Origin of the sequence: Psychrobacter sp. JB193 (assembly GCF_002285555.1) — a bacterium.
Taxonomy (GTDB): Bacteria; Pseudomonadota; Gammaproteobacteria; order Pseudomonadales; family Moraxellaceae; genus Psychrobacter; species Psychrobacter alimentarius.
This window is the reverse complement of sequence record NZ_NRGY01000003.1, coordinates 230687-288357: the sequence shown is the minus strand read 5'-3', so window position 1 is coordinate 288357 and position 57671 is coordinate 230687. Positions and strand designations below refer to the sequence as shown.

At 41.7% G+C, this 57671-nt stretch carries 50 protein-coding genes and 1 other RNA gene (2 of these 51 running past the window's edge); 21 read left to right on the top strand and 30 right to left on the bottom strand.

From position 1 onward, the window contains the following. The 3 genes from CIK80_RS14440 to CIK80_RS14430 all read left to right on the top strand — a co-directional run. A protein-coding gene (locus tag CIK80_RS14440; protein ID WP_062844625.1) for an aspartate aminotransferase family protein crosses the window boundary here: on the top strand, positions 1-470 show its final stretch. Its footprint begins 712 nt before the window's first position; only the last 470 of its 1182 coding nucleotides appear in the window; the start codon falls outside the window, past its left edge; the stop codon is at positions 468-470. 79 nt (positions 471-549) lie between these two features. After that, the gene (locus tag CIK80_RS14435; RefSeq protein WP_095569412.1) at positions 550-1068 is read left to right on the top strand and encodes a helix-turn-helix domain-containing protein; all 519 of its coding nucleotides are present in this window, start codon (positions 550-552) and stop codon (positions 1066-1068) included. Continuing rightward, positions 972-1895 (top strand): IS3 family transposase, encoded by a 924-nt coding sequence (locus tag CIK80_RS14430; RefSeq protein WP_143516787.1) that lies wholly within the window; start codon positions 972-974, stop codon positions 1893-1895. Before CIK80_RS14435 ends, CIK80_RS14430 begins: the two co-directional genes overlap by 97 nt. Positions 1896-1994: 99 nt before the next feature. Here CIK80_RS14430 and CIK80_RS14425 read toward each other — a convergent pair whose 3' ends face one another. The 6 genes from CIK80_RS14425 to CIK80_RS14400 form a co-directional block, all read right to left on the bottom strand. After that, complete coding sequence (locus CIK80_RS14425; protein ID WP_062844626.1) at positions 1995-2894, bottom strand: LysR family transcriptional regulator; 900 nt, start codon at positions 2892-2894, stop codon at positions 1995-1997. Positions 2895-3128: 234 nt separating this feature from the next. Further along, a complete protein-coding gene (gene dnaX / locus CIK80_RS14420; protein WP_095570591.1) occupies positions 3129-5180 on the bottom strand; it encodes a DNA polymerase III subunit gamma/tau in 2052 nt (683 codons plus the stop codon). A gap of 162 nt (positions 5181-5342) precedes the next feature. After that, complete coding sequence (lysS, locus tag CIK80_RS14415; RefSeq protein ID WP_095570590.1) at positions 5343-6875, bottom strand: lysine--tRNA ligase; 1533 nt, start codon at positions 6873-6875, stop codon at positions 5343-5345. Positions 6876-6926: 51 nt separating this feature from the next. Further along, the gene (locus CIK80_RS14410) at positions 6927-7316 is read right to left on the bottom strand and encodes a hypothetical protein (RefSeq protein WP_095570589.1); all 390 of its coding nucleotides are present in this window, start codon (positions 7314-7316) and stop codon (positions 6927-6929) included. A gap of 118 nt (positions 7317-7434) precedes the next feature. Further along, a complete protein-coding gene (prfA, locus tag CIK80_RS14405) occupies positions 7435-8526 on the bottom strand; it encodes a peptide chain release factor 1 (RefSeq protein WP_095570588.1) in 1092 nt (363 codons plus the stop codon). A gap of 263 nt (positions 8527-8789) precedes the next feature. After that, positions 8790-9935 (bottom strand): beta-ketoacyl-ACP synthase III, encoded by a 1146-nt coding sequence (locus tag CIK80_RS14400; RefSeq protein WP_062844631.1) that lies wholly within the window; start codon positions 9933-9935, stop codon positions 8790-8792. A 300-nt stretch (positions 9936-10235) separates the two neighbouring features. Between CIK80_RS14400 and pnuC the strand changes: the two genes are divergently transcribed. The 4 genes from pnuC to creD all read left to right on the top strand — a co-directional run bounded on the left by pnuC (position 10236) and on the right by creD (position 13815). Continuing rightward, a complete protein-coding gene (pnuC, locus tag CIK80_RS14395) occupies positions 10236-10979 on the top strand; it encodes a nicotinamide riboside transporter PnuC (protein WP_095570587.1) in 744 nt (247 codons plus the stop codon). Continuing rightward, a complete protein-coding gene (locus tag CIK80_RS14390) occupies positions 10930-11526 on the top strand; it encodes an ATP-binding protein (RefSeq protein ID WP_095570586.1) in 597 nt (198 codons plus the stop codon). Before pnuC ends, CIK80_RS14390 begins: the two co-directional genes overlap by 50 nt. Positions 11527-11586: 60 nt before the next feature. After that, entirely contained in the window at positions 11587-12111 is a 525-nt protein-coding gene (locus CIK80_RS14385) for a TIGR00645 family protein (protein WP_062844634.1), read from the top strand. Between the two features lie 138 nt (positions 12112-12249). Further along, the gene (gene creD / locus CIK80_RS14380; RefSeq protein ID WP_095570585.1) at positions 12250-13815 is read left to right on the top strand and encodes a cell envelope integrity protein CreD; all 1566 of its coding nucleotides are present in this window, start codon (positions 12250-12252) and stop codon (positions 13813-13815) included. Between the two features lie 91 nt (positions 13816-13906). On the opposite strand, the gene CIK80_RS14375 is transcribed toward creD, so the two are convergent. Continuing rightward, entirely contained in the window at positions 13907-14590 is a 684-nt protein-coding gene (locus tag CIK80_RS14375; RefSeq protein ID WP_095570584.1) for a YetF domain-containing protein, read from the bottom strand. A gap of 252 nt (positions 14591-14842) precedes the next feature. Between CIK80_RS14375 and CIK80_RS14370 the strand changes: the two genes are divergently transcribed. Beyond that, positions 14843-15775, top strand: coding sequence for a DMT family transporter (locus CIK80_RS14370; protein WP_095570583.1), 933 nt, complete (start codon positions 14843-14845; stop codon positions 15773-15775). 56 nt (positions 15776-15831) lie between these two features. Here the strand turns inward: CIK80_RS14370 and CIK80_RS14365 are convergent, their stop codons facing one another. Continuing rightward, the gene (locus CIK80_RS14365; protein WP_095570582.1) at positions 15832-16767 is read right to left on the bottom strand and encodes a LysR family transcriptional regulator; all 936 of its coding nucleotides are present in this window, start codon (positions 16765-16767) and stop codon (positions 15832-15834) included. A 97-nt stretch (positions 16768-16864) separates the two neighbouring features. Here CIK80_RS14365 and CIK80_RS14360 point away from each other — a divergent pair, with 97 nt between their 5' ends. Further along, positions 16865-17299, top strand: a complete 435-nt coding sequence (locus CIK80_RS14360; RefSeq protein ID WP_062844639.1) for a DMT family transporter — start codon at positions 16865-16867, stop codon at positions 17297-17299. An 8-nt stretch (positions 17300-17307) separates the two neighbouring features. Then, positions 17308-17766, top strand: coding sequence for a DMT family transporter (locus CIK80_RS14355; protein ID WP_062845914.1), 459 nt, complete (start codon positions 17308-17310; stop codon positions 17764-17766). A gap of 191 nt (positions 17767-17957) precedes the next feature. On the opposite strand, the gene CIK80_RS14350 is transcribed toward CIK80_RS14355, so the two are convergent. Then, on the bottom strand, positions 17958-18359 hold the full coding sequence (locus CIK80_RS14350) for a lysozyme inhibitor LprI family protein (protein WP_179288406.1): 402 nt from the start codon (positions 18357-18359) through the stop codon (positions 17958-17960). A 367-nt stretch (positions 18360-18726) separates the two neighbouring features. Here CIK80_RS14350 and CIK80_RS14345 point away from each other — a divergent pair, with 367 nt between their 5' ends. Together CIK80_RS14345 and CIK80_RS14340 are read left to right on the top strand one after the other, a co-directional pair. After that, positions 18727-19680 carry a hypothetical protein gene (locus CIK80_RS14345; protein ID WP_095570580.1) on the top strand — a complete coding sequence of 318 codons (954 nt, stop codon included), beginning with the start codon at positions 18727-18729 and terminating at the stop codon, positions 19678-19680. A gap of 364 nt (positions 19681-20044) precedes the next feature. After that, a complete protein-coding gene (locus CIK80_RS14340) occupies positions 20045-20374 on the top strand; it encodes a hypothetical protein (protein ID WP_131539980.1) in 330 nt (109 codons plus the stop codon). Positions 20375-20443: 69 nt separating this feature from the next. Here the strand turns inward: CIK80_RS14340 and hrpA are convergent, their stop codons facing one another. The 5 genes from hrpA to CIK80_RS14315 form a co-directional block, all read right to left on the bottom strand. After that, positions 20444-24673, bottom strand: coding sequence for an ATP-dependent RNA helicase HrpA (gene hrpA, locus CIK80_RS14335; RefSeq protein ID WP_095570651.1), 4230 nt, complete (start codon positions 24671-24673; stop codon positions 20444-20446). A gap of 366 nt (positions 24674-25039) precedes the next feature. Continuing rightward, positions 25040-25357 carry a hypothetical protein gene (locus tag CIK80_RS14330; RefSeq protein ID WP_095570578.1) on the bottom strand — a complete coding sequence of 106 codons (318 nt, stop codon included), beginning with the start codon at positions 25355-25357 and terminating at the stop codon, positions 25040-25042. 1 nt (position 25358) lies between these two features. Beyond that, entirely contained in the window at positions 25359-25952 is a 594-nt protein-coding gene (locus CIK80_RS14325) for a DUF1543 domain-containing protein (protein WP_095570577.1), read from the bottom strand. 87 nt (positions 25953-26039) lie between these two features. Next, complete coding sequence (locus CIK80_RS14320; RefSeq protein ID WP_218830342.1) at positions 26040-26831, bottom strand: metallophosphoesterase family protein; 792 nt, start codon at positions 26829-26831, stop codon at positions 26040-26042. 134 nt (positions 26832-26965) lie between these two features. Then, on the bottom strand, positions 26966-28387 hold the full coding sequence (locus tag CIK80_RS14315; protein ID WP_095570576.1) for a DASS family sodium-coupled anion symporter: 1422 nt from the start codon (positions 28385-28387) through the stop codon (positions 26966-26968). 384 nt (positions 28388-28771) lie between these two features. Here CIK80_RS14315 and CIK80_RS15380 point away from each other — a divergent pair, with 384 nt between their 5' ends. Next, on the top strand, positions 28772-28936 hold the full coding sequence (locus CIK80_RS15380) for a hypothetical protein (protein WP_179288405.1): 165 nt from the start codon (positions 28772-28774) through the stop codon (positions 28934-28936). 125 nt (positions 28937-29061) lie between these two features. Here the strand turns inward: CIK80_RS15380 and CIK80_RS14310 are convergent, their stop codons facing one another. Both CIK80_RS14310 and CIK80_RS14305 read right to left on the bottom strand, forming a co-directional pair. After that, positions 29062-29745 (bottom strand): YoaK family protein, encoded by a 684-nt coding sequence (locus tag CIK80_RS14310; protein WP_095570649.1) that lies wholly within the window; start codon positions 29743-29745, stop codon positions 29062-29064. Positions 29746-29862: 117 nt separating this feature from the next. Then, on the bottom strand, positions 29863-30672 hold the full coding sequence (locus CIK80_RS14305; RefSeq protein WP_062844645.1) for an enoyl-ACP reductase: 810 nt from the start codon (positions 30670-30672) through the stop codon (positions 29863-29865). Positions 30673-30986: 314 nt separating this feature from the next. Here CIK80_RS14305 and folE point away from each other — a divergent pair, with 314 nt between their 5' ends. Continuing rightward, positions 30987-31583 carry a GTP cyclohydrolase I FolE gene (folE, locus tag CIK80_RS14300; RefSeq protein WP_179288404.1) on the top strand — a complete coding sequence of 199 codons (597 nt, stop codon included), beginning with the start codon at positions 30987-30989 and terminating at the stop codon, positions 31581-31583. Positions 31584-31691: 108 nt separating this feature from the next. Here folE and CIK80_RS14295 read toward each other — a convergent pair whose 3' ends face one another. The 11 genes from CIK80_RS14295 to ffs all read right to left on the bottom strand — a co-directional run bounded on the left by CIK80_RS14295 (position 31692) and on the right by ffs (position 46322). Continuing rightward, entirely contained in the window at positions 31692-32996 is a 1305-nt protein-coding gene (locus CIK80_RS14295) for an iron-containing alcohol dehydrogenase (RefSeq protein WP_095570574.1), read from the bottom strand. A gap of 331 nt (positions 32997-33327) precedes the next feature. After that, a complete protein-coding gene (locus CIK80_RS14290; RefSeq protein ID WP_257011792.1) occupies positions 33328-34998 on the bottom strand; it encodes a dipeptide ABC transporter ATP-binding protein in 1671 nt (556 codons plus the stop codon). A 1-nt stretch (position 34999) separates the two neighbouring features. Further along, positions 35000-36073 carry an ABC transporter permease gene (locus CIK80_RS14285; RefSeq protein ID WP_095570572.1) on the bottom strand — a complete coding sequence of 358 codons (1074 nt, stop codon included), beginning with the start codon at positions 36071-36073 and terminating at the stop codon, positions 35000-35002. Continuing rightward, positions 36073-37140: a microcin C ABC transporter permease YejB gene (gene yejB / locus CIK80_RS14280; protein ID WP_062844650.1), complete on the bottom strand. Its 1068-nt coding sequence runs from the start codon at positions 37138-37140 to the stop codon at positions 36073-36075. Before yejB ends, CIK80_RS14285 begins: the two co-directional genes overlap by 1 nt. A 74-nt stretch (positions 37141-37214) precedes the next feature. Further along, a complete protein-coding gene (gloB, locus tag CIK80_RS14275; RefSeq protein WP_095570571.1) occupies positions 37215-37994 on the bottom strand; it encodes a hydroxyacylglutathione hydrolase in 780 nt (259 codons plus the stop codon). Positions 37995-38103: 109 nt separating this feature from the next. After that, positions 38104-39936 (bottom strand): extracellular solute-binding protein, encoded by a 1833-nt coding sequence (locus tag CIK80_RS14270; protein WP_095570648.1) that lies wholly within the window; start codon positions 39934-39936, stop codon positions 38104-38106. 252 nt (positions 39937-40188) lie between these two features. Further along, complete coding sequence (gene serC, locus CIK80_RS14265; RefSeq protein WP_095570647.1) at positions 40189-41322, bottom strand: 3-phosphoserine/phosphohydroxythreonine transaminase; 1134 nt, start codon at positions 41320-41322, stop codon at positions 40189-40191. A gap of 107 nt (positions 41323-41429) precedes the next feature. Beyond that, entirely contained in the window at positions 41430-42326 is an 897-nt protein-coding gene (locus CIK80_RS14260; RefSeq protein ID WP_095570570.1) for a hypothetical protein, read from the bottom strand. A 111-nt stretch (positions 42327-42437) separates the two neighbouring features. After that, positions 42438-45395, bottom strand: a complete 2958-nt coding sequence (locus CIK80_RS14255; protein WP_095570569.1) for a M48 family metalloprotease — start codon at positions 45393-45395, stop codon at positions 42438-42440. Between the two features lie 39 nt (positions 45396-45434). Next, a complete protein-coding gene (locus tag CIK80_RS14250; RefSeq protein WP_095570568.1) occupies positions 45435-46031 on the bottom strand; it encodes a LemA family protein in 597 nt (198 codons plus the stop codon). A 194-nt stretch (positions 46032-46225) separates the two neighbouring features. Further along, positions 46226-46322: signal recognition particle sRNA small type (gene ffs / locus CIK80_RS14245), an RNA gene on the bottom strand. A gap of 269 nt (positions 46323-46591) precedes the next feature. Between ffs and CIK80_RS14240 the strand changes: the two genes are divergently transcribed. Then, the gene (locus CIK80_RS14240) at positions 46592-47305 is read left to right on the top strand and encodes an SIMPL domain-containing protein (protein ID WP_095570567.1); all 714 of its coding nucleotides are present in this window, start codon (positions 46592-46594) and stop codon (positions 47303-47305) included. 156 nt (positions 47306-47461) lie between these two features. On the opposite strand, the gene CIK80_RS14235 is transcribed toward CIK80_RS14240, so the two are convergent. Further along, the gene (locus CIK80_RS14235) at positions 47462-48223 is read right to left on the bottom strand and encodes a DUF4124 domain-containing protein (RefSeq protein WP_095570566.1); all 762 of its coding nucleotides are present in this window, start codon (positions 48221-48223) and stop codon (positions 47462-47464) included. Between the two features lie 353 nt (positions 48224-48576). Then, on the bottom strand, positions 48577-49986 hold the full coding sequence (gene glnA / locus CIK80_RS14230; protein ID WP_062844656.1) for a type I glutamate--ammonia ligase: 1410 nt from the start codon (positions 49984-49986) through the stop codon (positions 48577-48579). 860 nt (positions 49987-50846) lie between these two features. Between glnA and CIK80_RS14225 the strand changes: the two genes are divergently transcribed. The 5 genes from CIK80_RS14225 (at position 50847) to CIK80_RS14205 (ending at position 55262) form a co-directional block, all read left to right on the top strand. Then, positions 50847-51470, top strand: coding sequence for an aminodeoxychorismate/anthranilate synthase component II (locus CIK80_RS14225; RefSeq protein WP_095570565.1), 624 nt, complete (start codon positions 50847-50849; stop codon positions 51468-51470). A 63-nt stretch (positions 51471-51533) separates the two neighbouring features. After that, entirely contained in the window at positions 51534-52655 is a 1122-nt protein-coding gene (gene trpD / locus CIK80_RS14220; protein WP_095570564.1) for an anthranilate phosphoribosyltransferase, read from the top strand. Between the two features lie 72 nt (positions 52656-52727). Continuing rightward, complete coding sequence (gene trpC / locus CIK80_RS14215; protein WP_095570563.1) at positions 52728-53588, top strand: indole-3-glycerol phosphate synthase TrpC; 861 nt, start codon at positions 52728-52730, stop codon at positions 53586-53588. Positions 53589-53750: 162 nt separating this feature from the next. Further along, positions 53751-54482 (top strand): Smr/MutS family protein, encoded by a 732-nt coding sequence (locus CIK80_RS14210; protein ID WP_095570562.1) that lies wholly within the window; start codon positions 53751-53753, stop codon positions 54480-54482. 147 nt (positions 54483-54629) lie between these two features. Continuing rightward, positions 54630-55262, top strand: a complete 633-nt coding sequence (locus CIK80_RS14205) for a DNA-3-methyladenine glycosylase (RefSeq protein WP_095570561.1) — start codon at positions 54630-54632, stop codon at positions 55260-55262. A gap of 51 nt (positions 55263-55313) precedes the next feature. Here the strand turns inward: CIK80_RS14205 and CIK80_RS14200 are convergent, their stop codons facing one another. Then, entirely contained in the window at positions 55314-57287 is a 1974-nt protein-coding gene (locus CIK80_RS14200; protein ID WP_257011791.1) for a mechanosensitive ion channel family protein, read from the bottom strand. 383 nt (positions 57288-57670) lie between these two features. Between CIK80_RS14200 and CIK80_RS14195 the strand changes: the two genes are divergently transcribed. Beyond that, position 57671, top strand: partial view of a TonB-dependent receptor gene (locus CIK80_RS14195; protein ID WP_095570560.1) — a 1-nt sliver only. It continues 1889 nt past the right edge of the window; a 1-nt sliver of its 1890-nt coding sequence is all that appears in the window; its start codon straddles the right edge of the window (only 1 of its three bases is visible, at position 57671); the stop codon falls past the right edge of the window.

The window sequence follows — 57671 nt, the reverse complement described above, 5'->3', positions numbered from 1 at the left end:
CGCGTCCCGATGTATTAACCACAGCTAAAGGCTTAGGTAATGGGTTCCCAGTTGGTGCCTGTATGGTACGTGGCCGTGCTAATGGGTTGTTTGGTGCTGGTAGTCATGGGTCTACTTATGGTGGTACGCCACTGGCAAGTCGCGTTGTACACAGCGTCTATGAAGTCTTAGCAAACAGTGACATTATGGAAAATGCTGTCAAAGAGGGGCTATTTATTCGAGAGACTGTAGTCGATGCATTAGGTCAACATGGCGTGAATAGTCGCGGTGCTGGTATGATGATTGGTATTTCGATGCCCGACAATATGGACTGTAGCCAACTAGTGGATCGTGCACGTGATGAGCAAAAAATGATTATTAACGTTACTGGTGGTCATGTTATACGTTTATTACCGCCGCTCAATATGAATCGTGACGAGAGCACACAGGTGGCTGAACGTTTGATTAAACTGCTAAAGCCAAGTTTTTAAAACTCATCAGTTTGTATTATAAAAAATCCTATAGATGAACCGACCCCCATAAGTTGGACACAACTTATGGGGTATTTTTATGCGTTACGATCTAGACTTTAAGATGCAAGTCATCGCATACTATCGGCAAGGACATACCGGACCTGCGACTGGTAAGGTGTTTGCCGTGAATGCAAAGTTTGTACATAAATGGGTTCAGCAATACCAAAGCGGTGGTATAGAAGCGATCAAGCCAAAGACAAGTAAGGCCAAATACAGCAGTGAGTTTAAACTTAAAGTACTCACAGTCATGTTAGAGCAAGGCTTAAGTCAATCTGGAGTTGCACTGACATTTAACATCAGCTCACCTGCGCTCATCAGTCACTGGCACAAAGCGTATCGTTTTCATGGTATATCTGGACTCATATCCAAACCTAAAGGTAGAGCCGCCATGAATAAACCCTTTATGACAGACAAACCTGATGATGAGAAAACCTTAGCAGAATTAAAGCGTGAGAATGAATACCTACGTGCGGAGGTTGCCTACCTAAAAAAGCTCGATGCCTTGCTCAAAGCAGAGGAACAAGCAGGCAAAAAGCAAGGCTCATTGAAGCATTGAGGCAAGAACACCCTTTATCTACTTTGCTAGACATTGCTAAGATGGCCAAGAGTGTCTTTTACTACCATAGGTGTCAGTTTGATGTTAAAGACAAATATGCAGACTTAAAACAGCGTATTACTGAGTTGTACCATCAGCATAAAGGTAGGTATGGCTATCGTAGAGTCACGGCCGCACTAAAGCAGTTAGATGGTCATCACAATCATAAACTCATTGCTAAGCTTATGCGTTGTTTAAACTTGAGTGCGCGAATTCGAAGACAAAGGTACCGCTCTTATAAGGGCATACAAGGTAAGATTGCGAAGAACTATTTAAAGCGCCAGTTTCATGCAGATAAACCAAATAAGCGCTGGCTCACCGACATTACTGAGTTTAAGGTGGGTGATGATAAGCTGTATCTATCACCCATACTTGATTGTTATAACAATGAGATTGTCAGTTATACAATCTCAAAGCGCCCGACTTATGACTTAGTAAGCAATATGCTAGGTCGTGCTTTAGCAAAGACGAAAGCGTGTCGGGATAAGACACTCATGCTACATTCTGATCAAGGTTGGCATTATCAAATGCAGCCGTTTGCACAGGTGCTAAAACAGCATGGTATCAAGCAAAGCATGAGCAGAAAAGGCAACTGCTTGGATAATGCGCTCATGGAGGGGTTCTTCGGTACATTAAAGTGTGAGACCATTTATATTGATAAGCCTCAATCCATCGAGCAGTTAGAACAACAGATTCATGAGTATATGCATTATTACAATAATGATCGTATTCAGCTGAAACTAAAAGGACTGAGTCCTGTGCAGTACAGAACTCAGTCCTTGATATAAACTAAACCGTCCAAGTTTCGGGGGTCAGTTCAAGATAGTTTATATCTATAGGATTTTTTATAACATTTATGAGTGGTTAATTCTTACTCTGATATCAATTTAATTTGCATGAAAATACTTTTTTAACACTTCTAAACAACGAGTGATTTTAGCAGGTTGCTGATCACGGTTTAAGGTAACCGCATAGAGTACAAAGCTTGGTAATTGATAACCAGTCAAAACTTCGACCAGCTCTCCACTTTCTAGCTCTTTCTTAATATCCATTTCCATCATTCTAACCAAGCCATGACCTTCCTTGGCCAATGTGGTTGCCATGAAAACATTATTGGTATAAATGCGTGAATTTAGTTTTGTACGGGTTTTTTTGCCAGTCTCTGTTTGAATCAGATCGATTTGATTGGCATCCTTCATGATTTCAATACAAATCAGCTGATGATCAGCTAAGTCTTTTGGGGTTTGCAGCTTAGTGTTTTGACGCAGATATTGTGGAGAGGCAACAAGCATTTGACGCACGTCAGTCAATGGATGACTACTCAATGTAGAATCATTGATTGTAGGACTCATGCGAATGGCAATATCAATGCGCTCATCAATCATATCGATGTAATGGTTATCCGCCAGATATGTGATGCTTAAATCATCATGTGCAGCCATCCACGTAGATAGAGCAGGCAAAATATGATTAACACCAAGTTCAGGCGTGGTTGCCACACGCAGACTACCCGCTAACTCATCACGCAACTGATTGACTTTAATTCTACCTTGTTCAGCCGCACTGACCACGTCTTTTGCCGCTTCATAAAAACTCTCACCCGCTTCTGTTAAACTCAGCTTACGAGTTGAGCGATGCAATAATATCACACCCAGCTCATTTTCTAATGAACGGATCTGTTGACTGACCGCACTTGTCGTAATACCAAGCTCACGAGCTGAGCCACTAAAAGAGCCATGTCCAACCACACTGGCGAACACAGCCATACCGCGTAAATTATCTAACATATTCTCACCTAAGCTGCATCTTAATTTTTAATATAACTTAACCATTATAACGAATTTTAATTTTTCTTACTGTTATAAAATACGCTATTTTTATTTAAACAGCTTTATTTACAGTCAATAAAAATAGAAATATCAAGGCGATAGAATAGCATCGCCTTGATATTTTATATAGTAATTGTTTCTAATAGCTTTACATACTTTTTAAATTTTTTTAATAGGACGTTTTAAGACTGTTTAATACAACTGAACTTTACCCATTTTTCCTTCACCACGCTCAGTTAAATACTTCATAACTGGCGTATTGAGCAGCTTTGATTCTGCCACTGTTTTGGCTTGCACCAAACGTTTTTGTTGGCGCCGTTCAGGCGTTTTGTCATCAGCCTGCATAATGGTGCCATCAATTTGTAAATCAATCTCTAATTGAGGGAATTGTTGTTGTAATTTTTGCGCTAACTGCTGGAAAGTCGCTTGTAAATGTCTACTATCAACACTCGTCAAAAAAGTTGCTTTACCATTACATAACCCTGTTACTACACCTTGACGAGCCAAAGCCAACTCATCCTGAGCTAGTACTTCAGTTTCACGAGCCGTTTGTAGCCAGTAATCCCATTTTTCGGGTGTCCACTCACCTATTAACTCTTGGGGTGGACAACGTAACAAAGTACGAGGATCATCAGGCTGCGTTGCTATTTGAGAATCAGCAATCGGTTCAGGTTCAGCAATTGGTTCAGGTTCAGCAATTGGTGCAAGCTCAGCAATTGGTGCAGGCTCAGCAATTGGTGCAGGCTCAGCAATTGGTGCAGGCTCAGCAATTGGTTCAGGTTCAGCAATTGGTTCAAGCTCAGCAATTGGTTCAGGCTCAGCAATTGGTTCAGATTCAACGATTGGTTCAGATTCAACGATTGGTTCAGGTTCAACGATTGGTTCAGGTTCAACGATTGGTTCAGGTTCAACGATTGGTTCAGGTTCAACGATTGGTTCAGGTTCAGCGCTATTGGCTAACCACTCGTTGTCATCATAAATAATATCTTGTACGGTATCGTTATCTTGCGCTTGATAATCAACATCATAAGGCTGTAAGGGTGGTACTGATGCCAACTGTGGAGGCTGCATAGATGTGCTATTTTCTATTGCAGATGTTTTTTGTGCAGCGTCATTATTGTCATAAGTATTTTTTAATACTTCATCTACTGGTAGCGGACGAAAAGCCAATAAACGTAAGATGCACATTTCAAGCGCCTGCATCGGTGTACTGGCAAGCTTGACACCTTCGCGAGCTTGTACGACGATCTCGTAATAAAGTTGCAACACATCTGGGCTGATATGTTGTGCAAGCGCAGTGATATCTTGTGCCTGCGCTTCGTTCACGTTTAGAGTAACTTCAGGCAATAACTGCGTCAATGCCAACTGATGGAGTAACTCTGCAAGTCCATCAAACATACTAGTAGCATCAACCATCTGTGCTCGCATCTGTTCAATATGCGCGGCGACAGCAGACTTATCATGATTATAGATATCCGTAATCAGACTGACCAAATCAGCGGCATCGATCAAACCAAGCATCGCATTGACAGTAGCATCATCCAGCGCACCTTGACCAAAAGCAATGGCTTGATCTGTCAATGATAAGGCATCACGTACCGACCCTTTCGCCGCACTCGCTAGCTGCCAGAGTGCTGGTTGAGTATAATTTACATGCTCTTGGGTAAGGATATTGGCCAGATGCTCGCTAAGTAGTGTTTGCGGCAATGGACGCAACACGAATTGCAAACAGCGCGAGATAATCGTAATTGGCAGTTTTTGTGGATCAGTGGTCGCGAGCAAAAATTTCACATGCTCTGGCGGCTCTTCTAATGTTTTCAGTAACGCATTAAAGCTATGCGTCGATAGCATATGCACTTCATCAATTAGATAAACTTTGTAACGCCCTTGGCTTGGCGCGTAAGGCACATTGTCTAATAGTTCGCGAGTGTCTTCGACTTTGGTACGGGAAGCAGCATCAATCTCAATAAGATCAATGAAACGACCTTGATCAATAGCCACGCAATTATCACACACACCGCAAGGTGTACTAGTGATACCAGTATCACAGTTCAAGCATTTAGACAAAATACGCGCAATCGTCGTCTTACCCACCCCACGTGTACCCGTGAATAAGTAGGCATGGTGCAGACGGTTATAATCAATTGCATTGATCAATGCTTGCGATACATGCGTTTGTCCAATCAACTCATGAAAGTTTTTGGGACGGTATTTGCGCGCTAAAACTTGATATTGCTGCGACATAGCGATCCATTGTGCCAAGTAGTGAATGTTCTTGTTTTAAATGTATTTTTGAATGCTCATTATAGCAAAAAGCCAGCGCATACGTCTGGCTTCTTACTGATTCAATAAAGGCTTATCAGATATTCAATAACCGATCTTGGTTACAAAGAAAGATATTTATTATTAATCAACTTTGCGGCGCATATGTGGGAATAAAATCACATCGCGAATACTGGCAGAATCTGTCAATAACATCACCAAGCGATCAATACCAATGCCTTCACCTGCTGTTGGTGGTAAACCATAAGACAAGGCTTCGATATACTCTTCATCAAAATGCATAGCTTCGTCATCACCCGCGTCTTTTTCAGCAACCTGACCGCGGAAACGCTCTGCCTGATCAGCTGGATCATTAAGCTCACTAAAGCCATTTGCCAATTCACGGCCACCGATAAACAACTCAAAACGATCTGTAATTTCAGGATTGTCATCATTACGGCGTGCCAATGGCGAGGTTTCTGCTGGGTACTGGGTGATAAAAGTCGGCTGACGCAATTGATGCTCAGCCGTTTCTTCAAAGATAATCGTTTGCAATTTGCCTACACCAAAACCTTCTTTTACTTGCTGCTTCAAAACCGTTGAGGTGTATTCAGCAAGATACTCACGATCACTCATGCGTGCTGTATCAAAATTTTCTGCGTATTTTGCAATGGCGTCTGGCATAGAAAGACGCGCAAAAGGTGCTTTTAGACTGATAGCTTCTTCTTGATATGTAATCTCAGTCGTACCTAAGATGTCTATTGCCAATTCATTAAATAAGCGTTCCGTCAAATCCATTAAGTCATGGTGGTCAGCATAAGCCTGATAAAACTCAATCATCGTAAATTCAGGATTGTGACGAGTAGATACACCCTCGTTACGGAAACTGCGATTGATCTCAAACACTCTCTCAAAACCACCAACAACCAAACGTTTTAAGTACAGCTCAGGAGCGATACGCAAGTAAAGTGGCATGTCTAAAGCATTATGATGCGTTACGAACGGACGCGCCACTGCACCGCCTGGAATAGGATGCATCATTGGCGTTTCTACTTCCATGAATCGCTCATTCAGCATGAACTTACGGATGCCACTGATGACTTGGCTGCGAATCATAAAAGTATCGCGAGTTGTCTCGTTGGTCATTAAATCAAGATGACGATTGCGATAACGGGCTTCTACGTCTGCTAAACCGTGAAATTTGTTTGGCATCGGGCGCAATGACTTAGTCAACAGCTCAAGCGTTTCAATATGCACATACAGGTCGCCTTTTCCTGAGCGGCCGATATAACCTGACACCCCAATGATATCGCCCAAATCTAGCGACTTGATACTCGCACGTGTTTCATCATCAAGCTCTTTACGTGCAACGTACAGCTGAATACGACTCGTCATGTCTTGGATCACAATAAACGATCCACGATTTAGCATGACGCGACCCGCTACGTTTACTTGTATTTTTTCGCCATTAGCAGCCTTTTCTTCGATTTCTTGTTTTGAGACACCATCAAAAGCCGTTTGTAAATCTTGTGCATAATCCGTGCGTTTAAATGTATTCGGATACGGCTGTTTACCTGACGCGCTGATATCGTCTAGCTTGGCTTGCAGCTGTGCAATCAGCTCATTGGTATCTTGTACTGGAGTTTGGTCTTGATTTTGATTATTGGCTTTTGACATAACACTCTCAAATTTTGATAAGTTAGTTTTTATATTTAAAAATTTATAAGATTAATCTACACACAAAAATCCTTTAGCAACGCCACCTTCAATGGTTTGACGGCAACCAAAAGGGGTATCATTGGCGGCACATGTTCCTTTTACGTTTGCCGTGCCAGCCTCAATAGCAGTATCCGAATTGGTACATTTGCCTTGACACTCAGAGCTGTCGCTACAAGATTTTCCTGCATCTGAAAACTGCTGTACACATCGATATGCTTGTAGGCGACCTTCTTTGGTGTATTCACCGCCTTTTGCAAGGCATTCTTTTGCCAGCATCTCTACGCTTTTGGATGCAGAATTGGCATTATTTTGTTCTTCTGTCATTGCTGGTGTCTGACAGGCAGATATAAACAATAAAGAAAACAAACCCATAAAAAATAAAGCTAAGCGATTATTCATAATTTTTCTCACATTTAAAATATGGATCTGTTTATAGGAAAATCAAGTTTGGCATAGTTGCTTACTATTATAGGCAATCTACTAAAAAATTTATGTAAAATAAACTGACTATAAAACGCTATTGCTCGCCACCAATACTGGCCATCAAGTCAGCTTGATGCTCACGTAACAGTGCATCAAGAATTTCATCTAAATCACCTTCCATAATCGAATCAAGCTTATACAAGGTCAAGTTGATACGATGATCCGTCATACGGCCTTGTGGAAAATTATAGGTACGGATACGCTCCGAGCGATCGCCACTACCGACCAAATCACGACGTATAGAATCCGCCACATCGACCTGCGCTTGTACTTTGGCTTGCTGGATTTTAGAGACCAGCATCTTCATCGCGTGTGCACGGTTTTTGTGCTGGCTACGCTCCTGTTGACACTCTACCACGGTACCGGTAGGAATATGCGTCAAACGTACAGCTGAGTCGGTGGTGTTAACGTGCTGACCACCCGCGCCACTTGAGCGAAAAGTATCCATTTTAATATCAGCAGGATTGATATCAACGGTATCATCAATTTCAACTTCTGGCATGACCGCAACGGTACAAGCTGACGTATGCACGCGGCCTTGGCTTTCGGTCTCTGGTACACGTTGTACACGGTGAGCGCCAGACTCAAACTTCAAACGACCATAAACGCTATTGCCAGATACACGAGTAATGATTTCTTTATAACCACCGTGTTCGCCTTCATTGGCTGACAATACTTCTACTGTCCAACCTTGCGTCTGTGCGTATTTTTGGTACATACGGAACAAATCACCAGAGAAAATAGCAGCTTCGTCACCACCTGTACCAGCACGAATCTCTAAGAACGCTGGCACTTTATCATTGGGATCTTTCGGCAGCATCATCAGATTGAGTGCTTCTTCCATTTCTATAATGGTTTCACGTGCAATATCAATCTCTTCTTGCATCATCTCTTTCATATCAGGATCTGAGGCTTCTTTTAGCATAGCCTCGGCGTCAGCCTGATCGGTTTCTGCACGCACATAGTTTTGCCATAAAGTAGTGATATCCATCAAGTCACTATGCTCAACAGATAGCTCACGAAACTTATTATTATCGCTGATGATGCTAGGATCTGATAATAAGGCGGTGACCTCTTCATAACGGTCTACCATCTGGTCTAAACGCAGGCGTAAGGATTCTTTCATAAAAGGACTTTTAGTTAGATGAGAGGAATAAGATCGTGATTATAGCAAATTTTTTGGGGTAAATTAAAACCTCTCAGAAATCTTGGCCTTATTCTAGACAATCTTGCCGTAACATTGACAATATGGCTTTATAAAAACTGGAATACTGACGCTATTTTTGATCTTGTAGTTTATAAAAATACCAAGCCAAAAACGTAGGCATAAAAAAATAGCTAAGAGCACTCTTAGCTATTTTTATCAAGAAAAACATTCAGAATGACAGATTAAACTTTACGAACCAATACCGAACCGATTGAATAACCTGCGCCAAATGAGCAAATAACACCCAAATCACCTGATGCCAATTCATCTTTATAGCGATGGAATACAACCATAGGACTGGCTGAGCTGGTGTTGGCGAATTCAGCAATGACGCTTGGCACGATAGATTTGTCTGCCTCTTTACCCATCACAGTTCTCAGGATAAGATCAAGCATATTGGCATTGGCTTGATGTAACCACATCATCTTAACATCAGACGTTGGCAAGTTGTTTTCTTTTAAATGCTCAGTAATAATCTCCGAAACCTTTGGACAGACTTCACGAAATACTTTGCGACCATTTTGCAAAAATAGCTTGGGCGTTACAGGATCTTTGATATCTGGATACATCTCTGTTTGCGCTGCCAAATACTCTGATCGATCCATAAAACCATATTCATTGGTAATATTGGTCGAGAATTCTGTAAACAGCTTGGCGTTAAGGATCTCATACCCTTTCGGTGTATCCAAATCTTCAACGATAGAAGCAGTGGCAACATCACCAAAGATAAAGTGGCTATCACGGTTACGCCAGTTCAAATGCGCTGAGGTAATCTCAACGTTGACCACAGCGACGCGTTTGGCAAGACCAGAGACAATAGAACCATGTGCTTGTGAGAGACCAAAAGTCGCAGCACTACAAGCCACATTCATATCATAAGCGAAACCGCCTACCATACCAATCTCATTTTGGATCTCGATGGCAACAGCAGGATAAGTGCGCTGAAAGCTCGAACAAGCAAGGATGATACCATCTAGGTCATTCGCTTCTAACCCAGCGTCAGCAAGCGCGTCTTTTAAGGCTGCCGCACCCATTTCTGCCATCACAGACAACTCTTCGCCTAAATTACGATAAGCGATCACTGGTGCCATGATTTCAGGGTTCAAAATACCCTCTTTTTCCATCACATAACGCGATTTGATACCAGATACTTTTTCGATAAACTCAGCTGAAGAATGCTGAAGTGCTGTAACAGTCTCTGCTGCTATCTCATCAGCATGCTTTGCATTATAATTATCAACATACTGGTTAAATGTATTTACTAACTCTTCATTGCTAATGCTATACGGCGGAATATACAGGCCCGTGCCTGTGATACAAGTCGTCATGATAAGCTTCCTTGTCTACTACTTTAGGGATTGGTATAAGTATAAAGGTGAAAAAAACCACAGTCTTTCGATTTCAGTGAATAAATGTAAACTTAAAATCAGTGCCCTTATTATGCCTGAATATTATTATATTTCTAATACTTTGTTACAAATAATCTGGTTGTGGAGAAAAATAAGCAAAGATTACTTTTAGTTTATTATAGCTACGATATAATCAGCGCCGTTTGATTATACGCTGATCGCAATTTAACCGCATCAAAAACGATTCAAGACATTCGATACTTATCTTTGGAAAGATTAATGGTAGAACTTTTAAGCTGGTTATTTGGTCAATATGCTGACTACTCTACAGTATTCATAGCACTTGAGCTAATTGCTGTTGTATTCGGCATTGCAAGCGTTCTACTTGCCAGCAAAACCAATATATTGGTATTTCCTATTGGTCTTGTGAGTACAGCCATATTTGTTTATTTGTTATGGAAATGGCAGTTGTTTGGCGATATGTTTATCAATGCTTACTATAGCGTCATGAGTATTTATGGCTGGATAAATTGGACAAAGAATAAAGAATCTAAGCAGGATCACATCAATCCTACGAGCCAACAAGATGCGTCAATAAAAAATGCTGATACCAATCATAGTATCCAAGTCGAGCATTTAACTATCAAAGACGTGCCTATATTGGCAGCATTAGCCACCATTACCATCGCTTTTGTGGCTTTGGTTTATTACTTCCGTCCTGTCATTAATAATGGCTTTAGGTTTGATGGTGCCATGCTTGGTTTATATTTATTTACGTGGGTAGATTATACCGATATGCTCACCACTGCGCTGTTTTTGATGGCGATGTGGCTGATGGCACGACGCAAGATTGAGCACTGGTTACTGTGGATCGTGGCCGACGCTATCTCAATACCTTTATACTTCTATAAAGGGCTTACTTTCACTGCGTTCCAATACGTGGTTTTCACTCTCATCGCAATCTGGGCTTACTATGAATGGCAGCGCCGCTATCGCATGCAACCTCACACAGCATACGCCTAAATCCGTCATTAACATTGCCATATTAGGGGCAGAAAGTACGGGTAAGACCACGTTATGCCGTGACTTGGCAGAGCACTTTGGTAGCCTGTGGGTACCTGAGTATATGCGCACCTATCTACAAAAAAAATGGAATGATGAGCAATTGACTTGCACATGGGAAGATTTGCTTCCTATTGCGCAAGGTCAGATCAAACTAGAAAACACACTGGCCAAGCAAACTGCGTACACATCAGACAAGCTTAGGTACTTATTTTGCGATACCAGTTTGTTTGAACTGATGGTCTATTCCAACTGGTATTATGATGATTGTCCTGAAGCGTTAACGACAGCAGCACTGGCACATCATTATGATCTGATATTACTCACAAGCGTGGACGTTCCGTGGGTAGCAGATGATTTACGGGATAGCCCGTATCAGCGCGAAGAAATAAGTACGTTTTTTGAAAATCAGTTAATTCGTCATCAAAAGCCCTATCGCCATATTGGTGGCGATAGAGAGGAACGAGTTCGGCAAGTGGCAGCATGGCTTTCTGAAATCAATGATTAGAAGTTTTTTTATCCCATAAACAATTGGTAATTTTATCTATAAGCACCTTAAGAGATATCGATGCTAAAAAATATTGAACGTTACTTAGAAAAAACCATCTTTAACAGTCGCTGGATATTGGCACCCTTTTACTTAGGCTTAGTTTTTGGAATTATTTTATTATTCATCAAGTTCATCCAAAAGCTTTGGGGGATGTTTGCAGATATTCTGGTTGCTTCTGAAGCAAATGTGATTGTTGACATACTAGTGTTGGTCGATATTTCACTGGTGGCAAGCTTATTACTCATTATCATATTCAGCGGTTATGAGATTTTTGTCTCCAAAATCGATACCAATGATCACGATGACCGTCCTAGTTGGATGGGAAAAGTTGATTTTTCTGGGCTAAAGCTCAAAGTCATCGGCGCTATTGTCGCCATTTCTGCTATTGATCTTCTCAAATCTTTTATGGATATAACAAGTGGTATGAGCGAAGGCGATGCAGACAAACTTATGTGGAAAGTCATTATTCATATGACATTCGTTTTGTCCGGATTACTGTTTGCGATTATGGACAAAATTGTTGGCGATACCAATAAGCACTAGCAAACACTAGCGCTTATTTTTCCATACACTCTCCACTCTTCTTACATCTTTTTTCTTTATAGCCCCTCTATGATTTCTTTAACCCTATCGACTGCCTTATTGACAGTCTTGGAATAAAGAGTCATATGAGGAGCTTTTATGCAAAAAACACTATTTACCAAATTAGCTATTATTGCTGGGCTTTGCCTTATCTTTGCCATCGGTCTTAGTATGATTGGCTCCGTTATTTACGAGCGACAAACCTATGCAGAATCCGTTGTAAGAGAGATTGCGCAACAGCACGTCAATCCGCAAGAAGTCATTACCCCATTCATTGCCATTCCTACCACGGTCACCCCCGAATGCCAGACTGAAACGTCAGATACGAATCGTAAGTGCGCGGCTTCTTATACAAAGATCGAGACCATTTTTGCTAATCAAACCCAAGCGACACAAGATCTTGACGTTAGCACGGATACTTACCAACGCGGTATTTATCATGCAACCAGCTATAATGGGGCACTGACATTTGATCAAAACTATACTTTTCAAAACCATACTTTTGATGAAGCCATCACAAACTTGAGCGAATCGACAAGCGTAGCCAATCAAGAATTAGATCGAACCAGCACTGATAACACTGAAAGCAAAATAAAACCAGAGAAAACTACGGTTCACTGGGATAAAGCAAAATTAATCATTCCCATATCAGATCTGCGTGGCCTTGCTACTTTGCCAACAGTGACGATTGATAAAAAACCAATCAAAGCGACTTATCCGCAAATATCCATTATAAAAAATATAACCTACGTGGAAGTAGCTATTCCGCAAGAGGTTTTGATTCGCTCAGAAAAAAGTGTCACAGAAAAGCGTAATCAGGTCATTGATATTATGGTCGATCTCCCATTAGCGGGTATCAGCAACCTAAATACTGTGCCGACTGGACAGAACTTTGGCCTGACAATGCGTAGTAACTGGCTGACGCCAAATTTTATCGGTAAAGCGTTGCCAAATACCAAAAAACTGACCCCTAAGGGGTTTGAGGCCAGCTGGCAAAATCAGTACCTGACTATTGCCAATAATCAAAATTTATCGCAGTGTGCCAGCATTGCTAATAGCCAATGTACTATTACAAGTCGGGCAACGCTTGATAGTACTTACCCGTCAATGAATTCTGATACCAGTATGACAATGCAGGAAAACCTTGCCATATCAGACACAGACACCGTACCTAATAGCTTTAGGGATGTGAGTTTAAACAGCTTTGGTGTGAGTTTTGCTGAGCCGAATGATGTGTACTTACAAACAGAACGAGCAATGAAATATGCCTTATTATTGATCCTCGTCTCATTCGGCACGTTTTTCTTATTTGAAGTGATTAAATCCAGCCGTATTCACCCTATCCAATATCTGTTGGTCGGTTGCGCATTATTTGTTTTTTATGTCTTGCTACTACCACTTGCAGAACAAATCATATTTTGGAAAGCCTATGCCATTGCTGCTAGTGCTTGTGTTGGGCTTATTGGTTGGTATACCTACTATGTTTTAGGCGGTATAAAACGAGCAGCAATATTTACAGGGACGTTGGCAGGATTATATGCAGCGTTTTTTGGCATCTTAACCACAGAAGATATGAATCTACTATTGGGTGCTGTTTTTTGCTTTGCCATTCTTGCCTGCGTGATGGCAATGACTCGTAAAATCGATTGGTATAAAATTGCCTAATACAATGAGGACATACTAATACAATGACATATCGGGCAGTTCTACGTTGGCGTCAATCAATTAGCGCACCTAGAACTGCCCGATAAGGTTACTATCTAACAATTTCGCAATTCAGAGCTTTGGCCCAGTTTTTACTACTGTTTTCACAGCGCTCGCACAGCTGGTTTTCATCAGTGATATGGTCGACATGGCCACAATGCATACAAGCATAAGACGTCCCTGCTTCTATTTGCTCGACCGCTTGATACTCTTTGGGAAAAAGCGGCATACCATATCTCGTTTTTTCAGGCTGATATAACAATATGCTAAAATTACCGTCTGCTTCCAGCAATCCAGTACGTACCTGCCCTAAATGTTCAACGCCTTGCTGACGCATTTCTGCAAAAAACTCATCATGTGACATTTTGCCTTTCTTAACCTTATCCATTACCAGCACACCATCCTCTACAATATAAAGTGATTTACCTTCCAAAAGATTTTCAACAGGATTAAATCTCATCATTGCCCAAGTGCATACACGATAAAGTACAATAACGGTACTCATAATCAGGACTGCTTGAATAATCGGTAAATCCTCGGTGAACATGGGATCACCTGCGATAGAGCCAAGTGACAAAATAATGGTCAACTCAAAAATAGAGAGCTGCCGAACACCGCGCTTACCTGTAAATCGTAAAAACGAAATAATCAGTGTAAACATCACTACGACACGTATTAAAATCTCAATGGCAAACACCCAAGTGGTGTCATGAATAAAAATACTTGCCCAATCCATATATCTCTTTCCTATTTATCATTTTTTAATGTATTAAGTTGAATATTGTCATTGGTTCTAATCAGTTACTCACATATAGAACCAATGAATCTAATAGTCGCCCGTACCATTCAAGCGACTTAGTTGTTTTAAGAGTTACAAGATTGAATCTGTCATGAGACAATCAATCATGCAGCTCAAACAAGACAGATCGACCACGTTCTCTGATCGCTATTTTATTAGAAAAACAACGTAATCATTGTAGGAATTATTTTGAAAGCCACGATTTATACCACTGTTGCCTTAATCGCATTTGCGGCGAATTCTCTATTTTGTAGAATGGCGTTAGCAGATGGCTATATAGATGCATGGAGCTTCACTATCGTTCGTTTAGTGAGTGCTGCTGGTTGTTTGGGTATCATTATGGTGCTGCACGCCTCTCGCTTACAACGTCAAGCGCGTAAGATGCATGATACATCCAGTGACACACTTCGCGTACTAAACGATAAAGGCAGCTGGTTAAGCAGTGTTGCCCTTGTCGTTTATGCGTTATGTTTTTCAATTGCTTACGTAGAATTAGATACCGGTACTGGCGCACTGATTTTGTTTTCAGCGGTTCAGCTCACTATGATTGGTTGGGGCATTTATAAAAAGGAGCAGTTAAGCGTATTACAATGGGCAGCATTCATTGTGGCAGTAGCAGGATTCATTTATTTAATGTTGCCGTCAGCAGCAATACCATCTCCATTGGCAGCCATACTTATGACGATCAGTGGTATCGCTTGGGGTATATATAGTATACGTGGCAAAACTTGCGTATCACCACTACGAGCCACTGGTTTTAATTTCATCAGAAGCCTTATCGCGGTTCCAATACTATTATTGGTAAGCCTGTATTACTTAGACAATATGGGACTCGCTACTGTCAATTTGAACAATGTCACGACCAAAGGAATACTACTGGCAGGCGCATCAGGCGCAATTGCATCTGGGATCGGCTATAGCATCTGGTATACAGCCATGCCACTATTGAAAAACACACAAGCAGCCATTGTACAATTATGTGTACCGATACTGGCAGCCATACTGGGTGTGGTCTTTTTATCTGAGCAGCTAAGCTTACCATTCGTGGTAGCAAGCACTGTCATTTTAGGCGCCGTTTTAACATTTACTTTAAGTAAAAAGACATCAAAAATATCAAGCTAAAGGCATCAATATCACTATTCATGATTTGTCTTTAGCTTACTTACTCACTTTTATCATTAGTTGAGTTGCCAATAAAAGGGATCACCGTAGACCTCTGCAAAGTAATCGATTAACGTTCTCACGTTTAAAGAAACATGACGAGTATTGGGATAAATAGCGGCGATGTGCTGAGTGGTGGTTTTCACAGCAGCAGTGTATTCAGGCAACAACTTTACCAACTGACCACTCTTTAAATGCTCACCAATCAGCCAGTCAGGAAAAAGCACGATCCCCATGCCTTGTAATGCGGTTACCAATAAGGACTCTGCGTTATTGGACATGAGTAAAGCAGTTGCTAAACAGGAAGTCCAATCCTCACCCTTGGTCTTGAAAAGCCAGCGATTCGGCCCCGACGACCCTTTATAAACCAACCCCTTATGATGAATTAAATCTGTTGGCGATTGCAGCTTTCCGTACTGGTTTATGTACTCAGGAGTGGCTGCCAGATGATATGTTTGCTCACCAAAAATCCGCGCATGAAAAGTCGAATCGTTTAATGTCCCAATTCTAAAAATAACGTCCGTTGGATAATGATGAGGATCGATAAAGTCATCAGTTAACGTCAGATCTATTTGTACTTTAGGATAGTGAGCGCTAAATTGTGGCAACCAGGGAGCGATGTGTCGTTGTCCAAAAAATACTGGCGCATTGATTCTGAGTAAGCCGCCTGGTTCTAATGTCCTATCCTGAAGCTCTTCTTGTGCCATGCTCATACTTTCTGTCATAGCATGGGCGTAGGTCATAAACACGCGTCCTGCTTCGGTAGGAATGACGGCACGGGTATTGCGATAAAAAAGCTGTTGCCCCAACGAATCTTCTAATTGTTTGATAATACGAGAGACCTTAGACGCAGACACCCCTTCTTTTCGAGCCACCACCGAAAAACTCTGAGCTTTATAGACACTGATATAGAAATGCAAAGTCTTTATGCTGATATTGTCGACGTTATTCATTTGTGCAACTTATGCAAAGGTCATTTCCACATTATAGCGTTTTTCATGAATATAAGCTCCTGTAGAATACCGCCATTGCTTATTAAGGATTTTTTTCATGCAAATATTATTGATACTTATCGTTGTGTTAGGCGGCATGGGGTTATCCGTTGAAGCGGGATTACTGGGCCCTTTAGGGGGTCAAGTTGGTGAATTGTGGGCGACATTGAGTATTTTCGGTGTTGGTGCAGCATTGACTTTTTTTCTTATGTTATTTTTTAGTCCACGCAATAGCCCTTCATTTTTCTCGCAACCCCCTTTGTTACTCGTTGGCGGAATTTTAGGTCCTATTTACGTGGTGGTCTTAACCGTCGTCACACCAGTCATCGGCGTTGCAATGACAATGATTGGCATACTTGCTGGCCAAATCTCAAAAAGTCTGATCATCGATCATTATGGACTATTTGGAACCACAGAAAGAAAAATAGACAATAAAAGAATCATAGCCTTGGTTTTTATCATTGCTGCACTGTTCTTTATGGCTAAGGGGTAAAATAGATGATGCTTATATTAATGATCGTATTGGCAATAATTGGCGGGGCTGCCTTAAGTGTTCAAGCGGCTTTAAATGGTCGTCTAGGTGGTAATGTTGGCGTATTCAAAAGCGCATTTCTCACCTTTTCTGTGGGCGCGCTAGTTACTGCTTTACTTATTTTCTTCTTTGAACCAAACCACTCAGTCACGTTAATGGACGTGCCCAAATGGCAGTTACTTGGTGCGCTTTGCGGTGTGCCTTATATTGTCATTATGGTAGTTGCAGTACAGCGTATTGGTACTGCGGTAGCAACTGTTGCAGTTATTTTTGGTCAGCTTAGTATGAGCGTGCTGATTGATAATTTTGGTTGGTTAGGTAATGAAGTAATCACACTCTCGGGTAGTCGAATTGCTGCTTTGGTTTGTTTGGCAATTGCACTTTATTTTATTTATTCTAGTAATAAGTCTGAACCTAAAGCTGCTTAGTTACCCTTTGTTAAGTGCTAATCCTAAGATGGTTGGTGTTATAGTCAATCCAAAACAAGCATGGTACATCCAGTCATAATGTTCTAATCACTTTTTATTGATTGCTTGTGGTTATTGGATTTTTGCGCTAATACTGACAATAGCCAAACTAAAAAGGATGAGCCGTTGTGGTTCATCCTTTTTAGTTTATATTATCTGTTATTGATATTGGCAATTTCATCATCAAGCTGTACACGTCGTTGTTTCGTATAAGTTGCTAAGCAACCATTGCTTGCCATTGGATAAGCACTACCTCCACTAAAACCACGAGCTGAGAACTTGCAGGCCTTATCTCTAAAGTCAATCCATGCAAGCTGCGCTGTCTTTAATTGCTTTTTTTCACTAGCGTCTAACAGACGTTGTAAATCACTATAGGATTTATTCAATTTCCTGTCTTCCGTTGATAACTCAGTTGCCGTGCATTTATTGATATCTGCCTGAGTATTGGCATTATCACAGGCACTAGCAGCTGATGCTTGCGCCGTAGCAAACAGACCGACAGATAACAACGTTAAACCAGACAGCTTTCTCAAATTACTTGTCATTTTTCTCATGTAGCACCTCATTGTTATTCATAATCAGAAAATACTAGCATAGAGAACGTTGGGTTTTTATTGAGTCCTGTTAAGAAACGTCATTCACCTATTTTAAGCCACACAGCCACTCTTGTAGTGCCTCACTGCTCATTAGTATTCACGGCTATCCCCTGTATATTCAAGCATCACGATTTTTTGGCAATTATTATATAGTGCCTTGTACAAACTAATTTTGTTATGAATAGAGACAATTTGATGAATATTCATGAAATAAAAGTAAAATTTCATACTAAAAATTTACATTAATATACTGAATAAAAAAACTCACTGGCTTAGTATCAAGTGTCAAATCTTCCAATAATTAATATAAATAGGACTAAAAATCATGTCAAACAAATCACATAATAATAATGTAGAGAATAAGTCAGAAGATACGCCTACAAACAATGCAGTAACCTCTGTAGAGGTTTTAAAAGGAGACGACGTTATCTCAGAAGACCACCATTCTGATCAAGACGATAAATCTAGTAAAGATAATTTATTCGATAAAGATTATACGTCTAACAAAGACAGCAAGTCTGATAAGGATGACAAATCTAGCAAAGACGATAAGTCTAGCAAAGACGATAAGTCTAGCAAAGACGATAAGTCTAGCAAAGACGATAAGTCTAGCAAAGACGATAAGTCTAGCGAAGACGATAAATCTAGTAAAGATGACAAGTCTAGTAAAGATGATAAATCTAGCGAAGATGATAAATCTAGCGAAGATGATAAATCTAGCGAAGATGATAAATCTAACAAAGATGACACATCTAACAAAGATGACAAATCTAACAAAGATGACAAATCTAACAAAGATGACAAATCTAGTGAAGATGATAAGAATACAACGATAGCTAATATTTATCAGTGGGCTACCAAGCTTAAAGATGACTTTATGTCTGACAAAAGTAAGTCAGATGATAAAAAGTCAAGTGACAAAAAATCAGACGATGACACATCAGAAGACAATAAATCAGACAGTGATAAATCAGATAAAGACGACAAGTACAGTGCAACTGTCGCGAATATCTATCAATGGGCGTCAAAACTTAAAGATGATCTTAAGTCTGAAGCTTCTGGTATGACATATGGTGTTTCTGAAAAAGCGGTTGCTATGCTACTGAATAAACTTGTAGATGGCGTAGATGCTGAACTGGAAGCATTCGATAAAAAAGCCGAAGATTCTGAGCAGTCAGATACCAATAGGCAGTCAGATACCAATAGTAAGAAAGAGCGTCAGAAGATCGTTGAGAAAAAAGAAAAATATCAAGGCATGATTGATCAATTAGAAAGCTAATTAGAAATTTACTCTAAGCCCATTCTAAGTATATAAATCCAGTGTTAGCGTTTGATTCAAGACGCTAACACTGGATTTTTTATTACCTTTCTTAAGTATATCGATATCGCATTGGTATACCTTGTTGGCATCAAAAATACAATTAACGATGCAACATGTTTTTTACCCACTAAGACAACCGCTACAAACTACTTCAGTATGCTTCGATATTACCTTCTATCTCCTATCTTATATCTTCTATCCAAAAGCGATTGACTCTATATATAAATTCATAATATAACATACATTATATTCATTATTTAGAATATAAAGAGGTACTCTTTTCTCTATGAACGCTCATAAGAAGAAATACGGAGGGACCGCCATGATGTATTTAAGCTACACTCTCAAATGCTGGGCATTAGGTGTCACTTTTTTCTTAGTTTTTTACTTCATGGTGGTTATGAGTGACCCAAGCTTTAGCAAATATCTTTATATGCTGGCGCTTAGTACTTTACTATTTCCTATTGCTAAGCGCGCTATCGATGTGATTACAGATTTTTTTACATCAAAGAATGTATTATTCGACGGCTTATTACTTTCGATGTTGATTAATATTATTATTTGGGTATTTACACCATTTATTGTGGCATTAACTGTGATTGCCTTTATATGCTATAGCGTGGGTGTAATGACAGAGCATATTAGGCATTAATGTTTTCAAATAAAAAGGCGGGATTAACAATTGCTAATCCCGCCTAAACATTGGAAATACTTTCTGCTTTTAACCCACCTTGTCCCACATTTTGCTCAGGCGCTTCGGCGATACTGCCACACGGGTTTTCATCGGCTGAGCAAATAGCTGGATACGATACTCCTCCACCATCCAGCGATATTCGCTAATAGCTTCCTTATCCGCACGTCCTGCCAAGCGCTCCATGTGTAGATCTAACGCATAAACCCCATCCAAATCAGCATCCAGATTGTGTTCGAGTCGCTCAAGACGAATCTCTAGGGCTTCAAGATAACGCGGATATTGCTGCCAATGACTGTAATCCATCCGGTAAACAAAATCAGCCAAGTGCAGATCTTCTAGCTGATCTTCAATATCTTCGATAGACTCACCAAATATCTCACGATCCAGCATCAACAACCCCTGACGAATACGCTGCCAGCGGGTATAGACATTTTTAAGGGTTTTTATCACGCTTTGACCCGTCAATAAAAAGTTATTTGTCACCACATCTAATGTTTTCTCATACTCTTCGGAGGTAAACGGCAGCTCCTCGCTCAGACCGACAGCGATGCTATCGGCACTTTCAGGTATATCCGTACTGTGATCAAATAGTACATAGTGTTCTTCGAGCGCGGCGTCTAGTGCAGCATCAACAATAATGGTTTTGAGCTTCTCCATGTCGCCAAGCGGGGCAAAAGCCAGTTTAAATATTTTATCTATTTGACTGGTTAGCTGTTTTTTCTTTGCGCCAAGCTTGCCTTTTATTAACGTCAAAACACCGATGCGGTGCGCCTGCAATGCTGCATTGACGTCTGTATATTGATGAATCGATACAGCTTCTCCTGCCTCATCAGCAACCAATGCCGAAAACTGCTTCATCACCACGCCTGCACTGTGATGATTCTTACTAAAGGCAAAGTGCGCCGGAAACTCTGTATGGACGCCCTGCTGCTCGGTTACTGCTTGGCTGGTCTCAGATGCATGACGAATCTGTAGCGTTTGCAGATCGCGACCCTTTTCGATGATACGGTTTTTATCATCGACCACACTGATTTGTGGCTGCAAATAACGATCAATCGACGACGGATTGAAGCTCTCTGGCGTCACTGACATGATGCCGCGACGGTTTAGCGCTTGGCACAATTGCTTTAACAGCCCTTGACCACCCGTAGGCTGCAATTCATCAAATAGACTGTCAGCCGTATCCGGAATGGGTACAATTTGACGACGGATGTCTTTTGGTAATGACTTCAATAACTGCAATACCAACTCAAAGCGCCAACCGGGTACGCCCCATAGTAGCTCAATCGCGTCAAGCTGCGGCAACGCCGCAAGTGGCACACGAATAGTCACCCCATCATCATCACTAGAAGGATCAAAGACGTAGCGCAGTGGCAGTTTTAAATCACCCAATTTCCATACTTCTGGAAAGTCGCCCGTCGTTGGGGCTTGGCTATTTAGCACGTCGTCATCCGTGAAGAACAGATGCTTGCTATCGGTTTTTTCAACCTCTGCACGCCAGTCTTCAAAAGCTTTACGGCTGGCAATGTGAGCTGGGATTTTTTTATCATAAAATTGATAAAGCGACTCTTCATCAACCAACAAATCACGGCGGCGCAACTTATCTTCAATGCGCTCGATATCTGCGATTTTATCCATGTTGTGTTGTAAAAATGGTGCAGCGCGACCCAAATTACCGGTTACTAGACCATCGCGAATAAAAATTTCTCGCGACTCGCTCAGGTTGACTTGCTCATAATTAGTCAACTGCTTGCTGATAATAATGAGACCAAACAAGCTGATCTGCGCATATGCTTTGACACGCCCTGTCTTTTTCGACCAATGCGGCTCAAAGTAGTGATATTTTAATAAGTTGCCTGCCGCTGAGATAATCCACTCAGGTTCGATTTTAGCGACCGTTCGCATAAAGACTTGCGAGGTTTCAACCATCTCAAATGCCATGACCCAAGGTGGTACTTGTTTAAATACGGTACTGGCTGGGAAAATTTTGGCTTTTTGTTGACGCGCCGCTAAATACTCACCACGGTTTTCGGTTTTATGGGCGATAATTGACAATAAGCCCGTTAATAGTGCTCGGTGCAAGTTGGCGTATTTGACCGCTTTAAGTTCTTCATCCTCAATCGCAGTGGGATCACTGGTAACAGCTTCAATTGATGTGCTTTTAGCATTGTTTTGATCCGCAGTTTTTGCGTCACTCACATCGGTCAGCTTAAGTTCAGTCACCATTTGCACCAATTGACGATGCGTCTGATGCCATTCGCGCACACGCGGGAAGCTAAGATAGTTTTTCTTCGCAAATTGCTTACGCTGATTACCAGACAGCTTATTGCCGTCCTCATTTTTTTCAAACAAAGCCTTCCATAGACTCAAATAGAACAAGAAATCAGAATCATCTTGACGGAAAACCGCATGCTTCTGATCAGCCTGCGTGCGTTTATTCGCAGGACGTTCGCGCGGATCTTGTACAGCGAGCGCGGCAACCACGATCAGCATCTCACGAATACAGTCAAAATCAGAACCAGCGACTAACATACGTGCTAGCCTTGGATCAATTGGCATACGTGCCATCTGCTGACCGATACGAGTCAGATTGAGATGGTCCATGCCTTTTTTGGCTTTTGGCTTACTGGTTTGATTGGTAGCAGATTCACTTTTGGCAGTGATTGCACCCAATTCATCAAGTAGCTTATGACCATCAGTGACTAGACGACTATCAGGTGGTTCGATAAAAGCAAAATCATCCACGCTACCCAGACGCAGGTTTGCCATCTGTAAAATAACAGATGCTAAGTTGGTTCGCAGAATCTCCGGCTCTGTAAACTCCGGACGACCACTAAAATCTTCTTCACTATACAGTCGGATACAGACACCAGGTGCAACACGACCACAGCGACCTTTACGCTGATTGGCAGCGGCTTGCGAAATCGCTTCAATCGGCAGACGCTGCACGCGCGAGCGATACGAGTAACGCGAAATTCGTGCGAAACCCAAATCAATCACATAACGAATACCGGGAACCGTCAATGCCGTTTCGGCAACGTTGGTGGCGATGACGATACGGCGACCACGGCCTGATGGCTGAAAAATACGCTGCTGCTCTTCATAAGTCTGCCGCGCAAATAGTGGCAGTACTTCTGTATGCTTGGGCGCATGACGTACAAGTACTTCTTGTAACTCACGAATCTCAGCTTCAGTGGCTGCAAAGATCAAGATATCAGCTTGATCGGCATGGCCTTTGTTTTGAGCATCACTAAAGCACTCATCGACCGCTGCTACGACAGCACGTGGCAGGTTATCTTCAAAATCATCATAGCTGTCATCGTCAGAGCTGGTAACAGGCTCATCTGTGAGCGGACGATAACGAACCTCTACTGGAAAACTACGTCCTTCGACATTAAAAATTGGTGCAGGGACTTGGCGCTTCAGCTTGGCATCGTAGTGACTAAAATATTCACTAAAACGTTTGGTATCGAGCGTTGCTGACGTGATAATGACTTTTAAATCAGGGCGCTTGGGCAGCATCTTTTTGAGATAACCCATAATAAAGTCAATATTTAAGCTGCGCTCATGCGCTTCATCGATAATAATCGTATCGTATTTACTTAAGAAGCGATCATGCCCCAATTCCGCAAGCAAAATACCATCGGTCATAAGCTTGACGACGGATTGGGCTGATCCTTGCTCATTAAACCGAATCTTAAAACTGACGGTATTACCTAACTGCTCACCCAACTCTTCAGCGATACGATTTGCTACACTGCGGGCTGCCAATCTTCGTGGCTGCGTGTGCCCTATCTGTCCTGTAATGCCGCGACCTGCCAGCATCGCAAGCTTAGGCAGCTGTGTTGTTTTACCAGAACCCGTTTCGCCCGCCACGATGATAACTTGATTATCAATAATGGCTTGTACCAAATCTTCAGCCCGTTGACTAACGGGTAAATCGAGGTTTAACTTGTTAGGTAAATCATCAGGAATACTGTCTATGCGAGCCTGCACCATTTGCTGTGAGCGGCTCTTTATTTTGTCATATTGGGTACGTTTTTTAGCGAGTGCGTCTTCAGCTTTATTATTCTTATGGTCGTTATCACTATTTGTACTCTTTGATTTTCTACTGTTTACTGCCGCACGCGCCAACTCTCGCTCTAGACGGCTTAAATAATAGCTGTCTTTTGCAAGTACTGGTAAATCAGTGCTATCAACGATTGAAGATGTTTTCTCACTATCTGGTACGATAGTTGAATCTTCATTGTTTGGCATTACCAATTTTCTGTCTTCTTGATCATTATTTATAGTATAGGCGTCTAAAGTTGTATTTCTTGGAGTATTGGGCATATTTACTTAGGCTATTTATTATGTAGAAGTGATTAGATTATGGGGGTATTCTAGGTGTGATTCAAGTTGAACATAGTGTTTGGTTAAAGCTAGAAATACCTTTGCAATATTAACCCAGGCTTCTTATGTGTTTTTGCTGCCCTAACGTTATATAGACACTAAAACGATGAAAAGTACTATCCCAATACAAATACCGACAATAACCCACTTAATAAATTCTTTGATCAAGTTTTTCAAACCTATGAGCCTTATCTTTATGAGTGAGTGACTTATTGAGTATGGATACTAAAATTAATCACTAACAGTATAAATTGTCTGCTGATTAGTAGCAGCGCCCATAAAAAAGGTATGTATTTGCTGTAAGGGCAACCTAGGAAAAGGCAGGTGTAGGGAAAGTATTAATTTTTCTAGCGCCTCCATCTCATTCGCTAAAGCTTTAGCGATTTCAGGTTCAATCTGTGGATTTTCATAAAGATTGTTAATCAACCACGTCAATTGGGGAAAGCTAGTAGCTTCATGAATCTGATAAAGGACGGGCAGCATATCATCAGAAATTTCGCAGCGCGTTTTGCGGATCATACCGCTTTTGTAGTACATATCTAGAGACATATTATGATACCTTCCTTAAATTCTTAATACTTAAATAACCTACGTATTCTTTATCTTCTTTAATTTCAATATTGCTCGTCTCCATCTCAATGATAGGCTCAATCAAAAGCTGAATGTTTGAAACAAGATCACCGACGTTATATATATCGTCTATATCTACCTCAAATTTATCATCAATATGCGAAGCGGCATCAAAGAATGAGTTTTTATCTTTAAAGGTAAACGTTTTATAAAACTCACTCTGTTTCGCTTGTTTAATTGCGTCCGCTTGACTGGCAGCTACAACAAGTAGTTTATAATGAAACTCTTCAAAACTCCCCTGCTGATAGCCGCCCAAGTTTATAAAAAATAGCTTTAAATCAGAGTTGTTCTCTACTTGCTCGTTTGTCTCAATCAATTTAATTGTATAGTTATCAACTTTAGTAATGGCACGATACGAGTCAATATGCCATTTATTTTTTACTTCCGGCCAATGATTATTAATATCGGTTATCAATTCAGGTAGCTGACCTGCCACGCCAAAGAAAATATCGTGCTGTTCAATCAAGCGCCCTTTGGGACGACCGCCTAGTTGAACCATATATAGAGTCAGCATGTTGTGTAGTCCTTGTTAAACAATAATTTTTGAATGATGTTTTATGAATAGTTTTATGGTTTGACACCAACCGATATACCAATCTAATTATATTGATAATACTCGCCCTGTCTTTAAGGCAAAAGTCCAGTCTTTACGACCATTTTTTAGAGCCAATCTTGCTGCTGCTTCGTGGTCATAAGCCACCTTTATATGCTCGGTCTGCCAATGTTTTCTCTGCTCGGTCTCAACACATTTGATCAGTACATAATTCGCGTGAGGCGAATAAGTTTGCATCTTATGAACGATTGGTAAATTATCTTCATAGGCTGGATAACCTACACTACCTGTATTAATAACAAGCTGCCCTGATGACAATGTGACAGTACGTGGGATATGGGTATGACCACAGACAATAATTTTGCTTTCAATGTCACTTAGCAATGACAAAATAATTGCATCATCACGTACCATTGGCGTCCCTGTGGTGATATCTTCAAGTAAATATATCATGTCGTCGGTTGGTGACCCATGGCACAAATAGATATCCTCACTTAAATGACAATCAAATGGTAAAGACTGCATCCACTCTATCGCATCTTTCGGCAAATCTTTGACAATAAAATCCAGTGTCAAATTATCAGCAATGTCTGCTTCAGTCGCCTCATAAATTTGTCTGTCTTGATTGCCACGAATGGTAACGATCTTATTTTGATGCGTCATTAGTAAATCATATGTCGCCTTAGGAGCAATAGGCCCGTATAAGATATCACCCAGATTGACGATTTGATCGACATTACGGTGTTGAATATCAGCAAGTACTGCTTCAAGCGCAAACACATTGCTATGAATGTCTGAAATGGCAGCAATTGTGCTCAAATTCTTATTAAAATAAGTCACTTTTTCCAACTTTTTTCCAAAACATTATTTTACACGGCCTTTAAGAATAAAAGTGAATAAAAAACCCAATGTTCCATAAGCATGGAGACATTGGGTTTCTATTCATTACTATTGCAGCGTTGAAAATCGCTAGGCTATATTAAGAAGAAGTATGCCCATAAACCGACAACAAGGGTCGCGATAATATTGAGAATAACACCTGTACGCACCATTTCTGTCTGTTTTATCAGGCCAGTACCAAATACGATAGCATTTGGAGGCGTGGCAACTGGTAGCATAAAGGCACAAGAGGCGCCAATACCGATGACCAATACTAAGACTTCATGCGGTAAGCCCATCTGCTCAGCAATAGCCGCAAATACTGGTACTAGTAGTGCTGCCGATGCAGTGTTAGAGGCAAATTCTGTCAAGAAGATAATAAAGGCCGACACGGCAATCATGACCACGATAAGTGGTGCAGAAGACAGTGCGTTTGCCACCGTTTCACCCAGCACCAGCGAAGCGCCTGAAACCTTCAAAATCGTCGATAGTGCGATACCACCACCGAACAACATGAGAACGCCCCAATCAGTATTGTCAGATACTTGCTTCCATGACACCAGACCGAGACTGACCACTGCTACGGCTGCTGATAAAGCAACGACCGCATCAGTATCCGTAATATCTAAGGCTGCTCCGATTTGTTTGGAAAGTATCCAACTCAACGCAGTAACAATAAAGACGATGATAGTCACGATGCGAGGTTTGTTCCAAGCGATTGGTTCGTCTTCATTCAATGTGATGGTACGATTCAGGTTCGGTTTTAGATATAAATACATTGCACCTAATAATAGTGGCAATAGCACCAACATCATTGGAATACCAAATTTCATCCAATCAACAAAGGCAATATCGAGTGCTTTTGCAGCAATCGCGTTTGGCGGTGAACCAACGATAGTACCCAAACCACCTAGACTCGCTGAATAAGCAATACCCAGTAGTACAAAAACGAAGGTACCACGATCTTTTTCATGGTCAACTTGCGTCAAAATACCGAGTGCCAATGGCAGCATCATCGCTGCTGTGGCGGTATTCGATATCCACATTGACAGAAACGCCGTTACACCAAATATCAAAAATACGGCGGTGCTCAGTTTGCCACCAGACAGTGATAAAATCTTTAGCGCAATTTTTCTATCCAGTTGTTGCACATGTAGCGCTGCTGCTAAAGCAAACCCTCCGAAGAACAAATAAATAGTCGGATTGGCAAAGCTCTGTAAGCCAATCTCAGCATCAAAGTCCGGTATGCCAATCAAAGCACCCAACACCACGACCAACAAGGCAGTAATCGTAACGTGTAGTGCTTCCGTTAGCCAAAGCGCACCAATAAAGAATAACAGCGCCAAGCCTTTGTTGGCATTAATATCAAATGGCAGTACATTATAAATAATCATAGCAACAATCGCTGCAATAGCAACGACTATCAATCCTTTGCCTGTACCCTTTGGAAAGGTATCAGTAAATAAATACTCATTACCATCTTTTGGAAGATGGCTATCTAGTTTTTGCTCTGACATGAATTGTCCTTATTGTATTCAGAGTGGTCGTGAAATTGAGACTTACGACAATACGCGCCAGTCATAAACTGTCGTTGCATTAGCTCGGTACCTATTTGGGCGTTGCCATAATATCAGAATTATTTGTAGTCGAATATGCTCTGATTACATTTCGTACGATTGTCCCCACTATCTGGCTTTATAAAAATCTCTTTTATATTTCACTAGTGTTAATTTTTGTTTCTGACTACTTTTTATCTTCACACTTTTATTTGTGATGATTAACGTATCAAAATTACATAAAGCCTTCAAACATTCATCATTGAGCGCTATACAAGCCAAAATCAATGTCACATAATCATAAGGTTAAGCAGAAACACTAATAAAAATGACTAGGAGTATTTTATGCCAAACGCTAACAAAACAGATTCGACAACCAAAATGGCGCCAAAAGATATCAATCAAGATGGCCTTGCCAAAAAAGATCAACAACGCACAGATGATTCAGCGCTGGATATGATGCAAGGTATGCACGAACATGAAGATCATGAGCAAGAAGATAAAGAATAGTTTAGATAAGTAGAGAATGATCAAGTAAGCAGTTAGAGCATTAAACATTGTTTTAATGCTCTATAATTGACAGTACACTTTTAAAAAGCATTATTAAGAGTACCTTTAAAGAAAAAATACGCTTCTTATATTTTAACTGGCTGTCTTCTTTCTGGTAACTTTTGCACCATAGCACTATATAAGACAGCTGTTGTTGATACAATCGCAATGGGCAAAAATAATGCTCTATATTGAAATTGGCTGTATAGAAGTGCGCCTAAGACACTACCACCGCAAAAACATTGCCAAATAATCAATTGAAAGGTAAGTTTTGGCTTATCTATAGATCGACCAGCGATCCAGTTACCAATGGCATGACCCACATCTGAGGTCAAACCTGTTAGATGTGTGGTTCTAATAGCAGATGCACTATAGGTCGCCACCATAACATTTTGTAACCCGCAAGCCATGGCTGCCGTTAGCTGCCCTATATTATTCTCCTGCTGATATAGCCAATAACTGAGCACCAGTAATACCGCTTCAATACAAAGCGCAAGACTGTAGCGCTTTCCCAGCTTTAATGACTTTTGACCAATGATCACACCGCTCAATACCGCCCCTATTAAAAAAGTCAGCAATGTTGCACCAATAAACAAAACACTGCGCATATCTAAAGAAGCAATAGCGGTTGCAAATAAACTTACATTCCCAGTCACGTGAGAGACCGACAAAGTAGTGAATCCCATTAATGCAATTGTATTTACGCAACCTGCACTCAATGCCAGTAGCGCCCCACCCCACATTATCCATTTTGGTAATTTAGTTATCATATTTGTTGTCCAAAAATCAGTGCCAAACCATCTATCATTTGGCCAAAAAGGCAACACAGTTGCCTTTTATATTAAATTAAGTTAAACATTTACAATAACCAAATGGGGTTTAAATGGTTATTGTTTTGGCTCGTCGAGCAACATCAATTGTTCACTGATGGCAACGGTGTTAAAACCTGCATCAACAAACATAATTTCACCAGTAACCCCAGATGCCCAAGGTGACAATAAAAATAGTGCAGCGTTACCTACCTCATTCTGAGTGACATTGCGTTGTAATGGTGCAATCTTTTCGCTGATATCGAGCATCTTACGAAATGACTTTATACCGCTGGCAGCAAGCGTACGGATAGGACCTGCTGAAATAGCATTTACACGGATACCTTCGCCGCCCATAGAAGTAGCAAGATAACGAACGCTGGCTTCAAGACTGGCTTTTGCCATACCCATGACATTGTAGTTTGGTAACACCGAGATACTACCTTCATAAGTCAACGTCAACATAGAACCATGACGCATTGCCAATAACTCACGTGCCGCTTTGGCTAATGCAACAAAACTATAGCTTGAGATATCATGAGCAATATGACTGCCCTCACGAGTGGTCGCATTCACAAAATCACCGTCTAGCTGATCCATGGGTGCAAAACCAATCGCATGAACGACACCGTCAATGCCATCGCCCCAATGCGCATTCACTTGTTCAAAGCAAGCAGCGATAGAATCATCTGATGCCACATCACACTCTAATACCAAGTCTGCTTCGAATTGTTCCGCTGCCATATCGACGCGCTTTTTAATCTTGTCGTTTGGATACGTCAAGATAAGAGACGCGCCTTCACGATGTAGTGCTTCTGCGATAGCCCAAGCGATAGACAGTTTACTTGCAATGCCGGTTACAACAAATCTTTGGCCTTGTAGCAACATAGTATTCCCTTTTTAGTCGATAAAAGTTGTTTAATTAATGTTTTTTAATATAACTGTAAGTTCACTACAGTGTAAGAAAGCAAAATCTTTTACATTATACATAAAATATTTTAAGTGTACATTCGTAAACTATTATAACTTACGATGTTGATAAATATTCATTAAAAATTTAACTGCCACCACAGCAGTATGAAGTTAGTCAGATTTCAAGTATAATCACAACCCTCCCCAGCTTGCACAATTTTTATAAAAATCCTTTACATAATAGGATTTAGCGTTAAGCTACACCCACATTTTGGATGGCTGCCAAACTTATGAGTAACACCCCAACTATAACATCAGATTACCAAGAAAGCGTTGAATCATATCGTCAACTGATTGGCTCAACTGGCGAGGACTTAGAACGTCCGGGTCTTGAAGAGACGCCAATGCGTGCCGCAAAAGCCTTTGCTCACTTAACACAAGGCTATCATCAAAGCTTGGATGAAGTTGTCAATGACGCTCTATTTCCATCGAGCAATCGCGAGTTAGTATTGGTACAAAATATTGAATTCTATTCCTTATGCGAACATCACATGTTGCCTTTTCATGGCATCGCGCATATAGGCTATTTGCCCAATGGTCAGGTATTGGGTTTGTCAAAATTTGCTCGTATTGTTGATATGTTCGCCCGCCGTCTTCAGGTTCAAGAAAACCTAAGCGATCAAATAGCGCAAACCATTATGGACGTAACAGGTTGTCGCGGTGTGGCTGTTGTGATGGATGCCTCGCATATGTGTATGATGATGCGTGGTGTGAACAAACAACAATCTACTACCCGTACCACCTCGATGCTGGGTGAGTTTGTTCATGACAATCAAGCACGAATAGAATTTTTGACGGCGATACCTAGACGTCAACCAGCGTTTTAAATGACTGGGTTTGATTTCGCCCAAAATAATCGAATCAAACAAATCATTATTCTGCTAAAAAGGACATAGTATCTAAGCGATACTATGTCCTTTAATCCCTACCTACTCTTAAGCAACTTTGTCGCTTGTCTTTTCATCATCCACCAGCCCATCACTCGCCTGCTTAATTTTCATTAAAATATCTTTTATCTCAGATGCCGACATATAAGTCGGAACCGCATAGGTATCACTGACCTCTTTAGCAGCCGCTTTAGCAATCTTATCAAAGTCGCTGACCTGCATCCCTTTGACAGTTGGATTGATCCCTACGGTTTGAATCAAATCACGTACTTGAGTGATAAGATAGTCAGCTAGGTTACTATCATTCGTATGACTATCTTTAACGATACCGGTTCTTTTGGCCAGTGCCGCCAATCTCTTTTTGCTGGCATCACGGTTTACATCAAGTATATAAGGCAACACGATAGCGTTAGCACGACCATGAGGAATACTATAGTGCGCGCCCAACTGGTGAGCAATGGCATGTACATAACCAAGACCAGCCTTGTTAAATGCGATGCCACCGTAGTGTGCTGCTATTCCCATCTCTTCTCTAGCTTTTAAATCGCTACCGTCTTTATAAACCAATGGTAGATAGTGCATCACAGATTTGACAGCAGAGGCGGCATAATAATCTGTTTCCACACTCGCATTCACGCTCATCCACGCTTCTAATGCATGTGTCAGCACATCAATCCCAGTGTCCGCTGTAATATGTGCTGGCATGCCCTTCATAATGATAGGATCAATAGCAGCTGCTAATGGCACCATTCTTGGGTCAATAGATAGGGCTTTTTGATGGGTCTCATCATCTGATACTACCGCACCTAATGTCGCCTCTGAGCCTGTGCCCGCCGTTGTAGGGATACAATATAAAGGGGTTGCAGGTTTTCTTGCTTTGAGAATACCGATAAGCTTCTGAGGAGCGCAATCATTGCCTTGTGCCATCGCAATCATCTTAGCGGCGTCAATCACTGACCCACCGCCAATAGCTATTATCGAGTCACACTTGGCTTCTAATGATTGACGTAGTCCTTCTTCAACCACCTTAAATGTAGGGTCTGGCGTCACACCATCATAGACTGTATAACTGATATTGTGTTTATCTAAATAATTAGTGACTCTCGCCGGCACACCCAGTTTATTGAGCACTGCATCAGTGACGATAAAGACATGGGTATTGCCTTCATTGATAAGCATATCGCACAGCTCATCACAAGAAGTTTCGCCAACAAATAACATTGGTCTTCTGATAGGTATGACGTAAGAAAACGCTTTTAATACTTTGGCACGAGTCTTAGCAACTGCCAAATAACCAGCGTGCTGTAACCCATTCATACTTACCAACTTAGCCATACTGTTTTGTTTTTTCATGGGTACAAAATCCTTTTTAATAATATTAACCATAGCAATGGCGATTGTTTAATCAACCATTTATGCTTTCGATTGAACCAACAATAACGTTAGCGCAATCATCTATATAATCGAGTAACGGCTTCAACTCATTGTACCACCGCCATTTTGAGTGTGCCGCTATTATTATGAACGGCTATGTGCTGATATCTTGTGAGATTCTAATTCACTATGGAGTAGCAGTTTAGGCAAATTATTTGTATTGAGTAACGACGTTTCAATCCTCTTTTACCAACCATTGCTGATCATCTTGACTAAGACATTTTTCTTCAAGGTAAAAACCCCGCTTAGGCTAAATAATACCTGCCTGTAATAACTTTTTTGCATAGGGGTGTTGTGGTTTATCAAAAATATCTTCGGTATCGCCAGACTCAACGCATGTACCATCTTTTAATACCATCACGTGTTGACATAACGCACGTACGACCTTTAAATCGTGACTGATAAACACATAGCTGATATGCAGTTTTTCCTGAATTTCTCGCAATAATTTGACCACGGTCACCTGCGTTGTACTATCAAGCGCTGAGGTGGGTTCATCCAATATCAATAAGCTTGGCTTCATGATGAGTGCTCGCGCCAAAGCCACACGCTGACGCTGCCCCCCTGATAGCTCATGAGGATACCGCTGCGCAAATTCTACAGGTAGATGTACAGTGGCAAGACTGTCCATCACCGCCTGCTGACGAGCCTCTTTATCAACCCCTTGGACCAATAGTCCTTCTTCGACTATTTGCAATACGGTCATACGAGGATTGATACTGGCAAATGGATCTTGAAACACCATTTGAATCTGGGAGCGAAAGGTGCGCAGCGCTTTTTTAGACAAGGTTGAAATCTCTTGTCCATTAATCTGTATTTGACCGCTCACACGTGCTTGATTACTGAGTAACTGACTGAGTGCAAGGGCGATGGTTGTTTTCCCAGAGCCCGATTCACCAACAATACCTAGCGCCTGTCCTTTTTTTAGACTCATATTTACGTCTTTGACTGCGTCAAACCAGCGTTTCGTACCGCCAAACAAGCCTTTTTCGATTGGGAACTGTACTTGTAAATGATTGACTTGCAATACTGTCGCATGCTGGCTCTGCTCATCAGTACGTAACATCAATGCCTGCCCAAAATCTTGCTGGATAAGCGTACGCGTATATTCTGCCTGAGGCTGATTAAACACAGCGGCCGTTAGCCCCTGCTCAATCGTCTGTCCTTGACGCATGACAATAACCTCATCACTATAACGTCTGACCAGATTTAGATCGTGACTGATGAGCACCATTGCCATATTATGCTGATGCTTAAGATCATCTAATAGCTCAAGTATTTCATGTTGCAACGTAACATCAAGCGCAGTGGTTGGTTCATCAGCAATTAATATATCAGGCTGCTGGGCCAATGCCATGGCAATCATCACGCGTTGCCGCTGGCCGCCTGATAGCTCATGTGGATAGCGTTTGAGTTTATCAGCAGGATCAGTGATATTAACATCATCTAACAAAGCAATGCTTTGGTCTCGCCATGACTTTCTGGGTACACCGCTTAATCGCAGTGATTCAGCGATTTGCTTGGCAACGGTATGTAATGGATTTAATGCCGTCATCGGCTCTTGAAAGACCATGCCGATGCGTTGTCCACGAATAGCACGCAGTGAGGCATTACGCTCGCTGCTATTTGCTATCGGCAATGCAGCCATGCCTGAATAACTTGCCAGCTGCACTTCACCACGAATCGTCAAATTTTCTGGCAATAAACCCAATAACGCAAGACTGGCAATCGATTTACCAGAGCCAGATTCACCAACGATTGCCAAGGTTTGTCCTTGTCTGAGCTCATAAGACAGTTGATCGACTAGCGTTGCGTTGGTAGGCGTTACAATACTGAGTTTGTCTACGATGAGCACAAGCCGGTTTTGTTCATTGCTGTGGTTTTTTTTAGCGCTGTTATTTTTTGCGGTAGTCGTTGTCATATTAAGAACGCCTTGGATCAAACGCATCACGCAGCGCTTCGCCAACGAAGATAAGCAATGATAAGATAAAAGTTAAGCTAAAAAAGCCTGACAATGCCAACCAAGGCGCATCAAGGTTGTTTTTTCCTTGTACCATCAGTTCACCGAGCGATGGTGATCCAGGTGGCAACCCATATCCCAAAAAATCCAGCGCGGTCAATGCAATAATATTGGCCGTTAGGATAAATGGCAATTGCGACAAGCTCGACGCCAGCGCATTTGGCAAAATATGTCTTAGCATAATTTGGCTATCTGACACGCCAAGATTTCGGGCAGCACGCACATAATCGAAATTACGCGCTCGCAAAAACTCTGCCCTGACCAAGCCAACCAAGCCCATCCAACCAAACAACAGCATCATGGCAAATAGCATTGTGATACTGGGGCTAAACAAACTGACTAAGATAATAATCATAAAAAGCTGCGGCATACCGCCCCATACTTCCATAAATCGCTGACCCGCCAAATCTACCCAGCCTCCGTAATACCCCTGTATGGCTCCCACGATAATACCAATCAGTGCGCCCGCAAGCGTCAATGCCAAACCAAACAGTAGTGACACCCGCAACCCATAAAGTATTCGCGCCAGTACATCACGGCCCAAGTCATCCGTACCTAACCAGTTCTGACTATTGGGCGCTGCTGGATACGGTAGACCAAGCTCGACATTTGGCGTCTGATCCGCAAAAGGAATCGGCGGCATGACATAGTAACCCTGATCATTAATCAGGGCTTGTACGGCCGGATCTTTATAGTTGGTTTCAGTCTCAAAAACGCCCCCAAAAGTGGTTTCAGGGTAGGCTTTCAATATTGGGAAATAGTAATCACCTTGATATTGCACCAATACTGGTTTGTCATTGGCAATCACATTGGCTGCCATACAAATCACAAATAGCAGGGAAAAAATGAATAAAGATATCACTCCAAGACGATTGCGGCGAAAGCGATTCAGACGCGCTTGCCAGATAGGATTCAGACGACGTTTCTTTTGTGTAATGACAGAAGATGCTATTGAAGTTGGCGGATGACTTGACATTAGCGCCCCTCAAAATCGATACGAGGATCAATCAAATGGTAGCTTAAATCACTGATCAGTTGTAATAGCAGCCCCACCAACGTAAAAATAAACAGCGTACCAAAGATTACTGGATAATCACGCTGCTGAATGGCTTCAAAACCAAGCAAACCTAAACCATCAAGTTTAAAAATAATCTCTATCAGAAAATTACCTGCAAAGAAAATACCAACGATAGCGGCTGGAATACCGGCAATAATAATCAACATCGCATTACGAAATACATGTCCATAGAGAACTTGGCGCTCATTTAAGCCTTTGGCACGAGCAGTAAGCACATACTGCTTACCCAATTCTTCTAAAAAGCTAAACTTGGTTAAATAAGTTAAGCCTGCAAAACCTCCGACCGTACTTGCTAGAAGCGGTAACGCCAGATGCCAAAAATAATCTTTTATCTTACCCAATGTACTCAATTGATCAAAATTCTCAGATGTTAGCCCTTGGAGAGGAAAAATATTCCAGTAACTACCGCCCGCAAAGAACACCAAGAGTATAACGGCAAATACAAACACAGGAACCGCATGACCAATGGCGAGGAGCATAGCAGTGATTTTGTCAATACCTGAACCATGATGCATGGCTTTATACACACCAAGTGGAATGGCAATCATATAAATGAGCAGCGTACTCCAAAGCCCAAGCGAGATTGAGACTGGTAGCTTCTCTATAATAAGATCTGTTACAGATTGTCCCTTAAAAAATGACTCCCCAAAATCAAGCTGAGCATAGTTTTTTAGCATGAGCCAAAATCGTTCAGGAGCGGACTTGTCAAAACCATACTGTGCATTGATCGCCGCAACCATGTCTTCAGATAAGCCGCGAGTGCCCTGATATGTGCTGTTGCTGCCTGAACTACCCGCACCGATATTTCCACTTAAAGCGCTATCTTTTCCGCTTTGCTCAATGAGTGCCAGTTGTTGCTCTACAGGGCCACCAGGCGCTGCTTGCACAATCACAAAATTTGCCAGCAATATCAAAAAAAGCGTCGGCAATATTAGCAGTAACCTTTTTAAGATATAACGACCCATAATGCGGCTTCCTAAAGTAAACATACAATAACAAAGAAAATGGGTGGCTTGCTTTTACCAAGTCTGCATGACGACTAAAAGTTATTTTTAAGCTCACGCAGGGCAGCAAATACAGTCAAAGATTTTTCATCAGCAATATCTATTTTAGACTTCACACCTGCTATTACATTCGGCTCTTGTGCTCGCAAAAACACATTTACCGCTCGCTCATGCTCTAATGTGACGGGTAAACTCGGTAGCCCTTGAGCGGTCTTATTTTCTGTTTGTACCAGTGCCTGCGCCATTGCCTCATTAGTAGGCTCGATAGACAAACCAAAGCGTAAGTTGCTGGCAGTATACTCATGGGCTGGATATAGTAGCGTCTCATCTGACAGGCTGTCTAAACGCTTAAAGCTGTCATGCAATTGCTCAATCGTACCAGTAAAAACACGTCCACAGCCAGCGCTAAATAACGTATCACCGCAGAAGCAATAATGACGTCCTTCGATATCTAAAATATAGGCCACGTGGCTTGCGGTATGACCAGGCACCTCCCATACTTGAGCAGCACAGCCCCAGGCGCTCACCGTGCTACCATCTTTTATTGTCTGGTCTTCATCGACATTGTGCTCCGTATGGGCAACCAAGTGAGTCATAGGATAAGACTCTTGTAGCTCTGCGACGCCGCCGATATGATCATGGTGGTGGTGCGTGGTCCAAATTGACGTCAGCTCCAGCTCATTTTCTTCTAAATAAGCAATGACAGGTGCCGCTTGACCCGGATCAATAACGATCGCTTGTTTATTGTTTTCATTGATTAAGGTCCAAATGTAGTTATCATTAAAAGCCTTAATAGGGTGAATACGGATACTCATATTAAATCCTTACCAGTCGTTATTATTATTGCTCATATTTTTTTATACAAACACTTATGTATAGTCGTTGAATGTCAAACGCGATATGTTTTTCAAGCTCAGCCCTGATTTACTGCTTCAAGTAATTGTTGACGCGTGCTTCTGCCGCTTTGTCCGTCCACCAGTAATCAATACCAACCGCATTGGTCGGCAGCTTTTTAGTATGACGGTACTGATCCCAGTAAGCGACATTGGTGCCAGACTTGCCGTATAAGGGCACTATATAATGACCTGCTCTTAATAGGCGATCAAGCACATGCGTATAAAGAACAATTTCATCACGGTTATGAGCATTACCAAGTTTTTTAATAACCGTATCAATCACTGCATTTTTGATACCTGCTGTATTACTATTACCTACTTGGTCAGCCGCCTCGCTACCCCAAAAGCCAGCTTGTTCTGCGCCAGGGGACAAGCTTTGCGCGAAAACGTCAACTATCATGTCATAATCAAAACGACGCGTACGCTCATAATACTGCGGGCCATCGACTTGGCGTAGCGTCGCATCAAAGCCCAAACGCTTCAAATTACGAATGTAAGGCAGCAATACACGCCCCATCGTTTCGCCTGTCATCAAGATCTCAATTTTGGCAGGTTGACCACTTGGTTGATACAGCTTCATATCCTCATAGTAAAACCCAGCATCCAATAACAATTGCCGCGCAGCCAGCAGCCCTTCACGATTAAAACCACTACCGTTACTGGTTGGCAGCTGCCACTTTGCTAATACAGCCTGACGTTGTATTGGTTCAAGCTTGGATAATAATGGGCTGAGCACTTTCATCTCTTCGCTCGATGGTGTGCCTGTGGCAGCAAGCTCTGAACCATGAAAGAAGCTTTGCAAACGCTCATATTGACCATGAAATAACGTCTTATTCATCCACTCAAAATCATACGCAGCACTCAATGCTTGCCGCACACGAATGTCTTGAAAAATTGGCTGACGCATATTCATGACCAGCGCTTGCATGGGGACTGGATTTTCACTGCTGATGGTTTCTTTTTTAATCATGCCAGCCTCGACTGCTGGAAAATTATAGCCTGTCGCCCAGTTGGAAGCTTTGTTTTCAGGACGAAAGCGATATTGACCAGACTTAAACCCTTCAAAAGCGATCTCATCACTCTGATAATAGACAAACTTAATCATGTCAAAGTTATAGCGACCGCGATTGACCATCAAATCTCGTCCCCAGTAGTTAGGATCACGCACATAACTGACTGCTCGACCTGCATCGATGCGCCCAATTTTGTATGGTCCACTCCCCATCAATGGCGTCAACGTTATTTTTTCAAAATCTTTATCGATAGAAGACTTGGCAAATATAGGAAACTGTCCTACTGTGAGTAGAATTTCTTTATTATCGCTTGAGGCAAAAACAAACTTCACTTGTTGTTTATTAATAATTTGCACATCGCGAATATCGCCCAAGTAACTTCGAATATACATCGGCCCTTTGGTTAATAATGCATCAAAAGTCGCTTTGACATCGCTACTGGTGACAGGCGAGCCATCCCAAAACCGCGCTTTAGGATTGACATGATAAATAATCCAACTGGTGTCTTCTGGGTCATAGGTTACCTTGTTTGCCAGCTGCGGATACATGGTAAACGCTTCGTTTAATGATCCAGTCATCAAGGTATCATAGAGATAATCCGTACCGATCATGGCCACACCAGTGGTCATCCATTTATTCGCACTGTTGAAAGTACCACGTGCATCCAATGAAAGCGTACCGCCTGTTGGCGCATCCGGATTGGCATAAGGCATATAAGGCGCATTGATATACTCAGTCGGACTATTGTGCCCAAGTGCGGTGGTGGTAATTGGCGCAGCCAAACTGACGGGTATCCAGCTCATCGCAATGGTGAGTATGGCGGTTTTTAGCAGGGCATTTTTAGTCATCATAGCGTTACCACCAGCCTCCAAACGATACCAATGAATGTATTGAAAAATTAAAAGCTTATTAAAAGTGAGTAAAAAAGAGCAGCACCATAAAAATTCATCATAACAAACTTAGGTTTTTTCACCTAATGGTTTGCCATGCTAAGTGTAGACTCCAAGACATCAATTCTCTACAAGATGTGCGCAAACTCCATAAAAAAAAGACGCAATCCATAAGAGATGCGTCTTTTTTGTTTTACGGCTTATACATTCTTAAGCATACTTTTTTTCAAACGCTATCATGAAATCAACCAATTGCTGTACCCACTCTAGAGGCACTGCATTGTAAATGCTGGCACGCATACCGCCAACATCACGATGACCTTTTAAATTAAGTAGCCCTGCTGCCTTTGACTCCTCCAAAAATACTTTATCGAGACTGCTGTCAGCCAACGTAAATGGCACATTCATAATAGAGCGATATTGAGGGGCAACTGGATTGTTGTAAAAGCTGCTGTCGTCGATGGTTTTATACAATAAATCTGCTTTTTGTTGATTGACTTTGCCAATAGCAGCGACACCGCCCTGCTCTTCTAGCCAATCGAAAACCAATCCTGCCAAATACCAAGAATAAGTGGCTGGCGTGTTCGACATGGATTCTTTTTCGGCCTGATGCTCATAGTTTAGCAGCATAGGGCACCACTCGCTTGCCTGCCCCAATAAATCTTCGCGGATAATAACAAGGATCAATCCTGCAGGGCCAATATTCTTTTGCGCACCCGCATAAATCATCCCAAACTTAGACACATCAATCGGCTGTGACAAGATACAAGACGACATATCAGCAATGATTGGCGCATCCACTGTCGGTGGCTCAAATATCTGCAATCCATGAATGGTTTCGTTGGCACAGTAATGGAAATAAACAGCATCTTCACTAAGATTCCAATCACTCTGAGCTGGTACATCAGTGAAATTGCTGTCTGTACCCGTTGCCACAAGATTTACCTCACCAAGACCAAGATTGGCATAACGTGTGGCTTCTTTGATGGCTTTACCTGACCATGCTCCTGTCGTTAGATAGTCGGCACGCTTACCATTTAGTAAATTCAAGGGAATCGCTGAAAACTGTAAGCTGGCACCACCTTGTAAAAACAATACCTTATAATTGTCTGGAATGTCCATCAATGAGCGCAGTTTGGCTTCAGCCTTATCCGTAATCTCAATGTACTCTTTGCTACGATGACTGACTTCCATCACTGACACGCCACTACCTTGCCAATCAAGCAGCTCTTTTTGGGCACGTGATAATACTGCAGTCGGCATTGTGGCTGGACCTGCAGAAAAATTAGGTACACGGTGAGGAGCAGCATCCGCTTCTGGTGTCGCTGTTGTATTCGTAGGCATTGAGTTTGTAGACATGGCTATCATCCTAGATATAAAAAGGTTAATCGTTGTGGGTTGGCACTCAAACGTAATGATCAAACTACCTTAAAAAAGCGCTTATGTTTTTATTAGGAATCAGAGAGCTGCTCCCAAAATTGACGTTTTAAACCGCTATCAGCGAGCATCTCATCCAATGTAGGCACGGCAGTCAGGTTCGAATGCTCAAGTCCGTCAGGTAGCACAGTCAATGCAGCCACTTGTACGTCCTCCCTTCTTCCTATTTTAAAGACATAGCCTGCCAGACTGGCATTGGCAAGCTCAGCTGTGTCCATACCTTCACAGATTGGAAATGAGGTGGTCTCGCAGGTTATCGATAGCGCTTGTGTGATGTTGCCCCATAGCTTTTGGGTGTCTTTATTCAGTGCTTGAATATCAACCAAAACCACCCAATTGCTATAGCGACCACCTTGTAGATTAAATGGCGCGACTTTGAGGCTATTATCAGAGTAACGGTCAGTTGACTGGACTTGTTTATCAAAAGCGGCTGCTGGCCGTTCTGTCCTATCGACAAGAGGTTTGACAGCTGTATTAGGATTAACTATATCGGGAGTGACGGTATCAGTGTTCGTCGTGTCAAAACGATACGTAACTGAATTTGGTTCAGATGATGGGCTTAACGTTGTGTCATTATCATCAAAGTAATAACTGTTAATAGGCGCATCGCTTATCGACACACTGTTCAAAGCGCTATTCTCTAAAGCGGCGCTCTCAGCAGCATACATAGCTGATACATTGTCATTTGCGTCATCATCGATATTTGATTGTTCAACATTGAGTGATTCAATGGCTGTATGAGAAGATACTGACTGATCTACTGTATCAACGATGACAGGTGCAGAAATATTGGCAACATTAATAGTATCTGAGCCTGATTGCACCCATTGATTGATACCCATCATTGCCAAAATCTGACGCTGCTGCATACGATGTTGCAATACAATTAGCGGTTCTTGGGTATCACTCATGTGTCTTTACTATCCTGCTAATATTAAGTGGGGTTTTATTTCAAAGAAGATCTAACACCTGCAGCATCTTGGCAGCTCAACATTTATTGTATCAATCATGCGCTATATCACTCAAAAAAGCTGTCGAACGCCTAGCCAATGCTCTGACAATAACACCAAGCAGTCGTACTCATCTTGGCTGACTATCGTATCGTGTAACATCATCGTATGCAATGTACTTAGCCACTGCCTATAATCATGGTAGACGTAAGGCTGAGCAGTGCTATCAGTATGCTCATTATAATCTATTTGATAACCATTCTGTGATTTCTCTTGGTCACTATAATACTGCCAACGCGCATTAACAGGCGCTATAAAAATAGGCACTGCCTGTATCAACGCCAATAATTGTACACCATTTAAGCTTTGGGCTGTCAACAACAGCCACTGCAAATTGGCATCACTGACCGTTGCTAGCTCAATATCAATCAAGCGTGCATGACGTCTTAAATCTACAGTATAGTGCGCCACGCTGGCATGGTTAAAGTGAAGGGTCGAGCTATCCCATGCCGATATCAACTGACCTTTGATATCTTTTGATAAGCGGTAAGCCAATAATATCAAGATCGACTGCCTAGCAATACATAGATTCTCGAATATCTGACCAGAAGGATCAAGCTGGGTCAAAATACTGCCTCTACCCGCCTGCAACTCTTGTTGCCATGCCGCTTGTCTGACTGGCTGCTTATCGTTTAAAACACTAAACAAGGCAGGCAATAACAATTGCATATGTAGCGCTTGCCACAAAGATAGCATTGAGGGCACATTGTCCTCTAAGAGAGCGTACGTTGGCTGAGGCGTGTCACTAATCGCTTTGTCTGTCATCACCTGATGGGCAAATTTTTCACTCAAATCAGTGGTGAGTTGTCCTTTGATTAAGGCTAACATGCCCTCCTGATAGCGCTCAAGCATGGTACGATATTTTTTTTGCTGCATATAATACTGATAGCTACGGTCATCATGCTGGCTTTCGTGTTTTAATCGTAGCGCGTCAATGACGGCTTTAGATAAATCATAATCGCTTAATTGTTTTATACACGATGTGATCAGCGCACTGTCCAAGCGGCGATCAAGGCTGGCAATTTTTTCTAGTAGCTCATTATCTATCTTATGCGGTAATATTTTTGCAGCGTTCACCGTCGCCTCTATAGCATTATTATCCGTAGCAATAGGTATCGTAAGTGATCCATGCCAAATCACTGTCAAGTCATAGCTTACCGCTGTCGATAACGTCTGACCCTGATGACACAACATAGCCGCCTCAATCAGTGCCTGCGCTCCCAGCGGATGATGACGATGATCGATTATATATTGCGGTAACGCGGCTCTTTTTACGTCTTCACTAATAACCAGCTTTGTACTAGGCAATTCGCTATGCGATTTTGCTTGCCAAGGCTTTAGCAACTTTTGGCTATCCGTATCTAATGTACTTACTTGCAAGCGTCCATCGACGATGATATCGGTTTCTGTGATGAACTCAAGTTCTGACTCATTGTCCATGAGAGTACCAAAAGACATGACTGAGCCACTATCATTAGTATTGTTTGGGGTTTGGAGCAATTGTTCGTCAGCTGGAGTTTTGATTTTTTGATTACTAGACAATATTTGCGATCGAAAGGTTGTTTTTTCTTGATAGCTACTGCTTAGGCTATTTTTTTCTGTTGTTTCCCAATTGCCCAATCGACGCTGTTCATATATTTGCTTTATTTTCTGCTGATTGAGCTGTTTTTCTTTAGCAATTTTTATGGCAAAACTGTGGTAAGCACTGGTATTGATCGCCGTCATACGTTCGACTAGACTAGGATGAGTCGCAAACCATGATACATCGCCCAAGTCTGCACCGCTACTGGCAAAGAAGAAATGACTGAGTCCATTGAGATTGCCGATGCCAGTCAAACGCGAGCCAACTGCATCTTGGTGAATGGCTTTTAAGGTTTCTATAATGGCCGGTGAACGCGTCAGCTGCACACTGGTTGCATCCGCCAGTAGCTCACGCTCACGGTTAAAACTGTGTTTAATCAGCTGAGCACTGGCCATACTTGAGAAGCTAAACGTGTGTAATAACAATGCCCACACACTGCGCGATGTTGACCAATCACTAGCCGCTCGATTGGGTAACCACCTCGACTGCTTTTTAGCTTGTGATTGCTGTCTTTGTGACTGTGTTTGCCAGTAGGCAATCCAATCACTATGGTTCTTAAAGTTGCCAGTCTGCGCCTCAGTACGCCTTGCATGAGTATCCACAGTACGTTGCGACATTTGCGATAAAGGCACGTGGCGACTGCCTGCACTCTCAAAATAGTCACTTGAGTTGTTACGGGAACCAGTATTATTAAAAGGATCGCTCCAATCATATAATATCTGCAAGCCTGCAAGCACGACCATCAGCTTCAGATTGAACCCCGCATCACCGTGTAGTATGTGACCGTATTCATGCCCAATGAGTCCATACAATCCCTCATCAGACAATTTATCCAGCGCCCCTTGCGTCACGACTAGCACCATATCCTGATGATGACGACCAGCGACGAAACCATTGATACCTTGTTCATGAGGCAGTACGTAGAGGATAGGCATAGGCACACCTGAAGCAATGGCTAGCTGCTGGGCAATCTCATAATAACGACGATACACAGAGGGTAAGTCGCGCTCATCTCGTACTGCTATATGACGGGAGCTATAACGCACTTTTTGTATAGGTATATGCTGATGAGCAATTCCGCGGCTCTGCTCCCACTCGTCTTGGCTGCGATCAATAAATAGTCTCACCGCCCCTACTCTCTGAGCGATCGCGCGGCCGCCTGCTTTTAGACGACGATACTCTAAAAAGCTACCACCGATAAAGGTTCCTAATATCCATATCGTGACCAGCACCAATACCCAATGATAAATACCGTCCGTAAACAGCGTCAACAGTAGCACCATAACAGCAAGCGCTACTGCCATATGGGCAAAGACAATAATAAAAAACAGTCCGTACAGCAATAAGCTGCGTTTAGTACGTGTTCGCTGGGCACCAAAAAAATCCATCTATTTGTCCGACCTCAAAATAATCGAGCACATTTAATATCAGCCCATATTGACAACTGGTGCTTGAGCAATGGTCTTTCTATCTTCGAAAACTAACGGACTCAAAGGACGAAACCCGAAGGTTGTGCTAACTAGATTATTTGGGAAGACCTCACGATCATTATTGTAAAACATGACACTATCATTATAATGCTGACGTGCAAAACCAATACGGTTCTCAGTATTGGTCAACTCATCCATCAGCTCTTTAATCATGCTGTCAGCTTTTAGCTCAGGATAGGCTTCCACAACAGCAGAAAACTGCCCCAAGGCCTTGGACAACATATCTTCTGCTTTGGCAAACAAAGCCATGTGCTCAAGCGAATCTGGCTGATGCTTGCTTGATGCTTGCAAACTCTGGGCATGGTTACGCGCTGCAATGACGCGAGTAAGGGTCTCTTGTTCGTGAGTCAAATAACGTTTGGCTGTCTCAACCAAGTTTGGGATCAAATCATGGCGGCGTTTAAGTTGAACATCAATTTGGGCAAAACCATTTTTTGCTTGATTACGCGCACGTACCAATTTATTAAAGATCGCAACCCCAAACACTACTATCAACACAACAAGGGCGATAAACAACCAAGCAAACATCTTCATAGTCAGATTCCAAAACGTTTAGGGTTAACAAAAGTTAGCATCTTTTATTTTAACCCATCTTAATCGATGTCATCTCGGAATTAGACAAAAATTCTGCAAAAAAAAGCCCTTTATAATTAAGGGCTTAACGTAATACACAGGAACTTCTAACTATTTTTTGACACAGGAGTCAAATTTTAGGCAAAAAAAAGCGACTCCATCAGCACATCCTCGGCACACATTGTGACTATTACCGTTGCTACCTTCCGGTCCTGGCGGGATTCATAGAACAATGTTGCGAGGCTACCAATGGAGCCACCAGTCGCAAATTATACAAGAATTTTTTAGCATTGCAACCCCCTTTACCAAACTATTTGTTCTATTGCATAAGAAAAATAGTAACCATAAGTGACAAAATTCTAACAGCAGCCTTCTAAAATTTTGTTATTTTAGTTCAGGAAGCTGGGCACACATGGTCTATATAGTGAATGGTCATCTAACAAATAAAATGAACGGCTTTCAACAAATCCATAAGTTTTATCTGATTAAAACTTATATTGATATTTAATTAGGAGATATTTATGAAAACAACTTTATTTAATCAAGCAGCACTGACGACTGGTACGGCGCTTCTACTAACGGCTATGATGGGCGGCGCGCACGCAGAGACCACTGGCTATGACCAGCTTACTTTTCAAGCAGAAGTAAAAGAAGAGGTTCAAAATGATGAAGTACGTGCCAGTCTGTACAAAAAAGCTCAAGCAACGGATTCTAAAACGCTAGCGACTACTCTTAATACGACCATCAACAATGCAATGAAAATCGCTAAGCGCTATCCTAGCGTTACGGTCAGTACAGGCCAACAAACCACCTATCCTCGCTATGACAAAAATGACAAAATCATCGGCTGGACTGGACAAGCCAATATCGATTTGAAAAGCACAGACTTTGCAGCGACGAGCCAGCTTATTGCCGACCTGCAAGAAACGCTCGTGATGGACAATTTAACTTTTGGGGTTTCAGACACTAAAAAAGATGCTTTAGAACAAAAATTGATGACTGATGCTTCTCGCGCTTTTCAGCAACAGGCCAAAAACCTAACACGTGCATGGGATGCTCGCGGTTACCGCGTGGTCAATGTCAATCTAAATACAGGTAGCAACTACCCACGTCCAATGTACAGTGCGATGGCAATGAAAGCTGAATCTGCTGATGCTGTACCAAGACAAAACTTTGAGTCTGGTAACAGCACCATTTCTGTGACCGCCAATGGTACGATTGAGTTGACCAAATAAGTCACTCTTTATCTAAAGTAAACCAAGATTTTTATACTAAAAAGGCAAGCGCTATCAAAAGTGCTTGCCTTATCTTTTTTAAGTTTATTCAGGATATAGCTAGACCGTGTTCTCGTTTTAAAAATAGTGATAAAAATGAGATAAATTGCAGTTAACTTAAGGATTGGCGGTTCCCTTTTGACGCATTTTTAACATAACCTTTTGATGCCATGGTAAGTTTTGATAGGCCAGAAGCTGTTTGGCAATTTTCTTATTATTTTGTAATGTTGTATTGTTTTGAATCACGTAGACGGTACGCGTTATTTGCTGGAGAATCCCACCCTTCTGATTTTTTACCACCGCTTTTATACTATGCGCACCTGGTAGAATATCGACGGTTGCAATCGAGGCACTCAAGCCTTGAGCGACTTCCTTATTGTCAAAATAGATGCTGACTATATCGCCTGTTTGTAGGGCTGGCTTGATTTGCACATTCACATTGATATTTTGTGCTGGACGACGGTAGGCACGCTCTTCGCTCGGTTCAGCGATGGCAAGCTGATAGTTCACTTGTGCCTCCGGCTTAGTAGTGACTTGCTGAGTATCAGACAGCTGAGTACTTTTAACGTTGTTGCTTGTGCCATCGTTACTCATACTATTGCTACTTGTGTTATTGTCGTTTGGATTATTACTATTCGATCGACTGCTCTCACTCCCTGTCGTGATGGCCATCTCAGTCACTTTTTTGCCTGCTTGCTGCTCATGGTTTTGCGGACGGTCAGTAAACGTTACTTGCCCTGTATTTTCATCAACAATCTTATAAATAGGTGCAGCAGTGGCCATGGTCATACAAAAACTGGCGGCGCTAATCATCAAACTGGATAATAAAATCTGTGGCAATTTATTATTCAAAACGGTATTTTTTATTAAAAAAGTCATGGTCAGTTCACCTTACTGATATTTGTTATGAATAGCATGACCGATATTATGCGGTACTTTTGCGGTTAAATCAGTAGTAAATGTACAGAAAATGCTCTTGTCCATTTATACTATGATTGATTTAAAATATACAGTCAAAATACTATAAAAACGCTACGGCAATACTGATATCAATTTTTGCAGCATCGAGCTGCGTAGGCACGGCAAGCAAGAAAAATTAATATCAGCAAAGCGTGATGTATCGATATTACTTTTCACTAACTATATATGGTTGGTTAAAAATATAAAAAAACCAGCTAAGATTCACTTAGCTGGTTTTATTTATTACGTCGGTTTTACTTTTGAGCCAAAAATTAGCAGCTGTAGTACATGTCAAATTCAACAGGGTGCACAGTGACATTAAGACGTTGTACCTCTTCTTCTTTCAAGGCAATAAATGCTTCTAGCATATCTTTTGTGAATACATCACCTTTTAACAAGAACTCATGGTCATCACGCAAAGCTTGTAGAGCTACATCTAAGCTCTCAGCAACCGTTGGGATTTGTGCTTCTTCTTCTGGTGGTAAGTCATACAAGTTCTTATCAGCCGCTTCGCCTGGATGCATTTTGTTCTGGATACCGTCAAGGCCAGCCATCAATAGCGCTGCAAACGCTAAGTATGGGTTTGCTGTTGGATCAGGGAAACGTGCTTCAACACGAACCGCTTTAGGGCTGCTGACATGCGGAATACGGATAGAGGCTGAGCGGTTAGAGGCTGAATAAGCCAGTTTGATTGGCGCTTCGTAATGTGGCACCAAACGCTTATAGCTATTCGTTGATGGATTGGTAATTGCGTTTAAGGCACGAGCATGCTTGATTACACCGCCGATGAAGTACAAGGCTGTTTCAGAAAGGCCTGCATACTCATCACCAGAGAAGGTGTTAACGCCATCTTTTGAGATAGACATATGCACATGCATACCTGAACCATTATCACCAACGATTGGCTTAGGCATGAAGGTTGCAGTTTTACCAAACTGATGCGCTACATTGTGCACAACATATTTTAGTTGCTGAACTTCATCTGCTTTACGAACCATGGTATTGAATGCAACACCAATCTCAGACTGGCAAGAAGCCACTTCATGATGGTGTACTTCTACGCTGCCTTCACCAATAATTTCTTCAATACGTTCACACATTACTGCACGCATATCATGTGAGCTGTCGATTGGTGGTACTGGGAAATAACCGCCTTTTACGCGTGGACGATGCGCCATGTTGCCCCACTCGTAAGTCTCGCCTGTCGACCAAGCGGCTTCTTCAGCGGTAATCTTATGGCTTACACCTGACATATCGACTGACCATTTTACATCATCGAATACAAAGAATTCAGGCTCAGGACCAAAGTACGCAGTGTCGCCAATACCAGTAGACTTCAAATACTCTTCAGCACGGCGCGCGATAGAGCGTGGGTCACGATCATAACCTTGCAGTGTTGATGGTTCAATAATATCGCAAGTTACTACTACAGTCACAGCGTCAAAGAACGGGTCAATAAAAGCAGTCTCAGGATCAGGACGCAAGATCATATCTGATGCCTCGATACCTTTCCAGCCTGCAATAGATGAGCCGTCAAACATTTTACCGTCTTCCATGACTTCTTCATCAACGCTATGCGCTGGGAAACTGATGTGTTGCTCTTTGCCACGTGTATCAGTAAAGCGGAAGTCGACCCATTTTGCATTAGAGGATTTGATAAGGTCTAGTAGTTTGTTTGACATAAATAGTCTCCGTTGTGTAGATCACATTATTGCGATTCAGTTATTTAAAGATTTGGTTGTTTAAAAGCATTACTGCACTTTTCTGGTTTAAGAATAAAGGTTATGTGTGCATTAAAAGTGACATCGTGTTTTTAACAGCTTAATAGCGTGGTGCCTTTAATATTATGCGTGTCATTATCAGCACTATTAATATTATTAGTCAAGAGACTCATTTACAGCATTGTGATGATCAGACTACTAATTTTCTCAAAACCTGCCAAATCTGTTCTCATCTTATCCTAATAATCTGTGACCCATCATGCCGAACTCTTGCGGCGCGTGTCAATCATCATTTTTCAGCGGCATCATAACCATAAATCACCATAACATTAGTGGTGCAAACGCTGTGCCAATATTTTTCTGATAGTAATAGAACAGAGTAAGAATAAATTTATTACTATATTTTTCAAATATTTATATTCTTAAAAAATATTTTTTTACTTTTTAAGAAAAGTCCTTACTCACCTTCTATATCAAATTGCTCACTGGCTTTCTGATTAACGCACAATTATGGTGCATACATAAGCGCCATCATCACGCGATTTGTGTGTTTTTAGTGCGACATGATGATTTAAACTTTTAAGCCTTGGACAATTCAAACCTAAAATACATAGAATAAATGTCTTTGAGCTTATGACATGGATCGTGAGTCGTCTTTACGCCACATTTGATAGAGAACAAAATAGTGGTAAGATAACCGCGTCTTATCAAACCGATTTAGCAGTATTGCTTATTTTGGTAAAGTACGGGTTGTGGTAAGACGCTACAATATAAAGATTCTGTAGATAAATATGTGTCTCTACCTATAAGTTGAAAACCTAATGATTCTAATGATCGATAATTACGACAGCTTTACGTACAACATCGTACAGTACTTCGGTGAATTAAAGCAGGAAATCACCGTTTGGCGTAACGATCAGATCACTATCGAGCAAGTGAGCGCTTTAGCACCTGATGTGATTGTCATTGGCCCAGGCCCTTGTGACCCTGATCGTGCGGGAATATCTTTAGAAATCATCGAAACCTTTAAGGGCGTCATACCCATATTAGGGATTTGCTTAGGACACCAAGCGATTGGCCAAGCCTTTGGTGCCCAGATCGTTAAAGCTGGTAAAGTCATGCATGGACGCTTATCAGCCATTTATCATAATAATAAAGGCATCTTTGCAGGACTGCCCAATCCATCGCAGGCGACTCGCTACCACTCCCTTGTCATTGACAAAACCAGCCTGCCCGATTGTCTGGAGCTGACTGCTTGGACACAAAACAGCGATGGCAGTATTGAGGAAATCATGGGCATTCGTCATAAAAAGTTTGCTATCGAAGGTGTGCAGTTCCATCCTGAGTCTATCCTAAGTGAATCAGGATATCACCTGCTCAATCGCTTTTTACAAACCCATCAGTTAGCAGTATTAGCCGTAGACGATTTGCCCCAAGTCGGCTAATTACCAAATAAAATCAGTATTAATAATAAAAGTCATTTATAAAAAATAGTAAGAGAGACAATAATGAATACATCTAAAACGACAGAAAACATTAGCCCGACTGATATTGCGCAGCTGTCTGATGAAGATACTCATAAGCTTTTGACCACAGCATTAGCAAGAATATTTCAGCATATCGACTTAACTTTTGATGAGATGTATCAAGTGATGCTCATCATCATGCAAGGTAGATGTAGCGATGCCATGATGGGTGCGATATTGACGGGTATGCGCATGAAGGGAGAGTCTATTGATGAGATCACTGCCTCAGCCAGCGCCATGCGTGATTTGGCAGCGAACATCACGCCAAAAAACTGTGACTATCTGGTAGATATCGTAGGTACAGGTGGCGATGGTGCAAACTTATTTAATGTCTCCACTGCATCGGCCTTTGTTGTAGCTGCGGCAGGCGCACAAGTTGCCAAACATGGTAACCGCGGTGTCTCAACCAAGTCTGGTAGCTCAGACCTACTTGAGGAAGCTGGCATCAGTCTGGCTCTCACGCCTGAACAAACCAAAGACTGTATCGAAAATCAAGGCGTCGGCTTTTTGTTTGCGCCCAATCACCATAGTGCCATGCGCTACGCCAATCCAGTACGTCGTGAATTGAAAGCTCGTACGATTTTTAATATTTTGGGGCCATTGACCAACCCTGCTGGCACGCCAAACTTAGTCATTGGTGTCTTTACTGCTCAGCTTTGTGAACCCATTGCTAAAGTCATGAAAAACTTAGGCGCCCGTCATGTGATGGTTGTTGGTGCAAAAGATGGTCTAGATGAAATCAGCCTTGCCACCTCTACCACTGTCGCTGAGCTAAAAGATGGAGAAGTGAGCGTTTATGAGATGATGCCAGAAGATGCAGGTATCGAATCACAAACGCTAATCGGTCTCGATGTTGACTCTCCGAAACAAAGTCTTGAGCTGATTCGTGCGGCTTTATCAGGAGTAGAGACCACTGATCGCTCTGTTCTCAAAGCCCGTGACATGATTGCCTTAAATGCTGGCGCAGCGATATATACCGCCGGTCTTGCCAGCAACTATCCTAATGGCGTTAGCCGAGCTCAAAGTATCATTCAAAAGGGTGACGCACTGACAAAACTTGAGTCATTAGCTACATATACACAGCAGTTGGCAGCCAAAGATTAAACAAGAATTGCTATCAGTATATGAGCTTAGCCCTTACTCTTTATTGACATTTAACCCTATTCGGATACCAGCATGACCATAACTCATACACAGATTCCCACCGTACTACAGCGTATTGTCGCAACCAAAGTAGAAGAAGTAAAAGCCGCCCGTGAGGCCTTATCGCTTGAAGATTTAAAAGCGAAAGTCGCAGCAGAGACAAAGCCGCGTCGAGGCTTTGCAGCCGCGCTACGAGCTGCTGACATTGGGATTATTGCTGAGATCAAAAAAGCCTCTCCTTCTAAAGGAGTTATCAATCACAATTTTACACCAGCTTTATTTGCAGAGCAGTACGAGCGCGCTGGTGCCAGCTGCTTATCGGTATTAACGGATCGTGACTACTTTCAAGGCGATGATACATATCTCATCCAAGCCTCTAATGCTGCAAGCTTGCCCGTATTACGTAAAGATTTTATGATTGATACGTATCAAATCTACCAATCTTACTTGATGGGAGCAGATTGTATCTTGCTGATCATGGCATGCCTTGATGACGCGCAAGTACGGGAGCTGCATGCATTGAGTATTGAGCTGGGAATGGATGTGCTGATAGAAGTACACACCCAAACTGAACTTGAACGTGCCCTACAATTACCTCGCTCACAGCATAATATTTATGGTATTAACAACCGAGATTTGAATACTTTTGATGTCAGCCTACAAACCACTCTTGATCTGAAAAACTTGTTGGTTGAAGCGCTAAATACAGACCTTGATAACAAAGCGCCAAAACCGCTGATTGTCACAGAAAGTGGCATTCACAGCAGTGACGATATTCGCTTGATGCTAGATCACGATATTCAGCACTTTTTAATCGGTGAGCAATTTATGAAAACTGATCACCCTGGCCAAGCGTTACAATCCTTACTTGCGGGCGTTGCAGCAGACGGGTAAAGTAGCTATAAAAAGTGACTGTAACAAGTAACCTGAATCAACTATTTTAAGCTTTGAGAAGATTAAATCTTTATTAAAGCTAATCGATTATTTTTACACAGTATTGGCTATCATACGTAGTATGAGCCTCTTCATTCATCAATCAACGATACGTTAACTTTTATGTCAAACTCTCTATTTTCAAAAGAAATGCAAGACCAGCTCAAAGAATTAAAAGGCCAATTGAGTAAAGGGCGTGATACCAATACTCCTGAAGGCGAAAATCAGAAGCCCACCGAACCTGTGTCATTACTCACCCAAAAGCAGGTCAAAAAAACCGTAAAACAGCTAGACAGCGAGCATGTCGATGACGATAAGGTGCTGTTTATGCAAGCTATGCATGGTGTTAATCAACTTGAAGACAAAAACGTGCGCTCACCTACAAGTACGGCAAGAGCACGCAAACCTGATGCGGCAACTTTGTCGAAACGTGCGGCTGCGCAAGGCAGTGACACAATCGATCTAGGCGCTGGCTTATCAGACATGCAAGCACTATTGAACCCTGTGGCGGGCGAGGCTTATCTGTCTTATAAGCAGCCAACCTTGCAAAACAAGATTTTCGATCAGCTTAAAAAAGGCAAGTTACGTTGGTATGATGCGGTCGACATTCATGGTTGCACCATCGAAGAAGCACGCGATGCAATGACGCAATTATTGAGCCAAGCCAAGCAAAACAATGAAACCATGGTAAAAATCGTTCATGGTAAAGGTAGCGAAGCCATTCTAAAAACTTGTGTCAATGGTTGGTTACGTCAATTGCCAGAAGTATTGGCATTTTGTTCAGCACCGCCAAAAGATGGTGGTAACGGTGCGGTATTGGTATTGCTAAAAAAACCCAAAGTTGATGGCGAGTAAGTTATAGCACTCAAACATAAAAAAGGACTGCAAATAAGCAGTCTTTTTTATGTCGCTAGTACCGTGCATCATATACCACCTACCTTTAAGCAAGGTTTTATATTATCTTAATGCAGATATCTTTTTCGTTGTTAAGGAGCATGCAGTATGAGCGTAAATACGATTGAAAATACACAAGCGCTAGATGAGCATATTACAGCGTTGATCGCTATTGAACCAAAATTCGCCTCTGTCTACAGGCAAGTTGGTACACCAAGCCTAAGACATAATGCTGGTGGGTTTGAGCAACTGATGAGAGCCATGGTAGGTCAACAGCTGTCTGTAGCAGCGGCAGCGAGTATTTGGCAACGACTAATAGATGCAGGTTTGACGACTCCGCAAGCAATTGATGAAGCCACAGATGAGATATTACGTACACAAGGATTGTCTAAACAAAAAACGCGTTACATTCACTCATTAGTGGCGCACGATATTGATTTTAAGGCATTAGCGATGATGCCAGATGAAGCAGTCATAAAGACGCTGACTGCCGTGACTGGCATCGGGCGCTGGACAGCGGAGATGTACTTGCTATTTTCATTAAAACGCTCAGACATACTTGCTGCGGATGACTTAGCGATCAAAGTTGCGGCAATGGAGATACTAGAACTGTCTGAACGTCCAACACCAAAACAACTAACAAGTCTGACTCAAGACTGGGCGCCCCATCGCAGTGCAGCCAGTCTATTACTATGGTCATATTACGGATTGTTGCGCAATAAGACCGCCATCCCCTTATAAACCATAAATTCTTTTATCAGAATTACTAGCAAGTTTGCTCAAACTATATGCTTAGAACTGATTCCATATAGAAAAACCCAATTTTCTTTTTTCTTGCTTGTTGGCATGTCTAAAGGTACTTTTCCTCAATAATCGGCTTTTATTTCTCAATGATCTAAAAGGATGGCTGTGTTTGCCAGCTTCCGATTTTTTCGTTTTTTGATCAGCTTTGTCATTACTTTGAGTATCATCACTCTCTTTATCCAATACAAAGTTATAACGGTCACTCTTATCATCAGTAGAAATGACCTCGTTATCATTTATATTGTTATCATTAATTGTCTCTTCACCATCATCTATATCGTCATCTTCTGAAGTTGGATCAAACTCATTTTGATTGACAATAAGCTGCTGTGTTGGTAGCGCATGCTCGACTTTATACTTAGCCACTTGGGTCAACAGATCGACAAATAAAACGTTTTGCTTGTCATAGAACTCTCCAATTCCATTGGCGTTAATGTAAGCCTGTAATTGAATGACATAACAGTCTTGTCGTAACTCTAAAATATTGACCTGGTTCCATTCTTGATTGGTTAAATAATGCTCATTTAAATATTCATCTAGCTCTTTGACCATTTTAAAGACCACATCGATATTGGCCGTACGCTTGATATATAGCTGATGAAAGAAGCGGAACATATCACGTGAGGTAAAATTTTCAATCTGCATTGATGAAAAGTCGCCGTTTGGTACAGTAACTACCGTACGTGTCAAGGTACGCACACGCGATGATCGAATTCCAATGTCAATGACAGTACCTTCGTAAGTCCCAAACTTACAATAGTCCCCTATTCTTACGGGTGAATCTGCTACGACAACGACACTACCAACTAGGTTTTCGATGGTCTTTTGCGCACCAAGTGCTAATGCTAAACCACCCACACCTAATGCGGCAATACCGGTCGTCAAATCAAAACCTAAATTGCCAAAAATGACGATAACAGCGAATATCAGCAGTAACGCTTTGACGACTTTACGCAGTAAACCCAAAATCGAGACACGTTCAGTATAGTTTTTCTTATAACTTAAATTCACCGCTCGAGTAAATATGGCATCGATAACTCGAAGCAGCAACCAAGTCAGCGCAAGCCAAGAGGCAATCTGAGTAAAGCGGTTGATAGGCTCACGTAACGTAACGGATACGCCAGCGTAAACCATAACCTCAGACAATATCATCGCCATAGTGACCACGGCCATTGGCAAGATCACTTTGTCAGGTAGCGGTAAAGGTACACCACGTACGCGAGGATACGCAATTCTCAATAGATGATATAACAACCAGACCAAGATATAAGTAAGCACAAAACTACTGACAATCATGGTTAAAGCTGCAACCAAATCAGCCATTTCATAACCAAAAAGCTTTTTGCCTTCTAATGACCCTAAGGTATAACGAGATACCAAGGTTGGTTCAGTATTTTCTATGACTTCGGGTATGGAGCTAAGAGTCTCACTCGAAAACTGCCAATACTGCTCACCTTCTTTAGATACCACTCTCTCTAGTATTAGTGAAACGCTTTTGTCACCAACACTGATGACGCCGACATTCTCTTGGCTCGGGGGTAATTGGTCAGTTAAATTACCCTCAGGGGTATTGTTAATCTGTAAGTCTGGTTGAAAACGCCCACCAGCATCTAACGCCTGCTTAAACTGCCTGACAATCGTGGTGGGATTGTCAGACTTCGATAAGTTTAGATAATTACTTGCCAGCAAATAATCATTTTCACTCAACGCACTAATAAACCCTTGTACTGCATGTCGCGGCGTATCGCGTCCAAAAGAATCTGGTAACGGTGTACTGGTCGACGATTCTTCACTGCTACTTCCACCCATAAGAGCACTAGGCTCAGCAGCAAAGGCTGTGCTAATCGATAATAAACTCATCACCATCGCAAGCAAAAATACACTTACCGCTAAGGATATTTTTTTGGTCAGATACGATAGAGACAACCCAGTATTGACAATCAAATTACGTTCAATAGACAAAACAAACCTCTTAGCTTGATAGGCACTACAACTGAAATGGATAAAACGGTTGCTTATGATAGCAATTATTTATAACAGCAATGCTTTTGATTACGCATTTACATAACTCTATATATGATTACTCTATAATTTGCTCTTTCTTATATCCATAAATGTGAAAAATCCTCTAAATAATTAACAAAATAGAAGCCAAAACCGTCAGATGAAACTCTCTCTTGAAAATTATTCAGCTTAGCGTGAATAAATATTAGATTAAAGTGGTTTATAAATGAAGTGGTTTTGTAGATAATGGCGGCCTGTAAACTAATTATTACTTTTTGTAATTTTTACCTTCTTGACTTTCACTTTTGTAACTTCTTTATTTGATTAATTTGGAATTAAAAA

What these genes read in the sequence shown, in the direction of transcription:
- CIK80_RS14435 (WP_095569412.1), top strand. Translation starts at nt 550, where the DNA reads ATGCGTTACGATCTAGACTTTAAGATGCAAGTCATCGCATACTATCGG.
- CIK80_RS14425 (WP_062844626.1), bottom strand. Translation starts at nt 2,894, where the DNA reads ATGTTAGATAATTTACGCGGTATGGCTGTGTTCGCCAGTGTGGTTGGA.
- dnaX (WP_095570591.1), bottom strand. Translation starts at nt 5,180, where the DNA reads ATGTCGCAGCAATATCAAGTTTTAGCGCGCAAATACCGTCCCAAAAAC.
- lysS (WP_095570590.1), bottom strand. Translation starts at nt 6,875, where the DNA reads ATGTCAAAAGCCAATAATCAAAATCAAGACCAAACTCCAGTACAAGAT.
- CIK80_RS14410 (WP_095570589.1), bottom strand. Translation starts at nt 7,316, where the DNA reads ATGAATAATCGCTTAGCTTTATTTTTTATGGGTTTGTTTTCTTTATTG.
- prfA (WP_095570588.1), bottom strand. Translation starts at nt 8,526, where the DNA reads ATGAAAGAATCCTTACGCCTGCGTTTAGACCAGATGGTAGACCGTTAT.
- CIK80_RS14400 (WP_062844631.1), bottom strand. Translation starts at nt 9,935, where the DNA reads ATGACGACTTGTATCACAGGCACGGGCCTGTATATTCCGCCGTATAGC.
- pnuC (WP_095570587.1), top strand. Translation starts at nt 10,236, where the DNA reads ATGGTAGAACTTTTAAGCTGGTTATTTGGTCAATATGCTGACTACTCT.
- CIK80_RS14390 (WP_095570586.1), top strand. Translation starts at nt 10,930, where the DNA reads ATGAATGGCAGCGCCGCTATCGCATGCAACCTCACACAGCATACGCCT.
- CIK80_RS14385 (WP_062844634.1), top strand. Translation starts at nt 11,587, where the DNA reads ATGCTAAAAAATATTGAACGTTACTTAGAAAAAACCATCTTTAACAGT.
- creD (WP_095570585.1), top strand. Translation starts at nt 12,250, where the DNA reads ATGCAAAAAACACTATTTACCAAATTAGCTATTATTGCTGGGCTTTGC.
- CIK80_RS14375 (WP_095570584.1), bottom strand. Translation starts at nt 14,590, where the DNA reads ATGGATTGGGCAAGTATTTTTATTCATGACACCACTTGGGTGTTTGCC.
- CIK80_RS14365 (WP_095570582.1), bottom strand. Translation starts at nt 16,767, where the DNA reads ATGAATAACGTCGACAATATCAGCATAAAGACTTTGCATTTCTATATC.
- CIK80_RS14360 (WP_062844639.1), top strand. Translation starts at nt 16,865, where the DNA reads ATGCAAATATTATTGATACTTATCGTTGTGTTAGGCGGCATGGGGTTA.
- CIK80_RS14355 (WP_062845914.1), top strand. Translation starts at nt 17,308, where the DNA reads ATGCTTATATTAATGATCGTATTGGCAATAATTGGCGGGGCTGCCTTA.
- CIK80_RS14350 (WP_179288406.1), bottom strand. Translation starts at nt 18,359, where the DNA reads ATGAGAAAAATGACAAGTAATTTGAGAAAGCTGTCTGGTTTAACGTTG.
- CIK80_RS14345 (WP_095570580.1), top strand. Translation starts at nt 18,727, where the DNA reads ATGTCAAACAAATCACATAATAATAATGTAGAGAATAAGTCAGAAGAT.
- CIK80_RS14340 (WP_131539980.1), top strand. Translation starts at nt 20,045, where the DNA reads ATGATGTATTTAAGCTACACTCTCAAATGCTGGGCATTAGGTGTCACT.
- hrpA (WP_095570651.1), bottom strand. Translation starts at nt 24,673, where the DNA reads ATGCCAAACAATGAAGATTCAACTATCGTACCAGATAGTGAGAAAACA.
- CIK80_RS14330 (WP_095570578.1), bottom strand. Translation starts at nt 25,357, where the DNA reads ATGTCTCTAGATATGTACTACAAAAGCGGTATGATCCGCAAAACGCGC.
- CIK80_RS14325 (WP_095570577.1), bottom strand. Translation starts at nt 25,952, where the DNA reads ATGCTGACTCTATATATGGTTCAACTAGGCGGTCGTCCCAAAGGGCGC.
- CIK80_RS14315 (WP_095570576.1), bottom strand. Translation starts at nt 28,387, where the DNA reads ATGTCAGAGCAAAAACTAGATAGCCATCTTCCAAAAGATGGTAATGAG.
- CIK80_RS15380 (WP_179288405.1), top strand. Translation starts at nt 28,772, where the DNA reads ATGCCAAACGCTAACAAAACAGATTCGACAACCAAAATGGCGCCAAAA.
- CIK80_RS14310 (WP_095570649.1), bottom strand. Translation starts at nt 29,745, where the DNA reads ATGATAACTAAATTACCAAAATGGATAATGTGGGGTGGGGCGCTACTG.
- CIK80_RS14305 (WP_062844645.1), bottom strand. Translation starts at nt 30,672, where the DNA reads ATGTTGCTACAAGGCCAAAGATTTGTTGTAACCGGCATTGCAAGTAAA.
- folE (WP_179288404.1), top strand. Translation starts at nt 30,987, where the DNA reads ATGAGTAACACCCCAACTATAACATCAGATTACCAAGAAAGCGTTGAA.
- CIK80_RS14295 (WP_095570574.1), bottom strand. Translation starts at nt 32,996, where the DNA reads ATGAAAAAACAAAACAGTATGGCTAAGTTGGTAAGTATGAATGGGTTA.
- CIK80_RS14290 (WP_257011792.1), bottom strand. Translation starts at nt 34,998, where the DNA reads ATGACAACGACTACCGCAAAAAATAACAGCGCTAAAAAAAACCACAGC.
- CIK80_RS14285 (WP_095570572.1), bottom strand. Translation starts at nt 36,073, where the DNA reads ATGTCAAGTCATCCGCCAACTTCAATAGCATCTTCTGTCATTACACAA.
- yejB (WP_062844650.1), bottom strand. Translation starts at nt 37,140, where the DNA reads ATGGGTCGTTATATCTTAAAAAGGTTACTGCTAATATTGCCGACGCTT.
- gloB (WP_095570571.1), bottom strand. Translation starts at nt 37,994, where the DNA reads ATGAGTATCCGTATTCACCCTATTAAGGCTTTTAATGATAACTACATT.
- CIK80_RS14270 (WP_095570648.1), bottom strand. Translation starts at nt 39,936, where the DNA reads ATGACTAAAAATGCCCTGCTAAAAACCGCCATACTCACCATTGCGATG.
- serC (WP_095570647.1), bottom strand. Translation starts at nt 41,322, where the DNA reads ATGCCTACGAATACAACAGCGACACCAGAAGCGGATGCTGCTCCTCAC.
- CIK80_RS14260 (WP_095570570.1), bottom strand. Translation starts at nt 42,326, where the DNA reads ATGAGTGATACCCAAGAACCGCTAATTGTATTGCAACATCGTATGCAG.
- CIK80_RS14255 (WP_095570569.1), bottom strand. Translation starts at nt 45,395, where the DNA reads ATGGATTTTTTTGGTGCCCAGCGAACACGTACTAAACGCAGCTTATTG.
- CIK80_RS14250 (WP_095570568.1), bottom strand. Translation starts at nt 46,031, where the DNA reads ATGAAGATGTTTGCTTGGTTGTTTATCGCCCTTGTTGTGTTGATAGTA.
- CIK80_RS14240 (WP_095570567.1), top strand. Translation starts at nt 46,592, where the DNA reads ATGAAAACAACTTTATTTAATCAAGCAGCACTGACGACTGGTACGGCG.
- CIK80_RS14235 (WP_095570566.1), bottom strand. Translation starts at nt 48,223, where the DNA reads ATGACTTTTTTAATAAAAAATACCGTTTTGAATAATAAATTGCCACAG.
- glnA (WP_062844656.1), bottom strand. Translation starts at nt 49,986, where the DNA reads ATGTCAAACAAACTACTAGACCTTATCAAATCCTCTAATGCAAAATGG.
- CIK80_RS14225 (WP_095570565.1), top strand. Translation starts at nt 50,847, where the DNA reads ATGATTCTAATGATCGATAATTACGACAGCTTTACGTACAACATCGTA.
- trpD (WP_095570564.1), top strand. Translation starts at nt 51,534, where the DNA reads ATGAATACATCTAAAACGACAGAAAACATTAGCCCGACTGATATTGCG.
- trpC (WP_095570563.1), top strand. Translation starts at nt 52,728, where the DNA reads ATGACCATAACTCATACACAGATTCCCACCGTACTACAGCGTATTGTC.
- CIK80_RS14210 (WP_095570562.1), top strand. Translation starts at nt 53,751, where the DNA reads ATGTCAAACTCTCTATTTTCAAAAGAAATGCAAGACCAGCTCAAAGAA.
- CIK80_RS14205 (WP_095570561.1), top strand. Translation starts at nt 54,630, where the DNA reads ATGAGCGTAAATACGATTGAAAATACACAAGCGCTAGATGAGCATATT.